Source organism: Stenotrophomonas lacuserhaii (genome assembly GCF_039674585.1).
Taxonomy (GTDB): domain Bacteria; phylum Pseudomonadota; class Gammaproteobacteria; order Xanthomonadales; family Xanthomonadaceae; genus Stenotrophomonas; species Stenotrophomonas pennii_A.
The window spans coordinates 1-55,706 of record NZ_JBDJNU010000016.1; the positions used below are offsets into that span (position 1 = coordinate 1).

The 55,706-nt window shown below is 65.6% G+C and carries 53 protein-coding genes and 1 tRNA gene (1 of these 54 running past the window's edge); 34 read left to right on the top strand and 20 right to left on the bottom strand.

Features of this window, described 5'->3' with window-relative positions:
• Positions 1 to 130 precede the first annotated feature (130 nt).
• From ABE522_RS08345 to ABE522_RS08370, 6 genes are all read right to left on the bottom strand, one after another.
• The gene (locus ABE522_RS08345; RefSeq protein WP_346591287.1) at positions 131 to 1,918 is read right to left on the bottom strand and encodes a peptidoglycan-binding protein; all 1,788 of its coding nucleotides are present in this window, start codon (positions 1,916 to 1,918) and stop codon (positions 131 to 133) included.
• Between the two features lie 86 nt (positions 1,919 to 2,004).
• Complete coding sequence (locus tag ABE522_RS08350; protein ID WP_346591288.1) at positions 2,005 to 2,583, bottom strand: hypothetical protein; 579 nt, start codon at positions 2,581 to 2,583, stop codon at positions 2,005 to 2,007.
• Between the two features lie 57 nt (positions 2,584 to 2,640).
• Complete coding sequence (locus ABE522_RS08355) at positions 2,641 to 3,156, bottom strand: hypothetical protein (RefSeq protein WP_346591289.1); 516 nt, start codon at positions 3,154 to 3,156, stop codon at positions 2,641 to 2,643.
• 170 nt (positions 3,157 to 3,326) lie between these two features.
• Positions 3,327 to 4,397: a tartrate dehydrogenase gene (locus ABE522_RS08360; protein ID WP_346591290.1), complete on the bottom strand. Its 1,071-nt coding sequence runs from the start codon at positions 4,395 to 4,397 to the stop codon at positions 3,327 to 3,329.
• A 104-nt stretch (positions 4,398 to 4,501) separates the two neighbouring features.
• A complete protein-coding gene (locus tag ABE522_RS08365) occupies positions 4,502 to 4,888 on the bottom strand; it encodes a hypothetical protein (protein ID WP_346591291.1) in 387 nt (128 codons plus the stop codon).
• A 184-nt stretch (positions 4,889 to 5,072) separates the two neighbouring features.
• Positions 5,073 to 6,023 (bottom strand): glutathione S-transferase family protein, encoded by a 951-nt coding sequence (locus ABE522_RS08370; protein ID WP_346591292.1) that lies wholly within the window; start codon positions 6,021 to 6,023, stop codon positions 5,073 to 5,075.
• Between the two features lie 330 nt (positions 6,024 to 6,353).
• On the opposite strand from ABE522_RS08370, the gene ABE522_RS08375 reads away from it, so the two are divergent.
• The 5 genes from ABE522_RS08375 to ABE522_RS08395 all read left to right on the top strand — a co-directional run bounded on the left by ABE522_RS08375 (position 6,354) and on the right by ABE522_RS08395 (position 12,038).
• The gene (locus ABE522_RS08375; protein ID WP_346591293.1) at positions 6,354 to 6,623 is read left to right on the top strand and encodes a helix-turn-helix domain-containing protein; all 270 of its coding nucleotides are present in this window, start codon (positions 6,354 to 6,356) and stop codon (positions 6,621 to 6,623) included.
• Entirely contained in the window at positions 6,620 to 7,990 is a 1,371-nt protein-coding gene (locus tag ABE522_RS08380; RefSeq protein WP_346591294.1) for a HipA domain-containing protein, read from the top strand. The genes ABE522_RS08375 and ABE522_RS08380 overlap by 4 nt, the downstream gene beginning before the upstream one ends.
• A gap of 108 nt (positions 7,991 to 8,098) precedes the next feature.
• Positions 8,099 to 9,595: a YifB family Mg chelatase-like AAA ATPase gene (locus ABE522_RS08385; RefSeq protein ID WP_346591295.1), complete on the top strand. Its 1,497-nt coding sequence runs from the start codon at positions 8,099 to 8,101 to the stop codon at positions 9,593 to 9,595.
• A gap of 63 nt (positions 9,596 to 9,658) precedes the next feature.
• Positions 9,659 to 11,299 (top strand): AMP-binding protein, encoded by a 1,641-nt coding sequence (locus ABE522_RS08390; protein ID WP_346591296.1) that lies wholly within the window; start codon positions 9,659 to 9,661, stop codon positions 11,297 to 11,299.
• A gap of 67 nt (positions 11,300 to 11,366) precedes the next feature.
• Positions 11,367 to 12,038, top strand: coding sequence for a VOC family protein (locus ABE522_RS08395; protein ID WP_346591297.1), 672 nt, complete (start codon positions 11,367 to 11,369; stop codon positions 12,036 to 12,038).
• A gap of 63 nt (positions 12,039 to 12,101) precedes the next feature.
• Here the strand turns inward: ABE522_RS08395 and ABE522_RS08400 are convergent, their stop codons facing one another.
• From ABE522_RS08400 to ABE522_RS08410, 3 genes are all read right to left on the bottom strand, one after another.
• The gene (locus tag ABE522_RS08400; RefSeq protein ID WP_346591298.1) at positions 12,102 to 12,278 is read right to left on the bottom strand and encodes a hypothetical protein; all 177 of its coding nucleotides are present in this window, start codon (positions 12,276 to 12,278) and stop codon (positions 12,102 to 12,104) included.
• Between the two features lie 342 nt (positions 12,279 to 12,620).
• On the bottom strand, positions 12,621 to 13,514 hold the full coding sequence (ubiA, locus tag ABE522_RS08405) for a 4-hydroxybenzoate octaprenyltransferase (RefSeq protein WP_346591299.1): 894 nt from the start codon (positions 13,512 to 13,514) through the stop codon (positions 12,621 to 12,623).
• Positions 13,515 to 13,635: 121 nt separating this feature from the next.
• Positions 13,636 to 15,861, bottom strand: a complete 2,226-nt coding sequence (locus ABE522_RS08410; RefSeq protein WP_346591300.1) for a polysaccharide biosynthesis tyrosine autokinase — start codon at positions 15,859 to 15,861, stop codon at positions 13,636 to 13,638.
• Between the two features lie 628 nt (positions 15,862 to 16,489).
• On the opposite strand from ABE522_RS08410, the gene ABE522_RS08415 reads away from it, so the two are divergent.
• The 14 genes from ABE522_RS08415 to ABE522_RS08480 all read left to right on the top strand — a co-directional run bounded on the left by ABE522_RS08415 (position 16,490) and on the right by ABE522_RS08480 (position 27,869).
• A complete protein-coding gene (locus ABE522_RS08415) occupies positions 16,490 to 17,476 on the top strand; it encodes a glycosyltransferase family 2 protein (RefSeq protein ID WP_346591301.1) in 987 nt (328 codons plus the stop codon).
• A gap of 20 nt (positions 17,477 to 17,496) precedes the next feature.
• The gene (locus ABE522_RS08420; protein ID WP_346591302.1) at positions 17,497 to 18,552 is read left to right on the top strand and encodes a polysaccharide pyruvyl transferase family protein; all 1,056 of its coding nucleotides are present in this window, start codon (positions 17,497 to 17,499) and stop codon (positions 18,550 to 18,552) included.
• Positions 18,549 to 19,763 (top strand): O-antigen ligase family protein, encoded by a 1,215-nt coding sequence (locus ABE522_RS08425; RefSeq protein WP_346591303.1) that lies wholly within the window; start codon positions 18,549 to 18,551, stop codon positions 19,761 to 19,763. Before ABE522_RS08420 ends, ABE522_RS08425 begins: the two co-directional genes overlap by 4 nt.
• Positions 19,760 to 20,548, top strand: coding sequence for a WecB/TagA/CpsF family glycosyltransferase (locus ABE522_RS08430; RefSeq protein WP_346591304.1), 789 nt, complete (start codon positions 19,760 to 19,762; stop codon positions 20,546 to 20,548). Before ABE522_RS08425 ends, ABE522_RS08430 begins: the two co-directional genes overlap by 4 nt.
• Before the next feature lie 14 nt (positions 20,549 to 20,562).
• Positions 20,563 to 21,915, top strand: a complete 1,353-nt coding sequence (locus ABE522_RS08435; protein ID WP_346591305.1) for a TolB family protein — start codon at positions 20,563 to 20,565, stop codon at positions 21,913 to 21,915.
• Positions 21,908 to 23,215 carry an oligosaccharide flippase family protein gene (locus ABE522_RS08440; RefSeq protein ID WP_346591306.1) on the top strand — a complete coding sequence of 436 codons (1,308 nt, stop codon included), beginning with the start codon at positions 21,908 to 21,910 and terminating at the stop codon, positions 23,213 to 23,215. Before ABE522_RS08435 ends, ABE522_RS08440 begins: the two co-directional genes overlap by 8 nt.
• A gap of 161 nt (positions 23,216 to 23,376) precedes the next feature.
• Complete coding sequence (locus ABE522_RS08445; protein WP_346591307.1) at positions 23,377 to 24,303, top strand: alginate lyase family protein; 927 nt, start codon at positions 23,377 to 23,379, stop codon at positions 24,301 to 24,303.
• 68 nt (positions 24,304 to 24,371) lie between these two features.
• Positions 24,372 to 24,448 (top strand) — tRNA-Arg (locus tag ABE522_RS08450).
• Between the two features lie 165 nt (positions 24,449 to 24,613).
• On the top strand, positions 24,614 to 25,006 hold the full coding sequence (locus ABE522_RS08455; RefSeq protein ID WP_346591308.1) for a hypothetical protein: 393 nt from the start codon (positions 24,614 to 24,616) through the stop codon (positions 25,004 to 25,006).
• A gap of 433 nt (positions 25,007 to 25,439) precedes the next feature.
• Complete coding sequence (locus ABE522_RS08460; RefSeq protein WP_346591309.1) at positions 25,440 to 25,649, top strand: hypothetical protein; 210 nt, start codon at positions 25,440 to 25,442, stop codon at positions 25,647 to 25,649.
• The gene (locus ABE522_RS08465; protein WP_346591310.1) at positions 25,646 to 25,936 is read left to right on the top strand and encodes a helix-turn-helix domain-containing protein; all 291 of its coding nucleotides are present in this window, start codon (positions 25,646 to 25,648) and stop codon (positions 25,934 to 25,936) included. The genes ABE522_RS08460 and ABE522_RS08465 overlap by 4 nt, the downstream gene beginning before the upstream one ends.
• 218 nt (positions 25,937 to 26,154) lie before the next feature.
• A complete protein-coding gene (locus tag ABE522_RS08470; protein WP_042613224.1) occupies positions 26,155 to 26,604 on the top strand; it encodes a PA2169 family four-helix-bundle protein in 450 nt (149 codons plus the stop codon).
• A 153-nt stretch (positions 26,605 to 26,757) separates the two neighbouring features.
• Positions 26,758 to 27,462, top strand: coding sequence for a DUF433 domain-containing protein (locus ABE522_RS08475; RefSeq protein WP_346591311.1), 705 nt, complete (start codon positions 26,758 to 26,760; stop codon positions 27,460 to 27,462).
• Entirely contained in the window at positions 27,459 to 27,869 is a 411-nt protein-coding gene (locus ABE522_RS08480) for a PIN-like domain-containing protein (RefSeq protein WP_346591312.1), read from the top strand. Before ABE522_RS08475 ends, ABE522_RS08480 begins: the two co-directional genes overlap by 4 nt.
• A gap of 41 nt (positions 27,870 to 27,910) precedes the next feature.
• Here the strand turns inward: ABE522_RS08480 and ABE522_RS08485 are convergent, their stop codons facing one another.
• The gene (locus ABE522_RS08485) at positions 27,911 to 28,600 is read right to left on the bottom strand and encodes a ComF family protein (protein ID WP_346591313.1); all 690 of its coding nucleotides are present in this window, start codon (positions 28,598 to 28,600) and stop codon (positions 27,911 to 27,913) included.
• A 221-nt stretch (positions 28,601 to 28,821) separates the two neighbouring features.
• Here ABE522_RS08485 and ABE522_RS08490 point away from each other — a divergent pair, with 221 nt between their 5' ends.
• The 4 genes from ABE522_RS08490 to bioC are packed head-to-tail and all read left to right on the top strand — an operon-like array spanning position 28,822 to position 32,588.
• Positions 28,822 to 30,036 carry an aminotransferase class I/II-fold pyridoxal phosphate-dependent enzyme gene (locus ABE522_RS08490; protein ID WP_346591314.1) on the top strand — a complete coding sequence of 405 codons (1,215 nt, stop codon included), beginning with the start codon at positions 28,822 to 28,824 and terminating at the stop codon, positions 30,034 to 30,036.
• A gap of 4 nt (positions 30,037 to 30,040) precedes the next feature.
• Positions 30,041 to 30,844 carry a pimeloyl-ACP methyl ester esterase BioH gene (bioH, locus tag ABE522_RS08495; protein ID WP_346591315.1) on the top strand — a complete coding sequence of 268 codons (804 nt, stop codon included), beginning with the start codon at positions 30,041 to 30,043 and terminating at the stop codon, positions 30,842 to 30,844.
• A 36-nt stretch (positions 30,845 to 30,880) separates the two neighbouring features.
• A complete protein-coding gene (locus ABE522_RS08500) occupies positions 30,881 to 31,663 on the top strand; it encodes an SDR family oxidoreductase (RefSeq protein ID WP_346591316.1) in 783 nt (260 codons plus the stop codon).
• A gap of 28 nt (positions 31,664 to 31,691) precedes the next feature.
• Entirely contained in the window at positions 31,692 to 32,588 is an 897-nt protein-coding gene (gene bioC / locus ABE522_RS08505; protein ID WP_346591317.1) for a malonyl-ACP O-methyltransferase BioC, read from the top strand.
• Positions 32,589 to 32,716: 128 nt separating this feature from the next.
• On the opposite strand, the gene ABE522_RS08510 is transcribed toward bioC, so the two are convergent.
• The gene (locus ABE522_RS08510; RefSeq protein ID WP_346591318.1) at positions 32,717 to 33,322 is read right to left on the bottom strand and encodes a YdcF family protein; all 606 of its coding nucleotides are present in this window, start codon (positions 33,320 to 33,322) and stop codon (positions 32,717 to 32,719) included.
• On the bottom strand, positions 33,319 to 34,281 hold the full coding sequence (locus ABE522_RS08515; RefSeq protein WP_346591319.1) for a pyridoxal-phosphate dependent enzyme: 963 nt from the start codon (positions 34,279 to 34,281) through the stop codon (positions 33,319 to 33,321). The genes ABE522_RS08510 and ABE522_RS08515 overlap by 4 nt, the downstream gene beginning before the upstream one ends.
• Positions 34,282 to 34,434: 153 nt before the next feature.
• On the opposite strand from ABE522_RS08515, the gene ABE522_RS08520 reads away from it, so the two are divergent.
• The 9 genes from ABE522_RS08520 (at position 34,435) to ABE522_RS08560 (ending at position 44,931) form a co-directional block, all read left to right on the top strand.
• Positions 34,435 to 34,959: a hypothetical protein gene (locus tag ABE522_RS08520; protein WP_346591320.1), complete on the top strand. Its 525-nt coding sequence runs from the start codon at positions 34,435 to 34,437 to the stop codon at positions 34,957 to 34,959.
• Between the two features lie 540 nt (positions 34,960 to 35,499).
• The gene (gene mnmG, locus ABE522_RS08525) at positions 35,500 to 37,389 is read left to right on the top strand and encodes a tRNA uridine-5-carboxymethylaminomethyl(34) synthesis enzyme MnmG (protein WP_346591321.1); all 1,890 of its coding nucleotides are present in this window, start codon (positions 35,500 to 35,502) and stop codon (positions 37,387 to 37,389) included.
• Between the two features lie 81 nt (positions 37,390 to 37,470).
• Complete coding sequence (locus tag ABE522_RS08530; protein WP_182656299.1) at positions 37,471 to 38,001, top strand: gamma carbonic anhydrase family protein; 531 nt, start codon at positions 37,471 to 37,473, stop codon at positions 37,999 to 38,001.
• A gap of 132 nt (positions 38,002 to 38,133) precedes the next feature.
• Complete coding sequence (locus tag ABE522_RS08535) at positions 38,134 to 38,826, top strand: RDD family protein (protein WP_346591322.1); 693 nt, start codon at positions 38,134 to 38,136, stop codon at positions 38,824 to 38,826.
• On the top strand, positions 38,823 to 39,821 hold the full coding sequence (locus tag ABE522_RS08540; protein WP_346591323.1) for a stage II sporulation protein M: 999 nt from the start codon (positions 38,823 to 38,825) through the stop codon (positions 39,819 to 39,821). The genes ABE522_RS08535 and ABE522_RS08540 overlap by 4 nt, the downstream gene beginning before the upstream one ends.
• Positions 39,811 to 41,433: a DUF4129 domain-containing protein gene (locus ABE522_RS08545; RefSeq protein ID WP_346591324.1), complete on the top strand. Its 1,623-nt coding sequence runs from the start codon at positions 39,811 to 39,813 to the stop codon at positions 41,431 to 41,433. The genes ABE522_RS08540 and ABE522_RS08545 overlap by 11 nt, the downstream gene beginning before the upstream one ends.
• Positions 41,430 to 42,626 carry a DUF4350 domain-containing protein gene (locus ABE522_RS08550; RefSeq protein ID WP_346591325.1) on the top strand — a complete coding sequence of 399 codons (1,197 nt, stop codon included), beginning with the start codon at positions 41,430 to 41,432 and terminating at the stop codon, positions 42,624 to 42,626. The genes ABE522_RS08545 and ABE522_RS08550 overlap by 4 nt, the downstream gene beginning before the upstream one ends.
• A complete protein-coding gene (locus ABE522_RS08555) occupies positions 42,623 to 43,636 on the top strand; it encodes an AAA family ATPase (protein ID WP_225212042.1) in 1,014 nt (337 codons plus the stop codon). Before ABE522_RS08550 ends, ABE522_RS08555 begins: the two co-directional genes overlap by 4 nt.
• Positions 43,633 to 44,931: a DUF58 domain-containing protein gene (locus ABE522_RS08560; protein ID WP_346591326.1), complete on the top strand. Its 1,299-nt coding sequence runs from the start codon at positions 43,633 to 43,635 to the stop codon at positions 44,929 to 44,931. Before ABE522_RS08555 ends, ABE522_RS08560 begins: the two co-directional genes overlap by 4 nt.
• A 141-nt stretch (positions 44,932 to 45,072) precedes the next feature.
• Here ABE522_RS08560 and ABE522_RS08565 read toward each other — a convergent pair whose 3' ends face one another.
• Entirely contained in the window at positions 45,073 to 46,251 is a 1,179-nt protein-coding gene (locus ABE522_RS08565) for a glutathionylspermidine synthase family protein (protein WP_346591327.1), read from the bottom strand.
• 3 nt (positions 46,252 to 46,254) lie between these two features.
• A complete protein-coding gene (locus ABE522_RS08570) occupies positions 46,255 to 46,827 on the bottom strand; it encodes a DUF1190 domain-containing protein (RefSeq protein WP_042613210.1) in 573 nt (190 codons plus the stop codon).
• Positions 46,828 to 47,016: 189 nt separating this feature from the next.
• Between ABE522_RS08570 and ilvD the strand changes: the two genes are divergently transcribed.
• Positions 47,017 to 48,852: a dihydroxy-acid dehydratase gene (gene ilvD, locus ABE522_RS08575; RefSeq protein ID WP_346591328.1), complete on the top strand. Its 1,836-nt coding sequence runs from the start codon at positions 47,017 to 47,019 to the stop codon at positions 48,850 to 48,852.
• A gap of 172 nt (positions 48,853 to 49,024) precedes the next feature.
• Here ilvD and dinG read toward each other — a convergent pair whose 3' ends face one another.
• From dinG to aroE, 3 genes are all read right to left on the bottom strand, one after another.
• Positions 49,025 to 51,100 (bottom strand): ATP-dependent DNA helicase DinG, encoded by a 2,076-nt coding sequence (dinG, locus tag ABE522_RS08580; protein WP_346591349.1) that lies wholly within the window; start codon positions 51,098 to 51,100, stop codon positions 49,025 to 49,027.
• 156 nt (positions 51,101 to 51,256) lie between these two features.
• Entirely contained in the window at positions 51,257 to 51,610 is a 354-nt protein-coding gene (locus ABE522_RS08585) for a hypothetical protein (RefSeq protein WP_346591329.1), read from the bottom strand.
• 2 nt (positions 51,611 to 51,612) lie between these two features.
• Positions 51,613 to 52,455 carry a shikimate dehydrogenase gene (aroE, locus tag ABE522_RS08590; protein ID WP_346591330.1) on the bottom strand — a complete coding sequence of 281 codons (843 nt, stop codon included), beginning with the start codon at positions 52,453 to 52,455 and terminating at the stop codon, positions 51,613 to 51,615.
• Between the two features lie 67 nt (positions 52,456 to 52,522).
• On the opposite strand from aroE, the gene ABE522_RS08595 reads away from it, so the two are divergent.
• The gene (locus ABE522_RS08595; RefSeq protein ID WP_346591331.1) at positions 52,523 to 53,389 is read left to right on the top strand and encodes a hypothetical protein; all 867 of its coding nucleotides are present in this window, start codon (positions 52,523 to 52,525) and stop codon (positions 53,387 to 53,389) included.
• 89 nt (positions 53,390 to 53,478) lie between these two features.
• Here ABE522_RS08595 and ABE522_RS08600 read toward each other — a convergent pair whose 3' ends face one another.
• The 3 genes in view from ABE522_RS08600 to ABE522_RS08610 are tightly spaced (at most 34 nt apart) and all read right to left on the bottom strand, a layout consistent with a single transcriptional unit that may run on beyond the window.
• Positions 53,479 to 53,745: a gas vesicle protein GvpG gene (locus ABE522_RS08600; RefSeq protein ID WP_346591332.1), complete on the bottom strand. Its 267-nt coding sequence runs from the start codon at positions 53,743 to 53,745 to the stop codon at positions 53,479 to 53,481.
• A gap of 34 nt (positions 53,746 to 53,779) precedes the next feature.
• Positions 53,780 to 54,769, bottom strand: a complete 990-nt coding sequence (gene hemB, locus ABE522_RS08605; RefSeq protein WP_042613203.1) for a porphobilinogen synthase — start codon at positions 54,767 to 54,769, stop codon at positions 53,780 to 53,782.
• A 24-nt stretch (positions 54,770 to 54,793) separates the two neighbouring features.
• Positions 54,794 to 55,706, bottom strand: partial view of a bestrophin family protein gene (locus tag ABE522_RS08610; protein ID WP_191771103.1) — the 3' portion only. It continues 5 nt past the right edge of the window; only the last 913 of its 918 coding nucleotides appear in the window; the start codon falls outside the window, past its right edge — the gene reads right to left on this strand; the stop codon is at positions 54,794 to 54,796.

A 55,706-nucleotide genomic window follows, 5' to 3' on the forward strand; every position in this document is an offset into this window, starting at 1 on the left:
CACCCCCGCGGGGGGGGGGCCGCTGCTGGGGCGGGGGGGGCCCCCCGGGGCCCCGCCCCGCTCCCCCCCCCCCCTGGTGCCCACCACGGGACCACCCCCACCGGATTCCCACCGGATTACTACCGGAACCTCAGCGCATCGCCACCGCAGCGCGCTGCTGCTCTTCCTGGCCCTGTTGCACCTGGGCACTCAAGCGCTCGCCCAGCAGCGTGGCACTGGTCTGCTCGGCCGCAGGCGCCGGCTGGCTCATGTCCACCATTGCGCGGAAGCCCGGCGTGGTGCCCATCACGAACGCCTTGCCATCCTGCACCGCCACGCCCTGCAGCTTGTCCGGGCTGTCGATGCCCGCCTGCTTGGCCATATGGGTGATGTGCGCGGCCATGTCGTTGGACACCGCCGACGGCAGCTGGCCACGGATCGCCGCATGCAACGGGGTGTCCGCATGCGCGGCTTCGCCCAGCTGCGGCCCACGTACCGGTGCCTCATGCGAATGCCCGTGCGTGCCCTGCCGACTCTCACCCAGACGGCCCAGCGTCTGCGGCCCGGCAATGCCATCGGCCTTCAGGCCATTGGCCTGCTGGTAGGCAGCCACCGCGTCGCGGGTGTGGTCGCCGTAGCGGCCATCCTCGGCCAGGCGGTTGCCATTCGCATCGCGGATACCCTGGCGGTTCAATTCCTGCTGCAGCTTGGCCACGTCGTCGCTGCGTGCGCCGTGGCGCAGCACCGACGATGCATCGTCCGTACGCCCCTGCCCCGGTGCGGCGCCATCCTGCACGCGGCGCTGGTCCCAGAACGCTTCCGGACTCTGCAGCTTCCCGGCCGGGTCCTTCAGCTGGTAATGCACGTGCTGAGCGTACTGATCGGCACCATTCGGGCCGCGTCCGCCCATCGTGCCGATCGGCTGGCCGGCCTGGATGGTCTGTCCTTCCTTCACCTGCACGTCCTTCATGTGCAGGATCTCGTGCGAGTTGCCCTGCGCATCCAGGATCTTCACCGTGCCGTAGCTGCCCCCGGCGAAGGTCACCTTGCCCGAGATCGGTGCGTTGATCGTGGGGTGCTGCCGATTGAGCCCGGTCTGGCCGCCGACATAGTTGAAGTCGGTACCGCCGTGATCCTTGGCACCGCGCTCCTCACCGTAATGCCCGGTGATGTGCGGCTTGACCCCGTTCTGCGGCGGCAGCATCACCTGCATGGTGTGCTGGAACGATCCCGCCTGCTGCTGCGCTGCCGCTGCCTGCACGGCGGCAACGCCTGCCACCGCGCCACCGGCCACGGCAGCCGCCGCGCCCACGGTCTGCGCCGGGGAAGCCTGCGTCTGCGTCTGGCTCTGGCCCTGCGACTGGCCCTGCGACTGCGCCAGGCGCTCGTTGACGAACTGCTCGTACTCGGCAAGGCGCGGCATCACCTTGCTTTCGGCCAGCCCCAGGCCGCCGTAATCGCGGGTCGGGCCGTCGTGGTGGTACTTGTAGATGTATTCCTCGCCCTGGCCACGACGCTGGGCCAGCTGGCGGTTGTCGATGAAGTGCTGCACCAGCGCATCGGACTGCGCTTCCACATCGAAGCGGTTGCTGTTGTTCAATTGATAGGCGCTGCCGGTGCCATCGATGAACTGGCCCAGCCCGGAGGCGGACGTGGTGCCGGCGGCGGCATCGGGATTGAAGCCGGATTCGACGCGGGCGATGGCCAGCACATGCGCGGTCTCGCGCGGGGAAAGCCCGGCTTCGCGGGACGATTCAATCAGCGTATCGATCACGCGTGACTGCACTTCCGGCGAGGCATCGCCCCAACGGCGCGATTCACCGTGCAAGCGGCCATCGGTCTGATCGATAGGCTCGCGGTAGTGGCTATAGGGTTTTATCTGATCACTTCGGTATCCGGCCCCGCGGGGCTGGATCATGGTCTGGTAGATGTCAGGCATAGCGGTGCGATCCATTCTATGAAAAAGGGAATTTCCTTAAGGGGTGTTGCTCCAGGTGAAACGGTGCAGCGTGCTTCCTATCACTTTCAGGGCTTGAAGTAGGTCACCTCCGGGTGGGTCACGCCGAGCTTGGCCAACCACTGCTCGTACTCGTCGTTGTTGGGTTCCTGCGACGGCGCCTCGCCACGCAGCGGCGGATCGCTGTGGGTCAGCTGCTTGCCGTCGGCGTCATACAGGTAGAACCATTCGCAGAACTGGCAACCGAACGGCAGCTCGCCGTACTGCACGACGAAATACGGCGTGTTGTCCTTGTCCTGCACGCAGGCCAGGCCCACGGCGGTGTAGTCGGTCATCTCGGCCGGCTTGTCCAAGGTGCGGCGCTGGCCGTCCTTTTCGATATCCAGCCGCGTCTGCGGCGGGGCGTCATTGCCCGGGTCAGGCAGCCCCGCCACGGTCAGGCGGGTTCCCTGGCATTCGATATGCATTCCTGTGTCGTCCTGCTGGGTGGAGGGAGTCGTGGAAGCAGCGACGGGTGTCGCCGGGGAGGCAGCGGTGGCACTTGCAACGGGTGCGGCAGGCGCGGCAGGCGCGGACGGTTCAGCCGCCGGATCGCTGCAGGCGGCCAACAGCAACATCAGGGCAGGGGCGACAAACTTTGACGTCATGCGTCGTGCTCCGTGAAGCGGCAACAGGGCCATCGGCAGGCCCTGCCGCCAATGGCATCAGATCGATTGATCGTCCACGCTCTGCAGCTGCCAGCACGGCTTCTGCGCGAACGTATAGATCTGCTGGTCACTGGTGTTCGGTTTGCGGATGAGCACCTGCACGCTGCCATCGGCCTGCGGGGTGACCTGCAGTTCGCGGCCTTGGCGCGACAACGTCGCCGGGTCCGGAATCACCGGCCACTCCACCTCTGCCAGCGGGACCTGCTTGGTCACCTTCGCCGGTTCGGGCTGGGCGTTGGCATCGATGGATTCGGTGAGCAACGGGTCTGCGACGGACTTCTCCTGCAGGGCGATGTCGTTGCCGAAATGCGCCAGGAAGGTGTTGAAGTCGGCATGCGGGCACTGCGTGGCAGCGTCAGCCGGCGCAGTGGGTGCGGTGGGTGCCTCAGTAGTTGCCGGTGCCGGGGTGGCCGGCTCTGTTCCTGCCGGCGTCGTCGGCTGGGTCGGTTTGCACGCGGTAAGGGCCAGGCCCAGCGAGAGCGCCAGCAGCGCGAGAGAGCGTGATTGAGACAACGGATCCTCCTGATCGGTCGTTCGCGCGCCTACGGCGGCGCGCGGGTGCATGGAGCATACCGGGTGACCTGTTAAGCGATTTAGACAGTCTCGAAGGTGTGCCGTCCATCACATTTTCACGCACACACGACGCCCAAACGCCCGCGACTCAGATATGGAGCCGCTTCGCGCTAGCCTGCCACCGCCTTCGCCACCGCCTCACCCAACTGCGTCGTCGTCGCTTTGCCGCCCAGATCCGGCGTCAACGGCCCCTGCGCCAGCACGCCCTCGATCGCCACCATGATGGCGTCATGCGCCTCCTCGCAGCCGAGGAACTTCAGCATCAGCGCGCCCGACCAGATCATCGCGATCGGGTTGGCGATACCCTGCCCGAAGATATCCGGTGCCGAGCCATGCACGGGCTCGAACAAGGACGGAAAATCGCGCTCCGGATTGAGGTTGGCCGATGGCGCCAGGCCGATCGTGCCGGTGCAGGCCGGGCCCAGGTCGGACAGGATGTCGCCGAACAGATTGCTCGCCACGACCACATCGAAGCGCTGCGGCTGCAGCACGAAACGCGCGGTGAGGATGTCGATGTGCTGCTTGTCGACGGTGACCTCCGGATAGGCCGCGCCGACCGCATCCGCGCGGCCATCCCACCACGGCATGCTGATGGCGATGCCATTGCTCTTGGTCGCCACGGTCAGGTGCCGACGCGCACGCGACTGCGCCAGTTCATAGGCGTACTTCAGCACGCGGTCGGCGCCGTGGCGGCTCATCACCGTTTCCTGGATGACGATCTCGCGCTCGGTGCCGGCGTACATGATGCCGCCCAGGTTGGTGTACTCGCCTTCGGTGTTTTCGCGCACCACCAGGAAGTCGATATCGCCCGGCCTGCGTCCTGCCAGCGGGCACGGCACGCCTTCAAACAGGCGTACCGGACGCAGGTTGATGTACTGGTCGAACTCACGACGGAATTTAAGCAGCGAACCCCACAACGAGACGTGGTCCGGGACCGTGTCCGGCCAGCCCACCGCGCCGAAGAAGATCGCATCCATGCCTTGCAGCTGCGCTTTCCAGTCGTCGGGCATCATCTGACCGTGCTGCTGGTAGTAATCGCAGCTGGCCCAGTCGATGTGGGTGAACTGCAGGTCCAGCTGGAAGCGGCGTGCGGCGGCTTCCAGCACACGCAGGCCCTCGGGCATGACCTCCTGGCCAATGCCATCGCCGGGAATGACAGCAATCTTGAAGGTCCGGGTCATGGTCCGCTCGCATGGGGAAAGGAGGTTCCCGATGCCACGCAATTCACGGATCGCATGGCTACTGGCGCGAGCTTGAGCATTCGTGCGGGCCGGGCCCAATCAACTCAGCGCCAACCACCATGATGGCGATCATTCCCGCGACGGCCGTTGTTCCAATGACGGCGGTCATCGCGACGGTCGTGACGGCTGCTGCGCTCATAGCGGTAGTCGCGGTCATAACGACGATCACGGTCGTAGCGATAATTGCGGTTGTCGCGGCGATCCTTGGTGGTCACGTTGCCGATCGCACCGCCGGCCACGGCACCGCCTACGGTCATCATCGGATCGCCATTGGACAGGACGTGACCTGCGACACCACCGACCACTGCACCGATCGCAGTGTTCTTGTCCTTGCGCGACATGGCGTCGGCGTCGCTTGCGACGGTAACGCCGGCGGTGAGTGCCAATGCCAGGGCCAGGCCACGGAATACGGAAGCGGTTGAGGTAAGCATCGTCAAATCCTCCAACAGGACAGGTGATCAGTAGCGGGGCGCGGGCAGTGTGCTGTCCCCGCACGATTCAATCTCGTCGCCGAAGATTGCCGGAACATTGCGTACCCTGACATGAACCGACCCCTGTTCAGGTTGGGGCGGGCGTTGTCAGCAACTCAAGAAATGCCGCGCGTGCGGGGGCCCCTCAGTAGGGGGCCGCAGGTCCCGCCGGTACGATCCCGGATGGATTGATGTGCGTGTGGCTGCCGTAATAGTGGTGCTTGATATGCTCGTAATTCACCGTCCCCTCCACTTCCGGGATGGCCATCATCCGCTGCACGAAGGCATGCAGACCGGGGTAGTCCGCGATGCGCTTCACGTTGCACTTGAAGTGCACGTAATAGACCGGGTCGAAGCGGATCAGCGTGGTGAACAGCCGGATATCGGCCTCGGTCATCACCCCGCCGACCAGCCACTGCCGATCCGTCAGCAGACCATCCAGCCATTCCAGCGTCTCGAACAAGGGCACGATCGCTTCGTCATAGGCCTCCTGCGTGGCGGCGAAACCGGCCTGGTACACGCCGTTGTTGAGCGTTTCATACACACGCTCATTGATGCGATCGATCTCTTCCCGCAGCGCTTCGGGATAGTAGTTGCCCGGTCGTGCGCCCAGGTGATCGTAGGCGTCGTTGAACATGCGGATGATGTCGGCTGATTCATTGCTGACGATCTCCCCCTGCGTGCGGTCCCACAGCACGGGGACGGTCGCCTTCCCGGTCATGCCGGGCTTGGCGGCCTGGTACAGCTGATGCAGGTACTGCGCGCCGCGCTCGGGGTCGGGCGTCACCAGCGGGCCCGGCGCGAAGTTCCAGCCGTTGTCGCCCATATGCCAGTTCACGATGGACAACGGGATCAGCGGTTCCAGCCCTTTCAGCGCGCGCACGATCAGCGTGCGATGGGCCCAGGGGCAGGCCAGGCTGACGTACAGCCGGAATCGCTCCGGCTCTGCAATCAGCGCTGGTTGTCCGCTTGGCCCGACGCCGCCGTCGGCGGTGAGCCAGCGGCGAAAGGTGGATTCTTCGCGATGGAAATGCCCGTCTTCGCCGGCACTGCCTGCGGTACCCGTCTGCCATTGGCCGTCAACCAACATGCCCATCGGGAAGCCCTTTGTTTGAGGTCGGCTCCCGTTCTAACGCAGGCGGCGGCAACGTAGTGTCGAGCTTGCTCGACATCCGCCCGTGTCGAGCGGGCTCGACACTACGCGGCAAACATCGACGCTACGTGGCAAATTCGACGGCAAGGCGGATAACCGTGTGAGTGAGTCCACGAAGCACTGAAGCGCCAGGTCGCGACACATTGAAAACCTCACGATCATAAGGATTTATACGCACCCAAGGGAGACTTGCCCACAATCCTTACGTACTTGAGGATATTGGAGTACAGTTCGTCAGTAAAGTAAAAATCCGCACGACTGCAAGGATTCAGCATGAAGGTCACGCTCAAGAGCCACGAGGAACTGGGTCCGCTGGTTCGTGCCACGCGCAAGGCCCAAGGCCTGCGCCAAGACGATACCGCCGAGGGTATCGGCGTCAGCGAGAACTTCCTGGCCAAGGTCGAGCGGGGGGGAGGCAGCGTGCAGTGGCAGAAGCTGTTTCAGGTTCTGACTGAAATGGGCATCCGCGTAGAAATCGACGTGCCAGACACAGCAATGGCGATGCTGCAGAAGCAGGTGAAGAAGCGCGGAGTCCCGCGATGAGCCGCCACTCCATCAAGGCAGCGCCTCCGACAATGATGGAAGTCTCGTTGGACGGATTGCAATATCCGGACCGTTCGCTGTTGGCCACATGGGACGGCCAGCATGTCGGCACCCTTCGCGAACATCGCAACCTGTGGCGGTTCGAATACGCGTCGGCATGGCTGGAACACCCAAGGAGCTTCGACCTGTCTCCGTGGCTCCCACGCAGCTTGGGTAACATTCTTGATGGCAGCACCTCGCGCCCCGTGCAGTGGTACTTCGACAACCTGCTTCCGGAGGACCAGCAGCGCGCACGCATGGCACACGATGCCGGTGTCCGCGGTAGCGACGACTTCGCCCTGCTCACCTGCTACGGCTCTGAATCTGCAGGCTCGCTCACGCTGCTACCCCCGCAGGTAACGCTTGACCCGGGTAGTCGGGCACCGCTGCCGGATGACGAACTCGCGCAGCGCATACGCGACCTGCCACGGCATTCACTGGCTGGCGGCGCGGAAAAACGAATGTCGCTTGCTGGCGCACAGCACAAACTGGCTGTCATCGAAGATCGCGGCGTGCTGTACCAGCCGATCGGCGCGGAGGCTTCCACCCATATCCTCAAGCCAGACAGTACCGACCCCGACTATCCGCACACGGTCATCAACGAGTACTTCGTCATGCGACTGGCTCGCGCGATGGGACTGATGGTGCCACAGGTTCATCGACGTTACGTGCCGGAGCCTGCGTTTCTGATCGAACGCTTTGATCGTGTATCGGATGAGGACGGCACACGCCGCTTGCATGCCATCGATGCCTGCCAACTGTTGAACCTTCAACGCAATGACAAGTACAGAGCAGGTAGCATCCAGACACTGGAATCAGTGATCACCCACTGTCGCGAGAGGCTGAGCACGCGCAGGCGACTGTTTGACTGGCTGGTGTTCAACGTACTGACCGGCAACGACGACGCCCATTTGAAGAACCTGAGCTTCCTGGTCGACGCAGACGGCATCAACCTGGCGCCACATTACGATCTTCTGAGTACGGTGGCAGGACGCAGTCATGCCTACAAGCAGGACGGTGCGAGTTGGCCACAAGCATCCACGCTTGCGTGGGACCTGTTGGGCGTAGAGCGCTTTGCTGAGATCACGCCCAGCTTGCTGATCGACGCCGGCATTAAGCTGCGCCTTCCACCGCGCATGGCGCAGCGCCGTCTTGCGGAAATGGCTTCCGACGTCGTCCCGCTGGCCGCGTCGGTGTTGGCAGAGATTGAATCGGAGAACGCGCAGTGGGCCGAAGTAGCGGGACCGGCGCTTCAAGGCGAGATGCGTATGCTGCGCACGGTCATCGAGTTGGTCATCAAGCAGATGGCGAAGCAGTTGAGTTCCTGAGCCATGTCACGTGACCGGATTCCGACTACCTTCGTCTGATCCATACACCGACGGACACCCTGCCTCCATGGCACCACACTGACTGCCCGCATCCCAGGGAGTCACCGCATGAGCCTCGCGCTGGTCCACAGCCGCGCCCGGGCCGGCGCCGATGCGCCGCTGGTGCGTGTCGAAGTGCACCTGTCCGGTGGCTTGCCCGCTACACAGATCGTCGGCCTGCCTGAAACCACCGTCCGCGAATCGCGTGAACGCGTCCGCGCCGCCCTGCTCTGTGCACGTTTCGACTACCCGCAGCGGCGCATCACCATCAACCTGGGGCCGGCGGATCTGCCCAAGGAAGGCGGCCGCTTCGACCTTGCCATCGCGATGGGCATCCTGGCCGCCAGTGGCCAGCTGGATCCGCAGCAGGTGGTCCGCCACGAGTACGTGGCCGAGCTCGCGCTCACCGGCGAACTGCGCCCGGTCGATGGCGTGCTGCCGGCCGCGATCGCCGCAGCGGAGGCCAACCGTACGCTGTTCGTACCGCCCGCCAATGCCGCCGAAGCCGCGCTGGCCGAGCATGCGGATGTGCGCGTGGCGCGCACGCTGCTGGAGGTCTGTGCCTCGGTGGAGAATCCCTCCCGCCTGCCCCGCGCGGAGCGCGCCAGCATCGAAGCGGACCCGCCGCTGGATCTCACCGATGTGCGCGGCCAGCCGCATGCGCGGCGTGCGTTGGAGGTCGCTGCGGCCGGCGGTCATCATCTGCTGCTGATCGGCAGTCCTGGCTGCGGCAAGACCCTGCTGGCCTCCCGGCTGGCCGGCATCCTGCCCGAAGCCAGCCAGGCCGAGGCCCTGCAGAGCGCGGCCATCGCCTCGATCAGCGGCAGTGGACTGGACCCGCGTCGTTGGCGCCAGCGCCCCTTCCGCGCACCCCACCACAGCGCCAGCCCCGCCGCGTTGGCAGGTGGCGGCAACCCACCGCACCCCGGCGAGATCTCGCTGGCGCACAACGGCGTGCTGTTCCTGGATGAGTTGCCCGAATGGTCACGCATGGCGCTGGAGATCCTGCGCGAGCCCCTGGAATCGGGCCATATCCGGATCAGCCGCGCCGCGCGCAGTGCGGTGTTCCCCGCGCGTTTCCAACTGGTCACCGCGATGAACCCCTGCCCCTGCGGGTGGGCCGGGGATCGCAGCAACCGCTGCCTGTGCACCAGCGAGCGCATCCAGCGCTATCGCGGCCGGGTATCCGGCCCGTTGCTGGACCGCATTGATCTGCATGTCACGGTCACCCGGCTTTCGCCAGAAGAGCTGCGCGAAGGAGCCCCGGCGGGCGAGTGCAGCGCGGATGTTCGCTCAAGGGTGATCGCCGCGCGCGAGCGTCAGCTGCAGCGTGGCGCGCTCAATGCCCACATGGACAGCAAGGCACTCCGCTTGTGTGCGCATCTGTCTGAGGCCGACCAGAATCTTCTGGAGCAGGCCATCGAGCGGTTGCAGCTGTCTGCGCGGGCGATGCACAGGATACTGAGGGTGGCGCGCACCATCGCGGACCTGGCGGGATGCGATGGAATCGACACCTCGCACCTGGCCGAGGCGATCGGTTATCGGCAGTTGGATCGGGGGGCGTAGGCGCCGCGCACCCCAGACCGCCACGCAACCGGGTATCGTGCCAGACATGCCCCGGAGCTCCCCATGACCTATCAACGTGCCGTGGATGACTTCACCCTGCCCGACTGGGAAGGCCGCCTGCACGGCGACCTGCAGAACGGCATCAATGCCTGCGTGGAATGCTGCGACCGCCATTGCGGCAGTGATCGCTTGGCGCTGCGCTGGATCAGCGCTGATGGCAGCCTGCACCAGTACACCTTCGAAGACCTGCGTACGGCGGCTTCGAGGGTCGCGCATGTGCTCACCGCGCAAGGCATCGGCCGCGGCGACGTAGTGGCCGGCATGCTGCCGCGCACGCCGGAACTGCTGGCCACGATCCTCGGCACGTGGCGCGTCGGCGCCGTGTACCAGCCACTGTTCACTGCCTTCGGAGCCAAGGCCATCGAATCGCGGCTGCGCACCGGCCACACCCGGCTGGTGGTCACCGACCACGTCAACCGGCACAAGCTGGATGATGTCGAAGACTGCCCGCCGGTCGCCACGATTCTCCCCGCCGGCCAGCCCGCCGCTGCGGCAGACATTGACTGGCGCGCGCGCCTGGCCAACGCCGGCAGCGCGCCCTTCGAACCGGTGATGCTGCGTGGTGATGCGCTGATGGTGCTGCTGTCCACCTCCGGCACCACCGGCGCGCCGAAGGGCGTTCCGGTGCCGCTTCGGGCGCTGATGTCCTTCGCCAGCTACATGCAGCTGGCAGTGGATCTGCGCCCCGGCGACGTGTTCTGGAACATCGCCGATCCGGGCTGGGCCTACGGCTTGTACTACGCAGTCATCGGCCCGCTGATGCTGGGCCAAGCGACCACGTTCAACGAGGCGCCCTTCACCGTGCAGGGCCTGCACGAGGTGATCGAGCGGCTGGGCGTGACCAACCTGGCGGGCTCGCCGACCGCCTACCGGCAGGTCATCGCGGCGGGCGAGGCATCGGCCGCCCGCGTGTCTGGCCAGCTGCGTGCAGTCAGCAGCGCCGGTGAACCGCTGAACGCCGAGATCGCGCGGTGGTTCGCTGCCCATCTGTCCACCACCGTGCTGGACCATTACGGCCAGACCGAAACCGGCATGGTGGTGAACAACCACCACGCACTGGAGCATGCGGTGCGGGCGGGATCGTCCGGCTTTGCGATGCCGGGCTACCGGGTGGCGGTGCTGGGCGATGACGGCCGCGAGCTGCCCCCGCGCACGCCGGGCATCCTGGCGATCGACATCGCACGCTCTCCGCTGATGTGGTTCACCGGCTACTACGGTACGGACACGCCGGCCATCCGCGATGGCTACTACCTGACCGGCGATACGGTGGAATGCGAGGACGACGGCTCGATCAGCTTCATCGGGCGATCCGATGATGTGATCACCTCGTCCGGTTACCGCATCGGCCCGTTCGACGTGGAGAGCGCGCTGCTGGAACATCCCGCCGTCGCCGAGGCGGTGGTGGTCGGCGTTCCTGATCCGGAGCGCACCGAGATCGTGAAGGCCTTCGTGATCACCACTACCGGGATCGAGGGAGATGCTGCCTTGGCCGCGCAGCTGCAGCAGTACGTGAAGACACGGCTGTCCGCGCATGCCTATCCACGGCTGGTGGAGTTCGTCAGCGAGGTCCCGAAGACGCCGAGTGGCAAGGTGCAGCGCTTCGTGCTTCGGGCAGCGGAAGTGGCCCGGCAGGCCGGGCAATGAGCTGGCGCGCGTTCGCTGGCATCACATCAGGAGAGGCACGGGCCATGCGCCCCTGCGGTGACTGAACATGCGTATTCGAACCCTCGTCCTTCCCGTATCCGATCCTGCCAGCGTCGCGCGCTACTTCCGCGATGTGCTGCAGTTTCCCGTGCACGGATGCCAGGTAATCGTCGGCTGGAGCACGCTCACCCTGGTTCCCGCCGATGGACGGCCGCTCGGCGGCGTGCACCTGGCGTTCAACGTACCGGACAACCGCTTCGCCGAGGCCATGTCCTGGCTGCGCGCGCGCACGGCATTGCAGCGTTCGCCCCATGGCAAGGACTACTTCGCGCTTGAAAGCAGTTGGCAGTCGCAGTCGGTGTACTTCACCGGTCCGGATGGGCTGATACTGGAATTGATCGGCCGGCGGTGCCTGCCCGCGTCATCGCGCGTGGGCGCTTTCGATGGCAGCGAGATCACCTGCCTGAGCGAGGTCGGCCTGCCGGTTGCCGATGTGCCGGGGACGCAGCGCGGATTGGCTGGGCGCTTCGGGCTGGCTCCCCTGTCAGAGCCGTCGCCGGTGTTCGCGCCGCTGGGCGATGACGAAGGCCTGCTGATCGTGGTCGACGCTACCCGTCACTGGTTCCCCGAACAGGTGGACCTGCCGAACGCGCAGGGGCTGGTGGTGGAGATTGAAGCGCCCCATGGGCCTGCGGAAGTGGCCGATGCCGGCCAGGGCTGGATCGTGCGCGGCATCTGAACGGCCGCGAAAAACAAAGCCCCGCGGGTGCGGGGCCCTGCTTCTTCAGCTCAGTGCAACAACTCATTCTTCTTCTTCGTTGGTGCCCTGCTGCTGGTTCTGGTTGCGCTGCTGCTGTTCCTGCTGCTGTTGCTGCTGCTGGTCGCGCTGACCCTGCTGGCCCTGCTGGTTCTGCTGGCCCTGCTGGTTCTGCTGACCCTGCTGGTTCTTCTGGTTCTGCTGATTCTGCTGATTGGCCATCTGGATGTCTCCCTAAAGCCGCATGCGGAATGCCGCGGTCATGGCCATCCTCTGCAGGCGCTGGTTAACCATGTGTGCGTATGTGTGGAGAGCGGCATCACGGCGCGTGCCGCGTCGCTGCAAAACCGGCTGAAACCCTTATGGCACAAGCACCTTAAGAGTTCATGCAGGGACTGCATATGTTCATGGCGCGGCGTGCTTTGGGCTATTCAGCTGCGCCCTGGATCGTGACGTTCCGATGACGATCTCCACCAGGCAAGGGACGCCATGCGGTTGCATTGGTGGGTGACGACCGTTGGTCGTCACGCTCTTGCCGCTGCGCTCGCCGAGCGTGGCTCGGCGCTACCTTACTGCCAGTGCCACCGCGATTCCCGCGAACAACGCCGCCCCCACCCAGTTGTTGTGCAGGAACGCCTTGAAGCACGGGTCGCGCTCGCGGTTGCGGCACAGCCAGAACTCATACGCCACCAGCCCCGCCGCCACGCCCACCGAAACGAAGTAGTACACCCCCAGTTCCGCCCGCACGCCCACCAGCGTCATCGCCGCCAGGAACAGCGCGTACAGCACGCCCTGGATCACCAGATCCAGATCGCCGAACAGGATGGCCGTGGAATGCGAGCCCATCTTCAGGTCGTCATCGCGGTCCACCATGGCGTACCACGTGTCATAGGCGGTGGACCACAGGATGTTGCCCACATACAGCAGCCACGCCAGCACCGGCACTTCACCCTGCACGGCCGCGAAGGCCATCGGGATGCCCCAGCCGAAGGCCATGCCCAGATAGACCTGCGGCAGGTGCGTATGGCGTTTCAGGTACGGGTAGCTGGCGGCCAGGAAGATGCCGACGAAGCTCAGCGCCACGGTCAGCCAGTTCATTGTCAGCACCAGCGCGAACGCCACCAGCATCAGCACCGCGAACAGGATCAGCGCGTGCCGGCCACGCACCGCGCCGCTGGCCAGCGGACGGTCCTTGGTGCGCTTGACGTGCGGATCCAGCCAGCGGTCGGCGTAATCATTGATCACGCAACCGGCCGAACGGGTCAGCCAGACCCCGGCGGTGAACACGAACAGCGTCCACAGCGGCGGCAGGCCGCCCGATGCCAACCACAACGCCCACCAGGTAGGCCACAGCAGCAGCAATGTACCGATCGGGCGATCGGCACGCATCAGTTTCCAGTAGTGCCGCCAGCGCGGCGTCGGGTCCGCGGGGGACGCATCAAGGGGAGCGTGTGACATGGGGAAATGATACTCCCGCCGAGCTGATGGCTCAGGTAGTGACGGCCGCTGGCCGTCATGCGTCAGCAATCGGTGGGTGACGACCGTTGGTCGTCACGCCTTGGCCTTCAGAACAACGGCATCAATCCTTGCCGTCGGACTTGTACTCGTAGTACCCGTAGCTGTAATAGCCCGTTGCACGCTTTTCCACCGCGTTGAAGATCGCGCCCTTGATCTGCACGCCATTCTGTTCAAAGCGCTGCAGGGTAAGCAGGATTTCCTTCGCCTGGTTCACGCCGAAACGGGTGACCAGCAGGCTCGATCCCGCATGCGTAGCGACCAGCGCCGCATCGGTCACGGCCAGGATCGGCGGGGTATCCACGATGACCAGGTCGTACTGCGCCGACAGCGACTCCAGCATCTGCTGGAAACGCGGGTGCATCAGCAGCTCGGCCGGGTTCGGCGGGATGTCACCACGCACCATGTAGTGCATGTTGTCCAGGCCCGGCACCGGATGGATGGCCGCTTCAACCGCCAGCTTGCCGCCCAGCACATCGGACAGACCCTGCTGGTGCGAGATGCCCAGCAGCTTGTGCAGGGTGCCCTTGCGCATGTCCGCATCGATCACCAGCACGCGCTGGCCGGCCTGTGCGATGACCGCACCCAGGTTGCTGGACACGAACGTCTTGCCGACGCCCGGGCGCGGCCCGGAGATGGTCAGGATGTTGTTCTTCGCTTCCAGCATGGCGAAGTGCAGGCTGGTGCGCAGGCTGCGCAGCGCTTCCACCGTGGGATCTGCCGGGGAGCTCACCGCCAGCAGATGCTGGCGGCCATCGGCGATCACGCGGGTGCCGTGCTTGCCCTTGCGCAGCTTCGGCAGGGTGGTGGAAACGCTGAGCGGGATGGCGGCGTAGACCGGCAGACCGAGTTCTTCCAGTTCGGCCGGGTCTTCGATGCCTGGGTTGAGCATGCGCTGCAGGAAGACAAATGCTGTAGCAAGCAATGCGCCAACAAGGGTCGCAATGATGACGATGAGTGGCTTACGCGGCTTGACCGGATTAGCAGTGTCCACCATGGCCGGGTCAACGATGCGGACGTTCCCCACGGCACCAGCGCGAGCCACGTCCAGCTGCTGCGCCTGGTTCAGTAATGCGGTATACAGCTCATTGCTGACCTGCAAATCGCGCGTAAGACGCAGCAGTTCCTGCTGCGTATCGGGCAGGTCACTTACCTGACGCTTGAAGCCGGCCTTGCGGCCTTCGAGTTCGCTGAGCTGGTTGAGTAGAGCGCGGTAGGCCGGATGCTCGCGTGTGAAGCTGCGGTCCATCTCCGCCTGCTTCAGGCGCAACTGCTGGATGCTGCCTTCCACGGCAACCTCCTGCTCCAGCAGGCCTTTGGTCTGCATGGTGATATCAACAGAATTGGCGCGCGACTGGTAGCTGCTCATCGCAGCCTGTGCCTCTTCCACCTGTCGACGGATGGTCGGCAGCTGTTCCTTCACGAACTGCAGCTGTGATGCAGCCTCGGCGGAGCTACGGTCAACATTCTGACGGACGTACGCCTGAGCAACATGCTGCACTACAGCCTGGGCGCGCTGCGGGTCCTCTGATTCGTAGCTCAACTGCAGGATTCCAGAGTCCTTGCCCTGCTCGACAGCCTTGATGTCTTCCTGAAGATTGGCAAGAACGTCGAGGCGGCGCGCTCGAGTAACATCAAAGCGAGTCCCTTTGTTAGCCCTCAGCGTTGCTACTTCCAGTTTCACCCCCCGACCCTCAGCCATCTTCCCCACCTGGCCCCGTAGCAGCTCAACACCATCCTCGTCGGACAGCATGAAGCCACCAGCGCTATCAAGCACCTCCAGAGTAAGTGAGGTATCGACCATCGCGCGTGGAACTTCAAGCCGATGGATTTCAAGCAATTCACCGCCCCAGCCGTAGCTCGACAAGCCCAAGAGAGGCTCTGCAACGTCCTCTTCCGATGCCGGCGAGAAACGCCGGGAAAGGAAGCCGCCCACCAATGGCAGACGCTGCGGGCTAACGAGGACCTCCAGGTCAAGCTCATCGATCGCAGTGCCAATCACTGTGCGCGAGGTGAGCAAGGCAACCTCAGTCGTTGCCGCCGTGCTCCCACCGCCTCCTAGAGACGCTAGATCAGCGAGCCCTGGGATCGTAGGGACTTTCGATTCGACCTGTACGGTGGCTTGAGCCTGATAAACCGGCTGCGAAAGCAGCGCGTATGCGATTCCCGCCAGTGAGAAGATTGCGGTAGAGATGATGATCCACCATTTCCGGTCGATCAGAACACCTACCAACTCCCGCAGATCAATCTCATCATCCTTGAGCGCTCGGGGATCCGTTTGCTTGGTCATTGCGTCCACTTGTGTTCGGGAGCAGACCACGCGCGGCGCACTGCTCGTTCAGGTACATCAGGGGAGATCCCGGCCATCAGACGGGCGCAACAGTCTACCTGATCCGTGTCGGCGCGCGAATCGCAGCGCCGGGAAGAGAGATCACGACGTATCTCGTGTCAACTCCGCGCCAATAGCCGCACTAGACCGGGGTCACACTTTTACCGCATTAAAACTGAGTCGCGCGCTCCAAAACGGGGCGCCGACCCATTCAGCATTTGATATGTCTGGGGCCGATGCACTCATCGCGTGACGTGGATTTGCCCGTGCCGCCTCTTGCCTTGTCGACGACCTGCTGTTCGAAGCTACGGGTGTAGTAGCATTACTTTCCCCCAGCTCAGCGCCGTGATTCCCACTGTTGAAGCGGGCTCTCAGGCCGGGAAAGTGTCCTGGCCATGGGATCAAACATCCGCACGCAAGGGCGACCGCAAAATGCATACCACCACAACAAGCGCCCGGCGAACGGATCAGCATGTTGCGCTCACATTTTTGCCGCTGGTTAAGGGCACGTTCTGGCAACCGGCCTGATCGTCGACGCCGCTTTCAGGACTCGCACCAACTATTCGTTCAGCAAGGACAGATGCCCTCGATGACCTCCGCGCCCATCCCCACCTTTTCAGTCGTAATCCCGGTCAAGAACCGCTCGCGGCTCCTCTATCGAAGCCTGCTTTCACTGCGCGAGCAGTCATTACAGGATTTCGAAGTTGTTGTGGTTGACGATGGGTCTACCGAAGACATTGGCTTGGTGGTTGAGCTTTTCAACGACCTTGACATCACTCTACTGCGCCTGCCCGAAAGTGCTGCCGGGGCATGCGCCGCACGAAACGCGGGTAGCGATGCGGCCCGCGCGCCCTACATTGCTTACCTGGACAGCGATGATCTTTTTCTCCCCGACAAGTTGCGAAGCATCGCTGCTACCGTTGAGAACACGGGCGCCGATTTACTGGCATCGCCGCTACTGGTATATCGTGGCGACGAACGGCTGCAGCTGAGACCAACGCGCGCCCCTGACGCTGATGAAGAAATAAGCGAGTTCTACTTTGTTAGAGATCAGCGCATACAGTCTTCAAGTATCGTGGTCCGCCGGGATCTTTTCCGCGCTGCGCGCTGGAACGAGAATCTGCGCAAGGTTCAGGACCCTGATTTCTTCATTCGCTGCTGCAGACTTGCCAGAAAAATGACCTTTTTACCTGAGCCACTGGCTGTACTTTTTGATGACGAACAAGGCGCCCGCATTTCCAGCGCGGGGGCCGAAGATAGCATCGTGTCTTGGCTGGATTCTCCGGAATGCCCGCTCACTCCCAAGGCCCGCTCAGGCTTCGTGCTCTACGCCCTCTCACATGAAGTCGCGAAGCGCAGCAGAATCGCGGCCCTTTCGATGATCCTCCGAAACGCGCGCGCAGTTGAACCAAAGACAGTCCTTAAAAGCATATACCGCACACTGGCTCCCGAACCCCTCTTCAAGCAGACAGCCCTTATTTTCGCCACCCGTGGCCCAAAAGATAATGGTACGGCTAGCTACGACTACATTGAGCGGCTCAAGCATATGGCAGTCCGAGCCGAGGACATGTCGTGACGCGGAAGAGTATCGGCTTCATGAGCGTGAAGACGCAGTTCGACAACCTCGGCGATGCGCTCATAAATCGCGAGCTGGCCAGGCTGATTGCCGCACGGATCCCACTGTCCATCGATCTGAGCAGGTCTCCCGAAAGCTTCCATGCAACGATGGGCGTGGAGGGGATCGCAAACACGCGGCTGGTTCATGGCCCCCGCGGCAGAATGATGCTCGCCATGGCGGCTGCCGCCCTTTCCGGCCAGAGATGCTATTTCTTCCTCAATCCGGGCGGACTGGGGGGGGGCGTGGGTGACAGCAGTCGGGCTTTCATCTCATCAATCATTTATAACCTGGTCCTATTCGGCCTGAAAATGGTCGGCGTCAAAGTATGCCTGGCAGGCGTTTCATTCGAACCAATGACCCGTCGCGAGCTGCTTGTTACCCGCTTCCGCCGTGCTATCTGCCATTCATTCTCGGTGCGGGACAAAGAAAGCGCCCGCTACCTTGAAAGTCAGGGAATCCCGGTGGACGGCATCGCGCCTGACCTTTCTTTCAACTTATACGATGAGCCCGCGCAGATGACCGGGCCGAGGGACATCGCCACGGCCTATAGTTTCCGCGCCGATCGCGGACTCGACATGGAACGCTTATCTGCACTGGCCATGGACCTTATCGACGCCAGCCCAGCCGGCTCAATCCACGCCGTCGTATCCCAAGTCGGCCGCGACAACGCGGCGATGTACAGCCTTTACGAGAAGCTGTCCGCCTCTTACGGACCGGATCGCATAATTTTCGTCGACTGCCATCAGAGCATGGATGACGCTTCCGCGATCTACTCCAGGGTGGAATCCCTGTACTCCAATCGATTGCATGCATTATTGGTAGCCGCTCACGCGGGATCGGTCCCCGTCGCACTCATCCCACAAGGTAAACAAAAAAAGATCTCGGCGCTTTTTACCGACCTGGGGCTATCGGGAAATATCATCGACTTCAACGCACCCACTCCCTCTGGCTGTGCACCGATGCATCGTGACACCGCATATCGACAGTGCGATCAACTGAACGCATTCTTTGATCAATTACTTTCCGCGCGATGAAATCCATGCCCTTATCGGACAGGACCGCAGTGCAGGTTCCACGGATTTCCGTCCTGCTTTTCGTCTTCGGCGCCCTCTGCCTGGATCTGAATCTTCCTCGGCTGGGAAGCCTGAAGATCGGCAACCTGGTGATGGTCGCTTCCATGTTGCTTTCGATAGGATTGCTGGCCTACAAGAATGCTTGGCGCCTTCCTTTTCCGAGCATTCGCTCCTCAAATCGGATCTTGCTGGTTTACCTCGGGCTGATCGCAGCAAGCACGCTGTGGGCTCCTTCGGCCATGGACACGCTCTACCAGTGTGTGCTGCTCATCGTGATCTACGCAGCCAGTGTCTTTCTCGCTTCAGCGCCAATCGAACGGGTCGTACGCTCCATTGTGGTGTTTGCGTGCATTGCCGCAGTACTTTCGCTTGCAGTCATCCCAGCTGACCGGGCGCTCGCTTTCCAACCGTTCACCTCCGGAGAGCGACCCGAACTCCGGGGCGTTTTCGAACACCAGTTGCGGCTCGGCCTTTACATGGGTCTCGCGCTCGGACTTGTAGTGCTTGCTGCACTCAACGGCGACCTCAGGCGCATTTTTCCCCAGAGGTGGTGGCTCTACTTATGCCTTCCCCTGATCTTCGCGGCATTCGTACTCGCTTACGCCCGGCTCTACTCCTTTTTTGTAGTGGTTGCGCTTGCGTTGACCATCGCATTTGCTTTGGGGCGATGGATGCGGTGGATAGCCGGCATCTGCACGCTGGCTGTTGTGGTAGTTGCTATTACCATCCAGTCAAGCTTGGAATCCACATTGGCTGGTGCAGGCGTCGATACAAGCCTCACCGGGCGCACGACCATATGGCTCCGCAGCATAGGGGAAGCGGCGTTGACTCCCCTCAAAGGCCACGGCTTTGCCTCATTCGATCAACCAGCTTTTGATCACCTCTGGCCCGGCGTCTATCGCCCCCCGCATCCACATAACAGTTTCATCCAGGCCTTCTTCGAAAACGGCTACCTCGGCTTCGGACTGGTGGTTCTACTCGCGCTCAGCCACATATGGGTCGCGGGCGCTAGAAATCCGGACCAACGTTACTCATACACGTTCTTTTTCGTGCTTACCATGGTCCTTGGGAGCCTTACTGGCGCCAACTACGCATCGAAACCCGTGACCCTGTATTGCCTCGTCTTGTTGATGACGTCGATTGCCATCCAGACACGGAATAAAAGCAAATGATCACTAATTTTCCTGCCCCCGTCAGGCTCTTCGGGGTCCACATAAATCCGCTCACGCTGCGCGAAGCGGCCGCCCAGGTCACAAACGCCGCTGTTCGGGCAGACCGATTTCACTATGTGGTGACCCCGAACGTTGACCACATTGTCATGTTGGATTCGGATACGGAGTTCGCCGAGGTTTATCGACACGCCTCCTACGTCCTCGCCGACGGCTGGCCCGTGTTCGCGGCATCGCGACTTCTTCGTCGTCCGGTTCCCGAGCGGGTCGCCGGAAGTGATCTAGTGCCGGCGGTTCTGGAACATGCCGAGCAGAATCGACTTCCTTTATCGGTGTTCGTGCTTGGAGGAATGGGGGACGTGCCGCAGCGTGCGATAGACAACCTCTCGAGGAGCTATCCCTCGCTACGGGCGGCAGGTAGCTATAGCCCCCCGCTTGGCTTTGAGGCCGACGAATCCGAATCGTCCGCGATCATTGACATGATTCGAGCATCGGCGGCCAACTTCATCATCCTTGGCCTCGGCTCACCAAAGCAGGAGAAGTGGGTATTCCGTAATCGGCATCTGCTCCCTGCTGGCATCGCGATATGCGCGGGCGCGACGGTTGATTTCATGGCGGGGAGCGTGAAGCGCGCTCCACGTTGGATGGGGGCGATCGGACTGGAATGGCTTTATCGCCTCAGCTCTGACCCACGTCGCCTGTTCCGTCGCTATGCACGGGATGCATTCATCTTTCCTGGCATTTTCATCCGCGAAGCACTTCGCCTCCAGCGCGATCGCGCGGGATAAAGGGACCATGCAAGATGAACACTCAGATACTCATCAACAACCTTAAGTTTCTCAAACGCTCAGTACGCGAGTCGCCTGATATTATTCGAAACGTGCTCGCTCATATGCGTGGGCCTACGAACATCTGGCCCGACCCGGCAGCGACTCGGGAGAGTCCGGCGCGCCCCTACAGGCCCGCTGAGGACCTTATTCCGGTGCATGTCGTGACGCCGCCCGACGGCCATTACATGACGACCTTTTTCGATGTGAATCCGTTCTCCCCCAGCGGGCGCTATCTTGCCGTTACGCAGGTCCCCTTTATAAACCGTATTCCTATTCCTGGCGACCGCGCGCGCGTGTGCGTAATCGACCTGGATGAGGGGCGTTGTGATGTCATCCATGAGACCGCAGGCTGGGGCGCGCAGCTTGGGGCCAATGTCCATTGGGGGCAAACCGACGATTTGCTTTTCTGCAATGACGTTATCAATGGTCGCGCGACCGGGGTTCGTCTCTCGCGCAACGCAGGTCTTGATCAGGTCATGGATGGACCGGTCTATGGCATGTCACCGGATGCTCGATATTCGTATGCACCGAACATCGAGTACGTAAACGCCATCATTCCTGGGTATGGCGTAGCAGATCCGCTCCTTAACAAGCCAAGGCAGCGTAATAAAACGAGCCGCACCGAGGGAATCTGGCGAACCGATCTTGCGACGGGCACGAAGGCACTCTTGATCAGCATGCACGACATTGTTTTGGCTTTAGGTGACCAGAGCGAGCTCGCCGGCGGCAGCTATTATGTCTTCAATGTCAAGGTCAATCCGAGCAACGACCGTCTCTTCGCCGTTATTTTCAGTACAGGCGTCCCGCTCCGTGCAGGAACGCCCGTGCAGCTGATCACAATGAGACTGGATGGCTCTGATGTCCGGCTTGCCATGCCGGATAGGCTCTGGCGCGTCGGCGGGCATCATCCAAACTGGACCCCAGACGGCGAGCATATTCTCATGAACCTACGTCCCAAAGGCGAGCAAATGGCGTTCGTGCAGTTTCGCAGCGACGGCAGTGAGCTCAGCATCGTTGCCCCGGGCCATAAGGGCAGCGGCCACCCTAGCATTGACTGCAGCGGGCGCTACCTCCTGACAGACTCTTATACGGTTGAAGGCTTCAAGAACGAGCGGAACGACGTTCCTTTGCGGCTCATCGACTTGGAGAAGAATGAAGAGCGACACGTAACCTGGGTACATACCAAGGATCTGCTCGGTCCCCGTCGAATCGATCCCCACCCGGTATGGGCGCCTGATGGCAAGCGCTTCGCTTTCAATGGCACGGTAAATGGCTATCGACAGGTAATGATCGGCGACACACGAGGCCTTCCGAGCAATGGCTAAAAGGCTTCTTGACACACTTGCGACCGTCGTGACCCGCTTCGGCGGAAAATCAGTGAATCTGCTGGTATTCCTGATCGTGGCGCGCCAGCTCTCTCTCGCAGAGATGGCCATTTACGGCTTCGTTTTTTCAACGACTCTGATATTTTCCACAATGCTCGACCTGGGCATACGCAACTCGTTGGCGGTATTCGTCGGCCAAGAACCTGACCGCGCTGCGTCCTACACGAGGGCAAGCTTCCTGGTCTGGTGTGTGCTTGCCGCTGTCGGCGTCCCTATTTCCTATATAACCCTTCACCTCTCGTCATTGAGCATCGATATCGCTGCGCTTGCGCCCCCGTTCTCGCTATTGCTGGCGGCGATGCTCTACTTGAGGATGATGCAAGGCACCCTCTTGGGAGAGGGCGACATCAGGTTGTTTAACACCTCGGAGCTGATCTCCCGCTTCGTGCTCCTGCCGTGCACGCTTCTGCTCCTCGCGATCCCCGGAAGCTTCACCCTTATGTCCGCGATGTGGGTTCTGGCCCTGTCGCAGCTGGTCGCCGCGCTCTATCTGTTTGCAAGGCAATACCGCTTCATTTTCCGCCCCTCAGCGAATACGCTGGCCTTGACGCGGAGACTGATCGCCCGGGGATTCTTGTTCATGCTGGCGGTGCTGTTGATGAATGCAGCAAAACGTGTGTCATTTCTGGTTGTGAGCCATGTAGAGCCAGAGGCCGCAGCAGGGCTGTTCTTCTCGCTGCAGCGGTTGACCGAGATCATCACCGAAGTTGGCATGGCGATCGCGGTAGTGGCGTTTTCGTACAGTGTCCGTGCAAAAAGTGCTAACGATGCGGTGGAAGGTAGTGCGGCAATGTCACGCGTTGCCATGGTGCTGTTCACCTTGATTTCGGTAGCCATGGTTGCGAGTTCCAGCATCTCCGTACCGCTTCTGCTGGGTGCCCGCTTCGCCGTCGATGGCTGGCTGTTCCCTCTTCTGGTCGGAACGACGTTGATTGGCGCTCCGTGGACAATCCTCTTTCCAAGCCTGTCCGTTGTGCTGTCCCCGGCTCGTGTATTGCTGCTGATGCTCCCGGGAGTTTCGCTCAATATTCTGACGGCGCTGCCATTGACTCGTGCCTACGGACTCGAGGGCGCTGCTCTCTCTATGCTTCTGTCAAACCTCGTCCTTACGGGTTCTTTCCTGGTCTTGTACAAGGTCAAGTTCGGTATACCGATGAATCGGTTCCTCGTTATCGGCCGAAGTGATCTCTCGGGCTTGGGGACGCTTGCCGGCAAAATTACGTCTCGAATCAAGCGTTGACAACCATTTCGCAGGCTAGCGACCAGACTGAGGAAAGTACTCGCATGGGTTTCAGTTCGTACCTAAGAACCACCGTACTAGGCGCTCTCATTGCGTCGGTTTCATTGCCGGCAACCGTATTGGCAGCCCCCCGCTCTGACGAATGTCCTCCCGTCCCGGCAATGTCCTCGGAAATGGGCATCGTCACGCGTTACAAGGGCCCGTCGGCCGACTCAACCTTCTCGACGCTGGACGCGGCCAAGGTCGAACAACAGAAGCCCGTACGGGATGTTCTGAACAGGCCGGTGATGCAACTTAACCGTCTGGCAGATAGTTACGGGCGTGCACCCCGCGATCGTCGGGGAGGCATCGCTCATTGTATTAGCCGGCTTCTGGACCAGATGGCGCAGAAAAAGTTCTTGACGGGTACCACGACTAAAGAAGATTACTATTACCGGGACTGGTTGATGGTCGCCATCACGACGTCGGTGCTGGCCTTGGATGATGTCGACCTGGACGGCGCTATTTCTGCAGCCACGCGTCAGTGGCTCAGCGAGACGCTGCGAGCCTCTGATGCATTCTACGAGTCGCAACCTGTTGACAACCACCTCTACTGGCACGGGCTTTCGATGATGCTTGGTGGCGTCCTTCTTCAGGACAGAGCGCGCGTTAGGCTGGGCGAGTCAATTCTTGATCGGGGCATCAAGGGGATCGGAGCAGACGGTCACCTGCAGGCTGAGCTCGCACGTGGAAAGCGAGCTCTCCATTACCACCTGTTCGCGGCTATTCCGTTGGCAGCGATGGCGGAGATCGCCGGGAGCCCGGCGCAGACACCCGCGCTGCGGCGGCTGGTTGATACGACGCTCGCTGACATGTCCCGCCCTGACGGCGGTGAGATCGGTAGAAAGTCCGGGGATCAGCTTCCCAGCGACGCAATCAGAGGCCTGCGCGTGGTGGCGAACTTCGTTCCGGAGAGCGGTGTAAGCCACGACTACTTCGTGAAGACCTTGCCGGAGGAAGCCAAAGGCTTCTTTTTCCTCGGTGGCGATGTCCAAAGGTTCGGGCGTGTGGTCTCCAAGGCCCGCAGCATATGGACTGCGAGGCCATGAATCCGACAGGAAGCTGACAGGACCACCGCCCACCCGCAGAAATTCCTATATACTGCGCGCCTTGAAACGCGCTCGTAGCTCAGCCGGATAGAGTAGTGGCTTCCGAAGCCATTGGTCGGGGGTTCGAATCCCTCCGGGCGCACCATCTCCCTCGCTTCCCCCAGCGTCCCAGGCCATCGCCCGGACGCCGCGAACAGGCCCCCTGAAGGCCTGTTCAGCCCAGAGAGGCACGCTTCACACCCCCTCCAACTCTCCTGCGACAGCATCGGCCTCCCACGGGCACCTGCCCGCCTGCAGAGGAGTGGCATCGATGAATATCCTGCGTACCCCGCTTGCCCGGTCCCTGGCCGTGGCTGTCGCCTTCGCCATAGCCGTCCCCGCATTCGCTGCGCCGTCGAACAAGTGGAACGTCGAACTGAAGGGCCGATCCAAGATCGACGGCGAGATCACCCTCGCGGTGACGCCGCAGGCAGGCGAAGCCACCAATGTCGCCATCGCCATCCCGGCCGCCACCAACCACGAAGCGGCGGCGGTGCTGATCTCCAATGCGCTCTCCAAGGAGTTCGGTGCGGGCGTCTACAGCATCAAGACCGACGACACCGATGAGGTCGAGATCAAGGCCGTCAATGGCAACCGCGATTTCGATGTGATCGTTGTACGCAACACGGCAGATGGTCTGGAGCTCAAGCTCGACCGCGATTGAGCCCGGCGGCCCCCGCGTCATCATGCGGGGGCCTGCCTTGAATCGGCGGCGCATTCCGCATTACAGCCCCCGCACGCGTCGTCTTTCACTGACGCCCTGCGCCGCCGTCCGTGCGACGCGCCGGCCCTATACCGCACCCACAAAACTGCAACTTTGCCCATGTACGCAAAGGCGCCTGACTGATGGGATGAACCTGCTGGCGACGAAGAGCGCCAGCCGGGATTCGCATCCTGATTTGAAGGCGGCATTTGGCTCTGTTTTGCCCTCTGGGCACGGCGGAGAATGCACTGCGTCGCGCACCGTTCATACGGCGGGCGATGTGGGGGATCCCTGATCCGCCGGATTTTTGACCGTCTTCAACCGGTATGCGAACCCGCATCGCCCGCCACCTGACGCCTCGGCGCAGGTGGCCCCCAGCCTTGCGAGGTATCCGATGGACGCGCAGTACCCCCTGAGTGCCAATCGCCTGTACGCCCTGATGGGCGACACCATGCTCGACTTCCCACCCCACTTCATCGAGCGCCTGGAGCGTCGGCTGGAAGCATTCCAAACCTCCGCAGCGAACGTCCACGTGGCCCTGCATCCGCAAGCGGCCCCTGGCAATGGACGCGACGCCCGGCAGGCCGCGGGGAGGCAGGAATGACACCCTACGAGAAAGCAAAGGCCCAGCTGGCCAACCGCCGTGCGGTCGAGATGGCCGGGTACCTGGACGGCCGCCTGCACATGGCCCACTACGATGAAAGCACGTTCGCGCGCTCCCTGCTTCTGGCCGCCGAGTTGCACGGCATGAGCCTTGTCGCACGCGAATGCGGCCTCAGCGCAGAGGCCATCCGGCGGCAGTTGAATGGCACCCAACCGCTTTATTTCGACAGTGTGCTGGATGTGATGCGGGCGCTGGATATCGGGCTGCGCGTGGAAGCGATGCAATGAACGGCGCGGCGGCTGACCACTGGCCGCCATGCGGCGCCGGCGTACGGGCATGTCGAATTCAATGGCGGCCCCTGCAGCCATTGGCCCCCCGTTGGGCCACATGACGGGCGCATCAAACCGTGCTCACCTGCAGTGGACTCGCACCTGTCCAAGGTGGTCTCCAACGGCACGGCATCACTCCCGCCGTTCCATTCGACCACTCACACGGAGCACTATCCATGAGCACCCAGTCCAAGATCGAACACAGCCTCAATGACCTGATCGAGATCGCCCGTGATGGTCAGAAGTTCTACAGCGAAGCCGCCACCAAGGTGAAGGACGCCGAGCTGGCCGCCCTGTTCACCCGCATCGCCGGCAGCAAGGCCGACATCGTCACCTCGCTGAGCGCGACCGTTGCCGCCACCGGCGGTGAGCCGGCGGAACACGGCACCTTCGTCGGTTCGGTGCAGAAGATGTACGGCAACATCCGCGCCACCCTTGGTGACACCGAGTACGGCTACGTTGCCGAGCTGGAAGAGTCCGAAGATCGCCTGCTGAAGGCCTTCAAGGACGTGCTGACCGACAACGACGTGCCGGCCCCGGTGCGCACCGAAGTCACCCGCCTGCTCCCGGAAGTGCAGGAGACCCATGCGGTCATGCGCGCCCGCAAGCATGCAATGAAGTCGTAAGACTCCACGCTGCATCTTTCTGAAAACCGACGCTGCCTGGCAGCGTCGGCTTTTTCGTGGATCACCTACCGGCCGATCGCCGCTTCGGCCCCCATAGGAACATTGGATTGCCATCGGTGCCCGAACCGCTAGCGCATTGATTACACTCCCCGCATGGGAACCGCCCTGCCACCGTCAGAACTGCTCGGCCGAGGCCTGTACTCGTTCGCCGACGCGTCGCGATTCATCGGGGGTAAGCCGGCAGACCTGCGCCGCTGGCTGAAGGGCTACAGCGCCGGGCGGGGCGACAAGCTGGCTGATCACCCACCATTGTGGACTCCTCAATGGGAAGGATCGGGCATAGATGGCATCGGCTTCCGCGATCTGGTGGAACTGCGCTTTGTCCGCACCTTCGTTGCATGCGGGGTTCCGCTCAATCTTGTCCGCCGGACAATCGCCGAGCTCCATGAGCGCCTGGGGCGCGACTATCCCTTCACTCGTACCTCCTTCAAGACCGACGGCCGGCGCATTTTCATGGAGTTGGTGGATGCCAGCGGTGACCCTGCCCTGGTTGACGTAGTCAAACGCCAGGATGTCATCCGCAAGGTAGTCGCCCCCTCACTGCGCGAAGGCATCGAGCTGTCGGTAGACGATGCTGCGACGCGTTGGTTCCCGTTGAAGGGCAGTCATGTGGTGGTGCTGGATCCGGAACGCCAGTTTGGCCAGCCGATCCTTTCAGCGTCCGGCGTCCCCACCGCAGCAATCGCAGATGCTTTGGCGGGCGAAGACGGCGACGAATCGCGCGTCGCCCGGTTGTTCGAGGTCCCGCTTGCAGCCGTTCGCAAGGCCATCGAGTTCGAACGGATGATCGCGCGTTGAAGGCGCAGATAGACGAGAACCTTCCGCGTTCGCTGGCACGCGCAGTACACGCCATTGCGCAGTTGGACGACGATGAGGTGGTTCACGTGCGCGACCTTGTCGACGCCGGAACCAAGGATGTCGAACTATTCGAGATAGCCGCGAAAGCCGGAATCGAGGTTCATGTAACCCAGGATCACCACCAGCGCCGCCCTGCGGAGCGCGAGGCGGTGGCCCGCTTGGGGCTGACCGTATTCGTGCTGAGCAAGGGGTGGCGCCAACTGAACCACTATGACCGCGCAGCGAGGCTGCTGGAATGGTGGCCCAAGATGCGACAGCTGGTCCGGCTTACCAGTCGTGGCTCGATCTACTCCATTCCGCACCTGCGGGCATCATCGGGGCGGATAAGACCGGTAAAGCCCTCCTGACATGACAGGGCCTTGTTTGAATCCCGCGCCGCACTACCCCATCACGGCACCCGCGCACAAACCCACGCGTTCACCTCTTGGCACCCTGCTTCCCGCAACGTCTCCGCACACGCATGCAGCGTGCTGCCCGTAGTCATCACGTCGTCCACCAGCACCACCGCCTGCGGCACCTCCCCCACCACACCGAACGCGCCATCCAGGTTGTGCCGGCGCGCTTCGGCATTGCGCTCGGACTGCGGTGCGGTGGCGCGGATCCGGCGAAGCCCTTTCCAGCACGGCGCACCGATCAGGCGGGCCAGCTCTGCAGCCTGGTCGTAGCCGCGTTGACGCAGGCGGCTGGGATGGAGCGGCACGGCCACCAGCGGCGCCAGCGGCCACGGCGGTGGATTGAGGGCCATCAGCTGCGCCATCAATCGTCCTGCGGCCAGGTCGGAATGGAATTTGTAGCGCAGCAGCAGGCCGGACACGGGGTCTTCGTAACGCAGGCTTGCCCAGCAGGCATCCAGCGGCGGCGGGGCTTCTTCGCAGCGGTAGCAGATGTCATCGGCGTCTTCGGGCAAGGGAAGTGCGCAGCGCGCGCAGCCGTCGCTGTGCCAGGGCAGGGTGAGGCTGCAGGCACCGCAGAGTTCGCGGTCGTGTTCGCCGCAGTCTGCGCAGATCTGGCAGACCGGGGGCAACAGGCTGCGCAACAAGGCGTCGGTGATGGTGCGGAGGGTGGTGGGCGGCGGCATGGTGGGGATCAGGATGCGGCTGGTTTGGGGTGTCGGGTATCGGGGAAGAGCGCGGAGTGCAGCGGGGCTGTGCTCCGCCTGTGACGACCAACGGTCGTCACCCACCGGGATGCGTTGACGACCAGCGGTCGTCACTACCGACCGGCGGTGGGGGGGGCTCACGGCCTGGCTGGCGGTGGGTTTGTTACGCTATCGGCCCGTTCATCCGTAGCCCGCCCCCGATGGCCCGTCCTGACCTGTTCGAACGAATCCAGGCGCTGCGCAGCAGCGCGGACAGCCTGCGTTCGGACGCGCCGGTGCAGGCCGTGGGCCGTCGTGATGGCGTCCGCGTCGATGTCGATGGCCATGCGTTGACCAGCTTCCGCGGCAGCGATTATCTCGGACTCGCCCAGCAGTTCAGCGTGGTCAGTGCGCTGCAGGATGCGGTCGCGCGCGAAGGCGTCAATGGCGGCGCCGCACCTGCCGCTGGGGGCCGCCACGCGCTGCACCAGGCGCTGGAAACCGAAGCCGCCGACTGGCTGGGCCATCCACGCGCCCTGCTGTTCAGCAGTGCCTACCTGGCCAACCTGGCCGTGCAGCAGGTGCTGCTGTGCGAAGACGGCGACGTCTGCGCGCAGGACCAGCTCAACCATCCCAGCCTGCTCGATGCCACGGCATTGGCAGGCGCGCGCCTGCGCCGCTATCCGCACCTGGATGCCGAAGGCGCGATGCGCCAGCTCAAGCACGCCGCCGACGGCGCGGCGATGCTGGCCACCGACGCGGTGTTCTGCATCGACGGCGACAGCGCGCCACTGCGTTCGCTGTCGCTGGTCGCGCGCATGCAGCAGGCGCTGCTGTGCGTGGACGATACGCATGGCATCGGCGTGCTGGGCGATGGCGGCCGCGGCAGCGTGTCGGCGGCCGGAATGGGCGCCGCCGACGTACCGTTGCAGGTATTCGCCCTGGATGCCGCACTGGGTGGTTCCGGTGCACTGGTGGTGGGCGAGGCGGCGCTGCTGGAGCATCTGGCCGCCACCGCGCGTCCCTACCTGCACTCCCCGGCGCTGTCGCCGGCATTGGCGGCGGCATCGCTGGAAGCACTGCGCCTGGCGCGTCGGGATGACTGGCGCCGCGAGAAACTGGTGGAGCTGGTCGGCCTGTTCCGCAGTGCCGCGCGCGGTCACGGCCTGGGCCTGATGGCCGCCGAAACCCCGATCCAGTCGCTGTCCTTCGCCACCGACCAGCAGGCCATCGCGCTGGCGCAGAACCTGCAGCAGGCGGGGATGTGGGTGGGCACGGTGCCGGCCCGCCTCACCGGCGATGGTGCCGCGCGCCTGCGCGTCAGCCTGTCGGCGTTGCATGTGCCTGCGCAGGTGCAGGCCCTGGTGGATGCGATTGCGCGCGCACGCGACGGCCTGCACGCGGGCACGCTGCTGTCCGCGGCCGCGCTGGCCTGAGCGCATGCATATCGCGGTCAGCGGCAACGGCCCTGCGCTGGTCCTGATCCATGGCTGGGCATTGCAGGGCGAAGTCTTCGCGCCGCTGGTGAAACGGCTGTCCAGCACGTTCACGCTGCACGTGGTGGACCTGCCCGGCCATGGCCGCAGCCGCGACGACGCAACGCCGCTGGAGCTCCAGGCCATAGCCACCGCGATCGCCGCCGCCACGCCGCCGGCAGTATGGTGCGGGTGGTCGCTGGGCGGCCTGTTCGCGCTGCATGCCGCCGCGACCCTGCCGCAGGTGCAGGGGCTGGTGATGCTGGCCTCGTCGCCACGCTTCGTGCGTGAAGAAGGCTGGCCGCATGCAGTGCCGGCGCCGGTGTTCACGCAGTTCGCGCGTGACCTGGCCGACGACTTCCCGGCCACGGTGGACCGCTTCCTGGCGCTGGACCTGATGAACACCGATCCCGCACGCGCCGACCTGCGTGGCCTGCGCCAGCGCCTGCTGGACGCCGGCGCGCCGGACCCGCGCGTGCTGGAAGAAGGCGCGCGGCTGCTGCAGTCCGCCGACCTGCGCGATGCCCTGCCGGCGCTGCGCACGCCCAGCCTGTGGTTGCCCGGCCACCGCGACCGACTGGTGCCACCGGCCGCCGCGCATGCCGCCGCCGCGTTGTGCCCAGCCGGTTCAGCGACCGCGCAGACCATCGCCCACGGCGGCCATGCGCCATTCCTCGGCCAGGCCGACGAGGTCGCCGCCCAACTGCAACACTTCATCACGACGCAGGTAGTGACGGCCGCTGGCCGTCAAATCACAATGCTGGATTGACGGCCAACCGCCCCCCGCATCGAAAGGTGGACTGACATGGATCTTGGAATCGCGGGCCGCTGGGCCCTGGTGTGCGGCGCAAGCAAGGGCCTCGGCCTGGGCTGCGCGCGTGCGCTGGCGGCCGAGGGCGTGAACGTGGTCATCGTCGCCCGTGGCGAGCAGGCCCTGCAGCAGGCCGCCGATGCCCTGCGCGCCCTGCCGGGTGCCGGCAGGGTGGTCACGGTTGCTGCTGATGTCACCACCGAAGCCGGCCGCGCCACCGCGCTGGCCGCCTGCCCGCAGGTGGACATCCTGGTCACCAACGCCGGCGGGCCGCCGGCCGGTGACTTCCGGCAGTTCGAGCGCGAGGACTGGATCGCGGCGCTGGATGCCAACATGCTCGCGCCGATCGCCCTGATCCGCGCCACCGTGGACGCCATGATCGCGCGCGGTTTCGGCCGCATCGTCAACATCACGTCCTCGTCGGTGAAGGCGCCGATCGACATCCTGGCCTTGTCCAACGGGGCGCGCTCCGGGCTGACCGGCTTCGTCGCCGGGCTGGCGCGGCGCACGGTATCGGCCAATGTCACCGTCAACAACCTGCTGCCGGGCCAGTTCGACACCGACCGGCTGCGCGGCAATTTCGCCTTCCTGGCCGCGCAGCAGGCGACCGATGCGGAAGCCGTCGCCGAGCAGAAACGCCGCCACATTCCGGCCGGGCGCTTTGGCCAGCCGGACGAGTTCGGCGCGGCCTGCGCGTTCCTGTGCAGTGCACAGGCCGGCTACCTCACCGGGCAGAACCTGCTGATCGACGGCGGCGCCTACCCGGGCACCTTCTGACGCCGCCGCCCGCTTCACCGAGACCGCCATGAACCCGCGCAACGACCCCCGTCCCGATCCCCGCCACGTGCGCCGCGCGTTTTCCCGCGCCGCCGCCAGCTACGATGCCGCCGCCGCGCTGCAGCGCGAGGTGCAGCAGCGACTGATGGAATCGCTGGAGTACCTGGAAGCCCGCGTGCCGGAGGTGGTGCTGGATGTGGGCGCGGGCACCGGCCACGCCAGTGCCGTGATGAAGAAACGCTGGCCCAAGGCGCAGGTCATCGCCCTGGACATTGCCGAGCCGATGCTCGCGCAGGCCAAGCGCCAGGCCGGCTGGTGGAAGCCGTTCCAGCGCGTGTGCGCCAGCGCCACCGCGTTGCCGCTGGCCGACAACAGCGTGGATGTGATCTTCAGCAACCTGTGCCTGCAGTATGTGGATGACCTGCCGGCGGTGTTCGCCGGCTTCCGCCGCGTGCTGAAGCCGGGTGGCCTGCTGCTGTGTTCCACCTACGGGCCGGAGACGTTGATCGAGCTCGCCGAAGCCTTCCATGCCGCCGACGAGCAGCCGCACGTGAGTCGTTTCGCGCCGATTGCCCAGTTCGGCGATGCGTTGATGATGGCCGGCTTCCGCGACCCGGTGCTGGACCGCGATCTGTTCACCCTGACGTATGACGATCTTCCCGCGCTGATGGCCGAGCTGCGCGCGCTGGGCGCGACCAACGCGCGGCTTGATCGGCGACGCGCACTGACCGGTCCGGGCCGGTTCAAGGCCGCTGCGGCGGCATATGAACCGATGCGGCGCGCCGACGGCAAACTGCCCAGCAGCTGGGACGTGATCTATGCCCATGCCTGGGCGCCGCAGGCCGGCGCGCCGATCCGCGAACAGGGCCAGGACATCGCGGCGGTACCGGTGTCGGCGATCCCGATCCGCCGCCGGCCGGGTTGATACCGGCCGCGCTCCGCGCTCGCGGTAGCGCCGAGCCATGCTCGGCGGCTCTTCGTCCGGACAATGTGCCGGCTGATACCCGCCGCGCTCCGCGCTCGCCGAGCATGGCTCGGCGCTACCACGGCGGGCTACCGCGTGGCCTGCACGAACAGGTCGCGGTGGAAGAAGTAGATTTCCTGCGCCAGGAAGCGCCAACTGGTGTGGAAGCTGCGGAAGCGCGTGCTGGGCGTGGACGAGGCGAGCGCGTCGATCCCCATCGCCCTGCTCAGCCGCAGCGCGCGTGCCATGTGCAGCGGGTCGCTGACGATGATCACCCGGCGCAGCCCGCGCTGGTCCATCAGCCGCTTGGCTTCGACCAGGTTCTGCACCGTGTTGCGCGACTGCGTTTCGATCAGGATCGCCTTCGCCGGCACGCCCTGCTTCAGCGCGTAGCGCCGCGCCACCTGTGATTCGGAAAACCGCGCGCCGCTGCCGCCATAGCCCCCAGTGAAGATCAGCAGCGGTGCATAGCCGGCATCGTACAGGTCCAGCCCGTGGCGGATCCGTTCCTGGAATACCGGGGAGGGCTTGGCGTCATAGGCGGCCGCACCGAGCACGATGATCGCATCGGCCTTGGCCGCCTGGTCGCGTTCGCCGATCCACATGATCCACCCGGTCACACCCAGCAGCCACGCCACCACCAGCACGAACAGGCGCCACACCCAGCCCAGCAGGCCGACGCGGTGACGGCTCATGCGGCCGACCATGGCAACGCGTCGATGTCCACGTTGCCGCCGGACAACACCAGGCCCACGTGCAGGCCGGCAAAGCGCTGCGGCTGGGCCAGCACCGCGGCCAGTGCAACCGCCGAAGACGGTTCCACTGTCTGCTTGAGCACCTGCCACAGCAGGCGCATGGCGGCCACGGTGGCGGCATCGTCGACCACGATCACCTCCGCGCTCGCCGCCTGCAGCACCTGGAAGTTGGGCGCCCCGAGCGTGCCACGCAGTCCGTCGCAGACCGTATCGGGCACGAAATCGATGCGGCGTTCGCCAGCCAGGAGCGAGCGCGCGGTGTCGGCAGCACCAGCCGGTTCGGCCAGCACCAGCCGGGTCTGAGGTGACACCTGCTGCAGCGCCAGCGCCGTGCCGGCAGCAAGTCCGCCGCCGCCCACCGGCACCACCAGCACGTCGAAGGGGCCTTCGGCCTGCACCAGTTCCAGAGCGGCAGTCCCCTGCCCGGCAATCACCGCCGCGTCGGTATACGGGTGAACCAGAGTGGCGCCGGTATCGGCCTGTACCTGGGCGCACATCGCTTCACGCGCGGCGATGGTCGGCGCGCAGCGCCACAGCGTGGCACCGTGGCGGACGATGTTGGCCAGCTTGGTCGCCACCGCGCCTTCTGGCACCACCACGTGGCAGGCGATGCCGCGGGTGCGCGCGGCCAGCGCGAGCGCGGCGCCGTGGTTGCCGGACGAATGGGTGACCACCCCGGCCAAGGCTTGTTCGGCGGGCAACGACCACACCGCATTGCAGGCACCGCGGAACTTGAACGCGCCGCTGCGCTGCAGGTGTTCAGCCTTGAAGGCCAACCGCGCGCCGGCCAGCGAATCCAGCGCATGCGAGCGCAGCACGGGCGTCACCGCCGCGTGCGGCGCGATCCGCGCAGCGGCTTCAAGTACGGCATGGGCGGGGGGGGATGGCGCCTCGTTCATCTGTAAAGATTAACGTATGCCCCTGCCCACCCGCAGCGCCTGTCGCGGCCCCCATCGGGCCGATTGCCAACCATTCATGCTTGCGCGGGCGGATTTAGCGGCGATTCAATGCGAAAGGCTAAGCTGGAGACCTTACCCTTGGGGGGCCGTACCATGAAGATGCGCTTTATCGTTGCCGGAGGGCTGTTGCTGGCCTTGTCCGGCTGCGCCACGTATGACTACGTTGGCGGTGGCGGCAGTGGCGGAAGCGGGTATTACCATGGCGCGCCCTCCACCGAATACCGTTATCCCTATGGCTATGGCAGCCCTTACGGATATGGCAGCGGCTACTACGGTGGTGGCTATTACGGTGGCGGATATGGCTATGGATACCCGGTCTATCGTCCCTACCCGAATTATCGTCCGCCGCATCATGGCCACCGTCCGCCGGGCAATCGTCCGCCGCCGGACCGCCCGCGTCCGCCGAACACCCGTCCGCCGGGCAACAACGGCGGTTCGCCGTGGCGGAACATGGATGGCAACACCCGTCCGTCGCGGCCGCCGCAGGGCATGAACCGTCCGCAGCCGCAGCAGCAGGTGCGCCCGTCACCGCCGCCACGCCCGGCGTCGGCACCGCGTCCCAGTGGTTCGCCGTGGAGAAATTTGAACCGCGCCACAGAACGACAGCAGGAGCGGTAATCGGCTCTTGAACCTTCCGACGGGAAGGTTCAAAGTAGGCCCGGATTGACCCGCCGCGTCCAAAAGTGACAAAGTCGACGCAGCCGGTCATACGATCTATGTCGATATCCGCCAGGAACATCTGGATCCCCCCTGTTCCGGCCCTGTCGGATGTCGGCACCTAAAAAGACAAGGCCCCGCGCAAGCGGGGCCTTGTTGTTTCAGCGTTTGTTGCAGGTGGAACGGCTTCTCTCCGGTGTTCCGGAAAAAAACAGGGCCGGACAGTCCCCCGACTGCCGGCCCTACGCTTCCCCAATGTGCATCTGGACCAGCCCCTGTTCCAATTCCGGTCCGTAGCGCCATGGCGCCGATCACGCTGGGTGCTAAGGATATATCTGCAGGTTCCATGCCAACTTTAGGGTCGATTCACGAATCCGCACGGATTTCTGTCCGGCGGGAGCGAAAGGAATCTGACCCCAGCCACGATTGGCGCTAAAATCGCCAGCCTCCAAGGCGCCTGCGCCTGCCCAACCGATGGCTGCGGCCACCCCTGCGTTCCCCATGACCGACTCCTTCCATCGTTACGACGTCATCGTCATCGGCGGCGGCCACGCCGGCACCGAAGCGGCCCTCGCCGCGGCACGCGGTGGCGCGCGCACCCTGCTGCTCACCCACAACATCGAAACGGTGGGGGCGATGAGCTGCAACCCGGCGATCGGCGGCATCGGCAAGGGCCACCTGGTCAAGGAAATCGATGCACTGGGCGGGGCGATGGCGCATGCCGCCGACCGCGCCGGCATCCAGTGGCGCACCTTGAACGCGTCCAAGGGACCGGCGGTGCGCGCTACCCGCTGCCAGGCCGACCGCAACCTGTACCGCATGGCGATCCGCGCCATCGTGGAAGCGCAGGCGAACCTGACCGTGTTCCAGGCCGCCGTGGATGACCTGGTCATCGACGGCGACCAGGTGCGGGGCGTGCTCACCCAGACCGGCCTGCGCTTCGACGCGGCGGCGGTGGTGCTGACTGCCGGCACCTTCCTGGCCGGCAAGATCCACGTCGGGCCCACCCAGTACGCCGCCGGCCGCATGGGCGATCCGCCGGCCACCACGCTGGCCGCGCGCCTGCGCGAACGCCCATTCCAGGTGGACCGGCTGAAGACCGGCACGCCACCGCGCATCGATGGCCGTTCGCTGGACTACAGCGTGATGGACGAGCAGCCCGGCGACGATCCGCGGCCGGTGATGTCCTTCCTCGGGTCGGTGGACGAGCATCCGCCGCAGGTCAGTTGCTGGATCACCCATACCAGCGCGCGCACCCACGACATCATCCGCGAGTCGCTGCATCGCTCGCCGCTGTACAGCGGGCAGATCGAAGGCATCGGCCCGCGATACTGTCCGTCCATCGAGGACAAGGTGGTGCGCTTCGCCGAAAAGGAAAGCCACCAGATCTTCGTCGAACCCGAAGGCCTGGGCATCGTGGAGATCTACCCCAACGGTATTTCGACCTCGTTGCCGTTCGATGTGCAGCTGGCGATGGTGCGCAGCATCCGCGGCTTCGAGAACGCGCATATCACCCGCCCCGGCTACGCCATCGAATACGACTACTTCGATCCGCGCGGGCTGAAGGCATCGCTGGAAACCAAGACCGTGGGCGGGCTGTTCTTCGCCGGCCAGATCAATGGCACTACAGGCTACGAAGAAGCCGCCGCGCAGGGCCTGCTGGCTGGGCTGAATGCTGCCCGCCAGGTGCGTGGGCTGGATGGCTGGTGCCCGCGTCGCGACGAAGCGTACCTGGGCGTGCTGGTGGACGACCTGATCACCCACGGCACCACCGAGCCGTACCGCATGTTCACCAGCCGCGCCGAATACCGGCTGCAGCTGCGCGAAGACAACGCCGACCAGCGCCTGACCCCGGTCGGCCGCGAGATGGGCCTGGTGGACGACCGCCGCTGGGCGGCGTTCGAGACCAAGCAGGCCGCGGTGGGCGCCGAAAGTGCGCGCCTGCGTGCGCTCTGGGCCACGCCGGGCAATGCACTGGGCCGCGAAGTGGAACAGGTGCTGGGCGTGGCGGTGAGCCGCGAAACCAACGTGCTGGACCTGATCAAGCGCCCGGAACTGGACTACGCCAAGCTGATGCAGGTGCCCTCGCTGGGCCCGGGCGTGGACGATGCCAAGGTGGCCGAGCAGGTGGAGATCGGCGTCAAGTACGCCGGTTACCTGGACCGCCAGCGCGATGAGATCGAGCGCCAGCAGCGGCATGAATCCACGCCGATTACGGATGGCTTCGATTATGCGATCGTGCGCGGGTTGTCGGCCGAGGCGCTGCAGAAACTGGAACGCGTGCGGCCGCAGACCATCGGCCAGGCGCAGCGCATCCCCGGCATGACCCCGGCGGCGATCTCGCTGCTGCTGGTGCACCTGGAGCGTTCGCGCCGCGGCCGCGTGGCGTAAGGCGGGCCGCTGCGCTCGCCGAGCATGGCTCGGCGCTACCTTTTCTGCCGGGCATGGCTCGGCGCTGTACCGGAGAACCCGATGAACCCGCTACGCCCCTTCCGCGACAAGATGCCGGTGCTCGGCGCGCGTGCCTATGTGGATCCAGCCTGCACGATCATCGGCGATGTGGAAATCGGCGAAGACGCTTCGGTATGGCCGGGCACGGTGATCCGCGGTGACGTCAACTTCGTGCGCATCGGTGCACGCACCAACGTGCAGGACGGCACCATCATCCATGTCAGCCACCACAGCCCGTTCAACAAGGCCGGCTATCCCACGCTGATCGGCGAAGGGGTCACCGTCGGCCATGGCTGCATCATCCATGCCTGCAGCATCGGCGATTACAGCCTGATCGGCATGGGCGCCTGCATCCTTGATGGGGCCCGGGTGGAAAAGCACGGCTTCGTCGGCGCCGGCGCGGTGGTGGGTCCGGGCAAGGTGGTCGGTGAAGGCGAACTGTGGGTAGGCAACCCGGCCCGCCCGGCGCGCATGCTGAAAGACAGCGAGATCGAAGCGCTGCATTATTCGGCCGACCACTACGTGCGGCTGAAGGACGAATACCTCGGCTGAGGCCCCGACTGCAGGCAGGCCGACGTCAGTCGGCTCCGCGACCCCGGCAACCTGCTAAAGTCATCCTCCGACCCAGGATGACGTCGAGACTCACATGCCCGTGGCCGCCTGCCGGAGAGGAATCCGGCACAGATGACCGCAACGCCGATGCTGGATACCTACCGCGAAGTGGTCACGCCGGAAGGCGTGCCGTTGCAGCTGCGTGCCGCCGGACCACTACCGCGCGCGCTGGCCTGGCTGATCGATTTCGCGATCCGCGCGGCCGTGCTGATCGTGCTGGCCTTCCCGCTGGCACTGCTGGATGAGTTCGGGCGCGGACTCCACCTGGCGCTGATGTTCCTGCTGTACTGGGCCTACACCATCGTGCTGGAAGCGATCTGGGGCCAGACCCTGGGCAAGCGCGCGATGGGCCTGCGGGTGATCGCCCGCGACGGGGCACCGGTGGGCTGGAGTGGTTCGGTCACCCGCAACCTGCTCCGCACGGTGGACATGCTGCCATTCGGCTATGCGCTGGGGCTGCTCAGCAGCCTGTTTGATGCGCATGGCCGACGGCTTGGCGACCTGGTGGCCGGCACCTTGGTGGTGCATGCAGAGCCTCGCATCCGTGCGCCGGCGGCCACCATCGACAGCGCGCTGCCGCCACCGGTACCGCTGCAGCCGCTGGAACAATCGGCGGTGATCGCCTTCGCCGAACGCGCGCCGCTGCTGGCACCGGCACGCCAGCAGGAACTGGCGTCGATCGCCAGCCCGCTGACCGAAGCCGACGGCCAGGTCGGCGTGCTGCGCCTGTATGCCATGGCCAACTGGCTGCTGGGGCGGCGATGAAGCAGGAACAGTTCGTCAGCCGTTACCAACCCGAATGGCAGGCCCTGGAAGCCTGGCTGGACCAGCGTGCACACCTGGGCCGTCGCCGCCGCACGCGCGCGCCGGTGGATCCTGCGCTGCCCGCCGATGCCGAATTCCCGCAGCGCTACCGGCGCCTGTGCCAGCAGCTGGCGCTGGCCCGCCAGCGTGGCTACAGCCCGCAGCTGGTGGAGCACCTGCAGCAGCTGATGCAGCGCGGCCACACCCTTCTGTACCGCACGCCGGCGTTCCGCTGGCGCGGCGTGCTGGAGTTCCTGCTTGCCGATTTCCCGCAGCTCGTGCGCAGCCAGTCCACGGTGATGTGGGTGGCGCTGGCCCTGTTCGCGGTGCCGCTGGTGGGCAGCTTCGTGGCCGTGCAGCTGCGGCCGGACCTGGTCCACCTGCTGATGGACAACGCACGGCTGGCGCAGGTGGAACGCATGTACGACCCGTCTTCACCCAACCTGGGCCGCGACAGCGGCACCGACTGGATGATGTTCGGCTACTACATCATGAACAACATCAGCATCGGCCTGCGCACCTTCGCCAGCGGCCTGCTGGCCGGTGTCGGCACGGTGCTGGTGCTGCTGTTCAACGGCATCACCATCGGCACGGTGGCCGGGCACCTGCAGCACGTCGGCCACGGCGATCCGTTCTGGCGCTTCGTGGTCGGCCACGGTGCCTTCGAACTCACTGCCATCGTGATTGCCGGCGGCGCGGGGCTGCAGCTGGGGCTGCGGCTGGTCGCGCCCGGCCGCCTGCGCCGCCTGGATGCGCTGGTGGAAGGTGGCCGCATAGGCGCACGGCTGTGCCTGGGCGTCGCGGCGATGCTGCTGGTGGCGGCCTTCATCGAAGCGTTCTGGTCGTCCATCGCCAGCATTCCGGCGTGGGGCAAGTACAGCGTTGCCGCCGTGCTGTGGACGCTGGTGCTGCTGTGGCTGTGGCGCGGTGGCCGCGGAGATGCGCATGCGGATTGACCAGCTCAACGTAGCGCTGCGTGCACGCAGCAGCTGGGAGGCCATGGAGCTGGGCACCGCGCTGGCGCGGCGCCAGCCGCGTGCCGCGTGGGGTGCCTGGCTGCTGGCCAGTGCGCCGCTGTTCCTGCTGATCAATGCATTGGCGTGGTGGCACGGCGATGCTTTCGGCTGGGCGTGGCTGCTGCTGTGGTGGTGCAAGCCGTTGTTCGAGCGCGTGGTGCTGTACGTGCTGTCACGCGATGTGTTCGGCGAACCAGTCAGCGCATGGCAGGCGCTGCGTGCGCAACGCGGCTGGGGTGTCAGCGGGTTCTGGGGTTACCTGGGCTGGCGGCGCTTCAGTCCGGTACGCAACGTGTGCCTGCCGGTGAACCTGCTGGAAGGCGCCGATGCGTCGCTGCGCAGCCTGCGCCGTCGTGCGGTACTGAGCGCGGCGGCGGGCCCGTCGATGCTGCTCACGCTGCTGTGCCTGGGCTTCGAAGCGGTGCTGGTCATCGGTGCGCTGTCGGCGATCTTCCTGTTCGTGCCGGTGGAACTGTTGAGCGATTCCTGGCGCGCGGCGTGGGAACTGGTGCGTCAGGACACCCCGCCGTGGGCCAAGTTTGGATTGAATGGCGTGTTCTGGCTGGCCGCCAGCGTGATCGGGCCGTTCCATGTCGGTGCCGGTTTCGGGCTGTACCTCAACCGCCGCACGCAGATGGAAGCATGGGACGTGGAGATCAGCTTCCGCCGCCTGCGCGAGCGCCTGCAGCAGGCCGCGCCGTTGCTGCTGCTGGTGGTGCTGTTCGCGCTGCCGGGCGCCTATGCGCCGGTGCACGCGCAGGACACCCCACAGGACATGGCCGACGACGCGGCAGAGTCAGCCGAAGAAGAAGAGGCAGAAGACGAGACGCTTTCGCCGATCGACCCCGACGACACGCCGGCCGGCATCTTCGGTGATGCACCGGTCGACACCGCCGGCTTCCGCCAGGCCGTGCAGCGCGCGTATGAAGATCCGTTGCAGCGCCCCACGCGGGAGGTCACGGAGTGGAAGACACGTGAACCCGAGGACGAAGCCGAGCGCGAGGAACAGGAACGCTTGAAGCGCGACGCCGACGGCGCGCAGGCCAGGCAACTCGCGGGGTCGGCCGCGAAGATGGTCGCCCTGGCGATGGAATGGGGACTGTGGCTGCTGCTCGGGGCACTGCTGCTGATCCTGCTGCTGACCGCGCGGCGCTGGCTGCCGTGGCTGCGCGGATCCGGCCGGCACGGGGCCGCCGCCCCGGGCGCGCTGGTCGAAGATTCGATCACCCTGCCCGAGGTGGTGCCGCCCGACGTGGCGACCCGCGCGCGCGAATTGTGGGATCGCGGGCTACCGCGCCAGGCACTGGCCCTGTTGTACCGCGCCAGCGTGGGCACGGTGGTCGACCGCAGTGGCGTGGTATTGCCGCCGGGCGCCACCGAAGCGCAGGTGCTGCGTGCATCACGTCGCATGCCCGACGCGCGCGACCGCGAACTGTTCGGCGCCATCGTGCGCATGTGGCAGTACGCCGCCTACGGCAACCGCCTGCCCTCGCGCGATGCCTTCCAGGCACTGGCTGACAGCCTGCAGGCACAGTACCGGTGGCCGGAATGAAGGCGCGCGTGCTGTGGCCTTTGTTGATCGGCCTGGCGGTGTTGGTCAGCGTGCCGCTGGTGGTGTGGTTCCTGCGTACCCACGAGCAGGTGAGCAGGACCGAAACGCTGCCGCCGCAGGGCGAGGCCAGTTACAACCCGTTGTACGTGCTGGGCCAGGCGCTGCGCGCCGATGGCCTGCAGGTGCAGGCACGCGCGCGGCTGGACATGGCAGCGATGTCTCCGGCCGCCGGCGATACCGTGGTGCTGCTGCAGGACAGCGGCGAACTGCCCGCACCGGAAGTGGCCGCACTGCTGGCCTGGGTCGAGCGCGGTGGCCACCTGCTGGTACGTACGCCCCCTACCGGCGACGATGACAAGCGCCAGGAACCGGCCCTGCTGCAGGCGCTGGGCGTGGGCAGCCTGGGCTTCGGCAGTGCATGCCAGCCGTTCCAGGTGGAAGGCGAGGACCGCCACCGGGAGTTCTGCAGCGGACGCCGTTTCGACCTCGACGAGGCCGCGCGGACCAACGTGCAGCGCGAATGGGGCAACGAGAGCGGCCTCGTGTTCGCCCGCCTGCGCCACGGCCAGGGCACCGTGGATGTACTGGCCGACATGGACTTCATGCGGGGCCAGCCGGAAGCCCCGTCCTTCATCGTTGCCCAGTACCGGCCCAAGCGGGATCTGGAAAACCCGCGCGATGGCCTGTACGACGGGCCGCACCGCGACCTGGCCCGTTACCTGCTGCAGCCGAACTACGGCAAGGGCACGATGTGGCTGGTGTACGCCAGCCGGCCGCCATCGCTGTGGGCGCGTATGTTCTTCGAGGGTTGGCCGGTCTGGCTGCCGCTGTTGTTGTCCCTGCTGGGCTGGCTGTGGATGCGCTCGCAGCGCTTCGGCAGTGAACTGCCCTCGCCGCTGGCCGAACGCCGGTCGCTGCTGGAACACGTGCGCGCCAGCGGCGAACTGCTGCTGCGCCAGCGCCAGGGCCCGCGCCTGCATGCCGCGGTACGTGGGCTGTTCCTGCGTCGGCTGCAGGCGCGCGCGCCGCTCGCCGCCGCACTGGAAGGCACCGCCCAGGAACACACCATCGCCACCCTGCTGCAATGGCCGGCCAGTCGCGTGCACACCGCGCTGGCCTCGCCTGCTGCCAACGACCTCACCGCCCTGAAAGAGCGGATTGCCCTCCTGCTGCAGATGAGACGCCTGCTATGACCGAACTGGAAAACACCCCTACGACACCGCCACCGCTGGGTGGGCCTTCGCCGGTTGCCGGTGACCTGGTCGAACGCGTGGACGCGATCCGCGAAGCGGTCGGCCATGCCTTCATCGGCCAGCAGGACGTGCTGGACCAGATCCTGATCGCATTGCTGGCCGGTGGCCACGTGCTGATCGAAGGCGTGCCCGGGCTGGGCAAGACGCTGCTCGTGCGCGCGCTGGCACAGGCGCTGGAGCTGGACCACGGCCGGGTGCAGTTCACCCCCGACCTGATGCCCAGCGATGTCAGCGGCCACGCGGTGTACGACCCCAAGAGCGAGAGCTTCAAGATCCGCCGCGGACCGGTGTTCACCAACCTGCTGCTGGCCGATGAGATCAACCGCGCGCCGGCCAAGACCCAGTCGGCGCTGCTGGAAGTGATGCAGGAAGGCCAGGTCACCATCGAAGGCAAATCGTTCCCGCTGGCGCCGCCGTTCATGGCGCTGGCCACGCAGAACCCGGTGGAACAGGAAGGCACCTATCCGCTTCCCGAAGCGCAGCTGGACCGCTTCCTGCTGAAGATCATCATCGATTACCCGGCGCTGGAAGAAGAGAAGCGCATGGTCGATGCGGTCACCACCGGCCGCAGCGCCAGCGACTTCGACCTGCAGCGCGTGCCGCGGGTGCTCAGCGCCGGCGAAGTGGTCGCGCTGCAGCAGGCCACGGCCGCGATCACCGTGGATGCCGAAGTGATCGACTACGCGGTGCGGATCGTCGCGGCCACCCGGAAATGGCCGGGCATCGCGCTCGGCGCGGGGCCGCGCGGCAGCATCGCGCTGGTGCGTGCAGCGCGTGCGCAGGCGCTGTTGTCCGGGCGCGATTTCGTCACCCCGGACGACGTGCGCGACATTGCACGCCCCGCACTGCGCCACCGCATCGCGCTGGCACCGGAGCTGCAGATCGAAGGCCAGGATGCCGACGATGTGCTTTCGGCCCTGCTGGCCAAGGTGGACGCGCCGCGCCGATGAGGCCTGCCCTGCCCCTGCTGTGGCTGCTGCTGGCCTGGGCCGGCGTGGGTGGTGCGGTGCTGGCCGGCTGGCTGCCGCGCTGGGGCTGGTGGGCGCTGCTGGCGAGCCTGCTGCTGATCGGGCTGGCCGACCTGCTGCGGCTGCGCCGACTGCCCTCGCCACGCGTGCAGCGGCACATGCCGGAATCGCTGGCGCTGGACGTGCGCCGCGAGGTGCAGCTGAGCCTGCAGGCCGAGCAGCCGGTGCGGCTGGAGGTGTTTGATCTGGTGCCCGGTGGGTGGCACAGCGAAGGCCTGCCGCGACGGCTGCGCCTGCGTGCCGGCTTTGCGACCACGCTGGCGTACCACGTGCAGCCGCCGCAGCGGGGCGCGTTCCGCTTCGATGGCGCGCAGCTTCGCCTGCAGTCGCCGTGGCGATTGTGGACGCAACGGCGCACCGTGCCGCCTGCACTCGATGTGCGGGTGTTCCCGAACTTCGTGCCGCTGACCCGCTTTGCCTTGTTCAGTGCCGAACAGGCCTCGCGCATGGTCGGCGCGCACCTCAAGCGCCGGCGCGGTGAAGGCACCGATTTCCACCAGATGCGCGAGTACCGCATCGGTGACAGCCTGCGCCAGATCGACTGGAAAGCCACCTCGCGCGCGCGCCGGCTGGTATCGCGCGAGTACCAGGACGAGAAGAACCAGCAGATGCTGCTGATGCTCGATACCGGCCGCCGGATGATGGCCAGCGATGGCGGACTTTCGCACTTCGACCAGGTGTTGAACGCCGCGCTGGTGCTGTCTTACCTGGCGCTGCGGCAGGGCGACGGCGTCGGCCTGCATGCCATTGGTGGCGAGCCGCGCTGGGTGGCCCCCAAGCGCGGCATGGGCACTATCGACGACCTGCTGCGCGCCAGCCATGACCTGCAGCCACAACCGGTGGCGACCGACTACCTGGCGGCCGCCACCCGGCTGTCGGTGCTGCAGCGGCGGCGCGCGCTGGTGATGCTGGTGACCAACGTGCGCGATGAGGACATCGAAGACCTGCTGGCGGCGGTGAAGCTGCTGCAGCGGCGCCACCTGGTGTGCGTGGCCAGTCTGCGCGAACAGGTACTGGACCAGGCGCTGCAACACCCCGTGTTGGAGCCTGCCGATGCCGCCCATGCCGGTGCCGCGGCGATGTACCTGGAACAGCGTGCGCAGGCGCATGATGCGTTGCGCAGCCATGGCGTGATGGTGCTGGATGTCACCGCCGATGCACTGCCCGGCGCGCTGGTGGAGCGCTACCTGTCGGTCAAGCGCGACGGCCTGTTGTAATCGGTAGTGACGGCCGCTGGCCGTCAATCGCGTATGACGTCCCCCGCCGAGCATGGCTCGGCGCTACCGGATTCCAGCCGGTCCCTGGTGGGTGACGACCGGCCCTGGTGGGTGACGACCGTTGGTCGTCACCGCGTCGGGTCAGACATAGATCTGCATCGGCGCTTCATCGATGATCGCGTGCGGCACGAAACGCGCACTGTCACGGGTGATCGCGCTGTCATCCTCGCGGATGCCGATGCCACAGGCGCGGTCGCCGATCACCCAGCTGCCGATCAGCGGATAACCACCTTCGAACCGGGTCAACGGATGCGCCTGCTGCAGGATCGCCGGGCCAGCGTAGGGCCCGTCACTGCGCTGCACGCTGCCATCGGCCAGGTGCATTTCGATGTTGGCGCCTTCGCGCGAGAACAATGGCTTGCGGACCCAGCCGGGGCCCAGCGTGCGGCCATCGTCGAAGTGCGATTCCAGCAGGTTCGGGTGGCCGCGGTGGCGCTCCCACAGCAGCGGCAGGATGCCCTTGTTGCTCAGCACCGCCTTCCATGCCGGTTCCAGCAACTGCACCCCGGAAGCCGGCAGCGCGCGGCCGAATTCCTCCGCCATCAGGTCTTCCAGCGGATACAGCTTGAACAGCGTGCCGATCACCGTGTCGTCCAGCGCGGTGAAGCGGCCATCTTCGGAGAGTCCGATGTCTTCGATGGCGATGCCCTGGCCGTGCAGGTTGGCCTGCGCGGCGCAGTCCCGCAGGTAGTCCACCGTGCCCACGTCTTCCTGCGAACTGCCCACGGCGCTGAAGAACAGCGGCGGCGGCAGCTTGGCGGCGAGCTCACCGAAACGCTCCACCAGGGCTTCATGCAGGGCATTGAACTGGTCGGCGTGCTGCGGCAGGCGGCCGGCATTGCGCTGGTCTTCCAGCCATTGCCACTGGAAGAAACTGGCTTCGAACAGCGAGGTCGGGGTGTCGTAGTTCAGTTCGTACAGCTTGGCCGGGCCGCTGCCGTCGTAGGCCAGGTCCAGGCGGCCGTACAGGTGCGGCTGGCGCTGGCGCCAGCTGTCGGCGATCCAGTCGCGGTAATGCGCCGGGATCGCCAGCTTGTCCATCAGCGCATCGGACGCCACGACCTCCTCGACCAATGCCAGTGCCATCTGGTGCAGTTCGGCGCTGGGGTCTTCGATGTCCTGTTCGATCTGGCGCAGGGTGAAGGCGTAGTACGCCGTTTCATCCCAGTATGGCTGGCCGTCGATGGTGTGGAAGCGGAAGCCGGCTTCTTCGGCACGAGCGCGCCACTGGGCGCGCTCGGCGATGCGTACACGCTGCATCGATCAGCCGCCGAAGCTGCCGCCGCTACGGCGCGCACTGGTGCTGCCGAAGCCGGCACGGCTGGCGGTGGTGGCGCGGTTCGGCACGTTGCTGACCGGGGCCAGGCCGGCCTTGCCGGCGCCGATGCCGCTGGCCGTGTTCAGCCCGCCGCTGCCACCGGGGGCCGCGCGCGCCCAGCCGGCGCTCTTGTCCTGGTAAGCGGGGCTGGCGGCGGCCGGCTGCTGGGCCAGGCCGGCACGTCCGCTGTTCATCATCTGCGACATGAAGAAGCCCATCATCATCGGGCCGATGAACGAAGTGCCTGCCGAGGTGCGCTGTTCCACGCACTGCTCCGGCTTGTAATCGGCTTCGCAGGCCGCCTTGTCGGCGTACTTCGGCGCGGCATCGGCAGACTGCCGCTGCGCCTCGGCGAAGGCAGTGCGGCACGACGACGGATCGCCGGTGGCCTCGGTACAGGCCTGCACGGAGGTGTACAGCCCTTCCTGCACCTGCACCGGTTCGTCCTTCTGGCAGGCGGTGAACAGCAGCGGTGCGGCGCTCATCAACAGCAGCGCGGTGGTGCGGGAACGTTTCATGGCCTCATGCCTCATGCGGATCAACCCGCCAATAATGCCGCATCAGCGCCGGCAACCAAAGTCGGCAAAGCAGGCAAGATGAACGGCGGGTCAGATCGGCGCTGGCCCGGTGGTTGCAAACGCAACCGGAAAAATTGGGCATCATCGGGAGACACCCACGTCGTACGGCCCGCCCGTTCCTGCCAGCCCATGCCCGAGTACCGTTCCCGCACCTCCACCGCCGGCCGCAACATGGCCGGCGCCCGCGCCCTGTGGCGTGCCACCGGCATGCAGGACGGCGACTTCCACAAGCCGATCATCGCCATCGCCAACTCCTTCACCCAGTTCGTGCCCGGCCACGTGCACCTGAAGGACCTCGGCCAGCTGGTGGCGCGCGAGATCGAACAGGCCGGCGGCGTGGCCAAGGAGTTCAACACCATCGCGGTGGATGATGGCATCGCCATGGGCCACGACGGCATGCTGTACTCGCTGCCGAGCCGCGAGATCATCGCCGATTCGGTCGAGTACATGGTCAACGCGCACTGCGCCGATGCCGTCGTCTGCATTTCAAACTGCGACAAGATCACACCCGGCATGCTGATGGCCGCGATGCGCCTGGACATCCCGGTGATCTTCGTCTCGGGCGGCCCGATGGAAGCGGGCAAGACCAAGCTGTCCGAACACAAGCTGGACCTGGTCGACGCGATGGTGATCGCCGCCGACGACAGCGCCTCCGACGAAAAGGTCGCCGAGTACGAGCGCAGCGCGTGCCCCACCTGTGGTTCGTGTTCGGGCATGTTCACCGCCAATTCGATGAACTGCCTGACCGAAGCGCTGGGCCTGTCGCTGCCGGGCAACGGCACCACGCTGGCCACCCACGCCGACCGCGAGATGTTGTTCCGCCGCGCCGGCCGGGTGATCGTGGAGCTGTGCCACCGCTGGTATGGCGGCGAAGACCCGCGCGCCCTGCCGAGCGGCATCGCCACCGCCGCGGCGTTCGGCAATGCGATGACCCTGGACATCGCCATGGGCGGTTCCACCAACACCATCCTGCACCTGCTGGCGGCCGCGCAGGAAGGCGGCGTGGACTTCGACCTGACCCACATCGATGCGCTGTCGCGGCGCGTGCCGCAGCTGTGCAAGGTGGCGCCGAACACGCCGGAATACCACATCGAAGACGTGCACCGTGCCGGCGGAGTGTTCGGCATCCTCGGCGAACTGGACCGTGCCGGGCTGCTGGATACCTCGGTGCCGACCGTACACAGCCCGTCGCTGGCCGACGCGCTGAAGCGTTGGGATGCCACGCTCACCGACGATGCGAAGGTGCATGAATTCTTCGCCGCCGGGCCGGCCGGCATTCCCACCCAGGTCGCTTTCAGCCAGGCCACGCGTTGGCCGTCGCTGGACCTTGACCGTGCCGAAGGCTGCATCCGTTCGCTGCAGCACGCCTATTCGCTGGAAGGCGGACTGGCGGTTCTGCGCGGCAACCTGGCAGTGGACGGCTGCGTGGTGAAGACCGCCGGCGTGGACGAGTCCATCCATGTATTCGAGGGCAACGCCCGCGTATTCGAAAGCCAGGACGCGGCGGTGGCCGGCATCCTCGCTGACGAGGTGAAAGCGGGCGACGTGGTGGTGATCCGCTACGAGGGGCCGAAGGGTGGACCCGGCATGCAGGAGATGCTGTACCCGACCAGCTACCTGAAATCCAAGGGCCTGGGAAAACAGTGCGCGCTGCTGACCGACGGCCGCTTCTCAGGCGGCACTTCGGGCCTGTCGATCGGGCACGTTTCGCCCGAAGCGGCCAGCGGCGGGGTGATCGGGCTGGTGCACGACGGTGACCGCATCCGCATCGATATTCCCGCCCGCGGCATTCACCTGCTGGTGGATGAGGCCACGCTGGCGCAGCGCCGCGCCGACGCCGATGCACGCGGCTGGAAACCACTGCAAGCACGCCCGCGCAAGGTCACCAGCGCGTTGAAGGCCTACGCGCTGCTGGCGACCAGCGCGGACAAAGGCGCCGTGCGCAACACCGCGCTGCTGGATTGACGAGGGGCGCGAGCACGGTAGCGCCGAGCCGTGCCCGGCGAGCGCAGCGGAAGGCAGAAGCGTGACGACCAACGGTCGTCACCCACCGAAGCAGGCGGTCGTCACCCTTCCACAGCAGGCGCATGACGGCCAGCGGCCGTCACTACCGACAGCTGCGGTTGCGCCGGGACGGTCAGCCGATGATGCGCTTGAACGGGGGCAGTGCGTCGATGATGCGCTTGCCGTAGCGGCGGCTGAGCAGGCGCGAGTCAAGGATGATGACGCGGCCGGTATCGGTGGAGGTGCGGATCAGGCGGCCGGCGAACTGGGTCAGCGTGCGCAGCGCGTGCGGCACGGCGATCAGGTTGAAGGCGTTCAGCCCGCGTGCCTCGAACCACTCGCTCAGGGTAGCGGTCTGCGGATCGGTCGGCACCGCGAACGGCACCTGGGTGATCACCACCGTGGTGCAGGCTTCGCCCGGCAGGTCCAGGCCTTCGCCGAACGAGTTCAGGCCGAACAGCACCGAGCCTTCGCCTGCGGCAACCCGACGCAGGTGCTCGTCGATCAACCGGGTCTTGGACATCTCTCCCTGCACCAGCACCTGCTTGCGCTTGGCGGCAGGCATCAGCGCGGCCACTTTTTCCATCTTCCAGCGCGAGGTGAACAGCACCATCGAGCCTTTCTTCCAGTCCAGTTCCTTGCCGAGGTAACGCGCCACTTCGCGCGGGTGGCCTTCGCGGTCGTCCGGCGTTACCGGGAACGGCGGCACGATCAGTTCGGCCTGGTTGGGCAGGTCGAAGGGCGAGGACAGCGACACCATTTCGGCGTCCTCCGGAATGCCGTTGTCGATTGCCAGCGACTGGAAATCGCCGCCGCCGGTCAACGTGGCGGAGGTCATCACCACCGAATCCACTTCATCCCACAGCAGCTTGCGCAGCACGTGCGCGGCCGATACCGGCGAGCCATGCAGCACCAGGTCGCCTTCGCGCGTGGCGGTGATCCAGCGCGCCATCGGCGGCGCGCCTTCCTTGTCTTCGCGGCGCCAGGCCTGCCACAGGTTGTACTGGCCTTCGACCATTTCCAGCGCCATGCCGAGGTTGCGCTGCAGGCGCTCGCGGGCGGGGTCGTCCTGCTTGCCCTTGGCCACCTGTGCATTGGCCGCGTGCGCCCAGTTGAACAGGCTGCGGGTGTCGTCGGCCAGCGCTTCGATCGGCTCGCGCCAGGCCTCGGGCAGGCGCCCGTTGGCCGCGCGCCACATCGGTTCTTCGTCGGCCGGCGCCGGCATCCACAGTGCTTCCACGTGGTCGCGGAACGCGCGCAGCTGCTTGGCCACGTTGGTGGCGACATCGATGGCCTCGTTCGGCAGCAGGTTGCCAAGCCGGTCCTTGTCCACCGCACGGTACGCACCGGCGATCAGGATCTGCAGGCGTCCCACGCGCTTGGCCATGTCATCCAGGGCCAGGCTGGCCGCGCCCTGGTCGATGGCCACGTTGCCGATGTGGTGGCCTTCGTCCAGCACCAGCAGCATGTCCGAAGGCGCGGCGATCAGCGGCTGGTTGTTTTCGCTTTCGCCGATGGACAGCGCCGACAGCAGCAGCGCATGGTTGGTGACCACGATCTGCGCATCGCGCACGGTGTTGCGCGAACGCAGCACCGCGCATTGCGCCGAATAGGCGCAGCGCCGTCCGGCACAGGCAGAGGCCGGCGTGGTGATGCGACCACGCAGCCCCGGGCTGATGGTTTCCGGCGCGTTGTCGATGTCACCGTCCCAGCTGCCGGAGGTGAAAGCCACCGTCAGCCGCGCGGCGATGTCCATTTCAATCGGGGCCAACGGCCGGTCGTACAGCGGCTGCTCGTCTTCGAACATGCCGCCCTGCGAGGCCTCGCCCTGCGCTTCGGCGGCATTGCGCGTGCACAGGTAACGGGTGCGGCCCTTGGCCAGCGCCACGGTGGCTTCCAGCCCGGTGGCCTTGAGGAAGTTCGGGATGTCACGCTCGACCAGCTGCGACTGCAACGCCACGGTGCCGGTGCTGATCACCAGCTTCTTCTTGGTGGCGATGGCGATGGGTACGCCGGCGGTGAGGTAACCCAGGCTCTTGCCGACGCCGGTCGGTGCCTCCACCACGCCCACGCCGCCACTCCTGGCCAACGCACGCGACACCACGCCGATCATCTGGCTCTGCGAGCGGCGGGTGGCAAAGCCGGGTGTGTTGGCCTGCAGCGTGGTGTACGCCTTGCGGATTGCATCCTTCAGGGCGTCATCAAGCATGCGCGGCACGGCGACGGTTTCGGTCACGCCAGGATTACCGGTACGGGATCAGGCTGCGTATTGTCGCACGCTGGACCGGCCCACCCGGGTCGGCGACGCTGAACCTGTCAGCCCGCTGCGGGCCGGTCCCTGCGCTGCCGCAGGGACCTTGCCGGGTCAGGCCGGGCGCGGCACGCCGCCACGCAGGGCGCGCGTCAGTGCCCACACCACCAGCACCAGGCCGAAGGCTTCGACCAGCGACAGCGCGAAATGGACCCCGTTGAGGATCATGCCGAGCCCGGCGATCGATCCGTACTGCCCGCTGTTGATCAGCCACAGCGGCAGCAGCGAAGCCAGCAGGCCGAACACACTGGTGGCGGCCAGCAGCAGCAGGCCGGTCAGGGCGCCGGTGCGTACCGGCCCGCGCGGTACGTCCATCACCCAGACCACGCCGATGGTCAATGCGATCAGCACCGGCAGCCGCACCGCCGCCATGCTCAACACGGTCATCAGCAGATCGGTGCTTTCCATGTTCATTCCTCTCCGGTGAGGCGCGTGTTGCCACGCAGCCCGGCATACACCGCGTCGGTATCCGGGCGGACTTCGTGCCACTGCTGGAAGCTCTCGGCGGCCTGTTCGACCAGCATGCCCAGGCCATCGACGGTGTTGCGGCATTCGGCCGAACGCGCCCACGCCAGGAAGGCGATCGCCGCATCACCGTAGTTCAGGTCCACCGCGGTGGTCATGCTGTTGACCAGCGACAGCGGCAGCTTGAAGGACGCACTGGGGTCACGGCCGGCCGAGGTCGCGTTGACGATCAGTTCGAAGTCGCCCAGGTCGTGCAGGTCGTCCCAGTAGCGGCTCAGCGCACGGCCCGGCTCGCCCATCGCGTCGATGAGTTCATCGGCGCGTTCCGGCGTGCGGTTGACCACCACCAGTTCGCGGATGCCGGCATCCAGCAGCGAGGGCGCCACCGAGCGTGCCGAACCGCCGGCACCCAGCAGCAGTACCCGGCGGCCGCGCAGGTCCTGGCCATGGCGGTCGGTGAGGTCACGCACCAGCCCGGCGCCGTCGGTGGTGTCGCCGTGCCAGCGATCGCCCTTGCGCAGCAGCGTGTTGACCGAGCCGGCACGGGTGGCGCGCGCGGTGCGCGTGGTGCATATAGCGAAGGCCGCTTCCTTGTGCGGAAGGGTGACATTGGCGCCACGTCCGCCTTCGGCAGCGAACGCTTCCAGCGCGGCAAGGAAGCCGTCCGGGGCTGCGTCGATGGCACGGTAGTCCACCGCGATGCCTTCCTGCCGGCCGAATGCAGCGTGGATGTCCGGCGACAGGGAGTGGGCGATGGGGTGGCCAAAGACAGCGTAGCGATCGGTCATGGAATCCTCGGATGGTTCGAAGGGGACGCCCTACACTGGACGTCCCTGTACTGCCTGGACCTGGACGATGCGATCCGCCCTGCCCCTGCTGGTTGTGGCCGCCAGTTTACTCTGCGCCCCCGTGGCGATGGCGTTGAATGAATTCGGCATCGAAGGCATGGGCGTGGTCTCGACCAAGGCCGGCGAAGGCCGCGCCAGCCTGCGCCCGGACGGCCAGCGCATCGTCTTCGCCAGTGACCGCAGCGGCGGCAGCGGTGGCTGGGACCTGTGGCAGGCCGAGCTGCGCGAAGGCCGCTGGCAGGCGCCGCAGCCGCTGGCTTTGAACAGCACGGCCGACGATCTGGACCCGTACTTCAGCCACGACGGGCGCTGGCTGCTGTTCGCCTCCGACCGCGATGGGACGATGGCGCTGTACCGGGTGGCCATCGATGCGGACGGACGCTTCGGCGCGGCCGAACGCTGGCAGGAGGGCGGCGTGCGGGCGGCCGAGCGCGGCGCGGCGCTGAGCGCGGACGGGCAGCGGTTGCTGTTCGCGCGGCAGGCCGGCAAGGGGCGCGGTTGGGACCTGCAGGTGGCCTCCGTCGGTGATGGTAAGCGGGGCGTGGCGGTCGCACTGGACGCGCTCAACAGCCCGGCCGACGAAACCGATGGCGATTGGTTGGGGAGCGAAGGTGCGGTGGTTTTCACGCGTGCCGGCGATGGCACGGCGCAGCTGTGGCGCAGCGACTGCGCGTGGTCCGCGGCGGCGTTGCAGCCGGTGGCGTTGTCGTTCAACACGGCCGACGGGATGACCCGTGCAGCGGTGGTCGATGCGGCCAGGCCGGGTGAACTGTTGCTGGTGAGCAGCAGCGCACGCGCGCCACGCGCGGGCGGTAGCGATGTGTACCGGATGATGGCGCCACGGGCGGTGGCGGTCGCCGGGTGTGGTAGCTGAGGGGGAAGCGTGACGACCAACGGTCGTCACCCACCAACGGTAACGGCCAGCGGTCGTCACCCACCAACGGCGACGGCCAGCGGCCGTCTCTACCGGTCCAGCAGGCTGGCGCGGGCCCGTTCGTACTCTGCTTCGCTGATGCGGCCCTCGTCCTTGCGCCGGTTCAACGCCGCCAGTTCGGCCTGCACCGCTTCGGGCAGCTGCAGCTCGCGCGATACGCGGGCGGCGGCCGACGGCAGTTCCGGTGCACGCCGTTTTTCGCGGAACGACGCCAGTGCCAGCCAGACGATCAGCGCGCCGAACACCACCACCCCGATGATCCAGATCATCCAGTGGCCAACGCCCAGGATCTCCATCGTTCCGTTCTCCTTGTGCGAAAAGCCGCTATTGTCAGCGCTCGTGCAGCCAGCGCGCCACCTGCGGCGCGAAATAGGTCAGCACGCCGTCAGCGCCGGCGCGCTTGAAGCACATCAGCGACTCCATCACGCAGGCGCGTTCGTCCAGCCAGCCATTGGCCGCGGCCGCCTTCAGCATCGCGTACTCGCCACTCACCTGGTAGGCGAAGGTCGGCACGCCGAAGGTTTCCTTGACCCGCCGCACCACGTCCAGGTACGGCATGCCCGGCTTGACCATCACCATGTCCGCGCCTTCTTCCAGGTCCAGTGCGATCTCGCGCAGCGCCTCGTCACCGTTGGCCGGATCCATCTGGTAGGTCTTCTTGTCGGCCTTGCCGAGGCTGCCGGCACTGCCCACCGCGTCGCGGAACGGACCGTAGAAGGCCGATGCGTACTTGGCCGAGTAGGCCATGATGCGGGTGTTGATGAAGCCGGCCTCGTCCAGCCCACGGCGGATGGCACCGATGCGCCCGTCCATCATGTCCGACGGCGAAATGACATCCACGCCAGCCCGCGCGTGCGACACCGACTGCTTCACCAATGCTGCCACGGTGATGTCGTTGAGCACGTAGCCGCTGTCATCGATGATGCCGTCCTGGCCGTGGGTGGTGTATGGATCCAACGCCACGTCGGTCATCACCCCCAGCGTCGGGAAGCGTTCTTTCAATGCGCGCACGGCACGCTGCGCCAGCCCGTCATCGGCCCATGCGGCTTCGGCGTCCAGCGACTTCAATGCCGGATCGATCACCGGGAAGATGTCGAGCACCGGGATGCCCAGCTCCACCGCCGCTTCACCGACTTTCAGCAGTTCTTCGATGGACAGGCGCTCCACGCCCGGCATCGACGGGATCGCGGTGCGGCCGGCATGCTCATGCACGAACACCGGATGGATCAGGTCGTCCACGGTCAGCGTGTTTTCGCGCATCATCCGGCGCGAGAAATCATCGCGGCGCATGCGGCGGGGGCGGTACAGGGGGTGCGACATGGGGGGCTCCGTCAAGGCATCGGGTCACTGCAGGCGATAGTCGCGCGGCAGCAGGGGGTCAGGTAGCGGGCGCTGGCCGAGCGCGTCCAGCTGGTCGATTTCAACGGTACGCACCATCGCATCCAGCGGCAGGTCGTTGGGCTCGGTACCGAAGGGGTCTTCCATCTCTTCGCCCAGCTGGTCCAGGCCGAAGAAGGCATACGCCAGCACCGCCGACAGCACCGGCGTGGCCCAGCCCAGCGAACTGGCCAGGCCGAACGGCAGCAGCACGCAGAACAGCCACGCGCAGCGGTGCAGCAACAGGGTGTAGGCGAACGGCAGCGGGGTGGCGAGGATGCGCTCGCAGCCGGCCTGGATGGATGACAGCGCATGCAGGCGCTCTTCCAGCTGGGCATACAGGATCGGCGACAGCCGGCCGGCGTGCAGTGGCACGGCCAGCTCGGCGGCGATCATCGACAGCAGCGCGTCCAGGGTGTTGCGGCGGTCATGCAGCAGCACGCGCTGGTCGGCATCCAGCCATGGGCGTGCCGCCTGCGCTTCGTCGGCGCCGCGCAGGCGCGCGGCCAGGCCGTGCGCGAAGGCAATGGCGAGATGGCCGATACGCGTGCGGCGCGGCGCATCGTCGGGCAGCAACTGCTGCACCTGGCGGGCCAGCGAGCGCGACTCGAAAATGAGCTGGCCCCATAACTTGCGGCCTTCCCACCAGCGTTCATGGCAGGCGTTGTTGCGGAAACTGAGGAAGATCGACAGCACCAGGCCAAGCAGCGCGAACGGCGCGGAGGACACCCGTTCGATGCCCGGTACGTTGCCCAGTTCCACCACCGCCGACACGACGATGGCCAACAGCAGGATCGCCAGCACCTTGGGCGCCACCGCCGGAACGATGGAGCCCCGCAGGATGTACAGCAGCTGCCAGCCGTGCGGACGTGGGCGGATG

Excerpts from the sequence above, each read along its gene's own strand:
- ABE522_RS08345 (WP_346591287.1), bottom strand. The coding sequence starts at position 1,918 with ATGCCTGACATCTACCAGACCATGATCCAGCCCCGCGGGGCCGGATAC.
- ABE522_RS08350 (WP_346591288.1), bottom strand. The coding sequence starts at position 2,583 with ATGACGTCAAAGTTTGTCGCCCCTGCCCTGATGTTGCTGTTGGCCGCC.
- ABE522_RS08360 (WP_346591290.1), bottom strand. The coding sequence starts at position 4,397 with ATGACCCGGACCTTCAAGATTGCTGTCATTCCCGGCGATGGCATTGGC.
- ABE522_RS08365 (WP_346591291.1), bottom strand. The coding sequence starts at position 4,888 with ATGCTTACCTCAACCGCTTCCGTATTCCGTGGCCTGGCCCTGGCATTG.
- ABE522_RS08370 (WP_346591292.1), bottom strand. The coding sequence starts at position 6,023 with ATGGGCATGTTGGTTGACGGCCAATGGCAGACGGGTACCGCAGGCAGT.
- ABE522_RS08375 (WP_346591293.1), top strand. The coding sequence starts at position 6,354 with ATGAAGGTCACGCTCAAGAGCCACGAGGAACTGGGTCCGCTGGTTCGT.
- ABE522_RS08380 (WP_346591294.1), top strand. The coding sequence starts at position 6,620 with ATGAGCCGCCACTCCATCAAGGCAGCGCCTCCGACAATGATGGAAGTC.
- ABE522_RS08385 (WP_346591295.1), top strand. The coding sequence starts at position 8,099 with ATGAGCCTCGCGCTGGTCCACAGCCGCGCCCGGGCCGGCGCCGATGCG.
- ABE522_RS08390 (WP_346591296.1), top strand. The coding sequence starts at position 9,659 with ATGACCTATCAACGTGCCGTGGATGACTTCACCCTGCCCGACTGGGAA.
- ABE522_RS08395 (WP_346591297.1), top strand. The coding sequence starts at position 11,367 with ATGCGTATTCGAACCCTCGTCCTTCCCGTATCCGATCCTGCCAGCGTC.
- ABE522_RS08400 (WP_346591298.1), bottom strand. The coding sequence starts at position 12,278 with ATGGCCAATCAGCAGAATCAGCAGAACCAGAAGAACCAGCAGGGTCAG.
- ubiA (WP_346591299.1), bottom strand. The coding sequence starts at position 13,514 with ATGTCACACGCTCCCCTTGATGCGTCCCCCGCGGACCCGACGCCGCGC.
- ABE522_RS08410 (WP_346591300.1), bottom strand. The coding sequence starts at position 15,861 with ATGACCAAGCAAACGGATCCCCGAGCGCTCAAGGATGATGAGATTGAT.
- ABE522_RS08415 (WP_346591301.1), top strand. The coding sequence starts at position 16,490 with ATGACCTCCGCGCCCATCCCCACCTTTTCAGTCGTAATCCCGGTCAAG.
- ABE522_RS08420 (WP_346591302.1), top strand. The coding sequence starts at position 17,497 with ATGAGCGTGAAGACGCAGTTCGACAACCTCGGCGATGCGCTCATAAAT.
- ABE522_RS08425 (WP_346591303.1), top strand. The coding sequence starts at position 18,549 with ATGAAATCCATGCCCTTATCGGACAGGACCGCAGTGCAGGTTCCACGG.
- ABE522_RS08430 (WP_346591304.1), top strand. The coding sequence starts at position 19,760 with ATGATCACTAATTTTCCTGCCCCCGTCAGGCTCTTCGGGGTCCACATA.
- ABE522_RS08435 (WP_346591305.1), top strand. The coding sequence starts at position 20,563 with ATGAACACTCAGATACTCATCAACAACCTTAAGTTTCTCAAACGCTCA.
- ABE522_RS08440 (WP_346591306.1), top strand. The coding sequence starts at position 21,908 with ATGGCTAAAAGGCTTCTTGACACACTTGCGACCGTCGTGACCCGCTTC.
- ABE522_RS08445 (WP_346591307.1), top strand. The coding sequence starts at position 23,377 with ATGTCCTCGGAAATGGGCATCGTCACGCGTTACAAGGGCCCGTCGGCC.
- ABE522_RS08455 (WP_346591308.1), top strand. The coding sequence starts at position 24,614 with ATGAATATCCTGCGTACCCCGCTTGCCCGGTCCCTGGCCGTGGCTGTC.
- ABE522_RS08460 (WP_346591309.1), top strand. The coding sequence starts at position 25,440 with ATGGACGCGCAGTACCCCCTGAGTGCCAATCGCCTGTACGCCCTGATG.
- ABE522_RS08465 (WP_346591310.1), top strand. The coding sequence starts at position 25,646 with ATGACACCCTACGAGAAAGCAAAGGCCCAGCTGGCCAACCGCCGTGCG.
- ABE522_RS08470 (WP_042613224.1), top strand. The coding sequence starts at position 26,155 with ATGAGCACCCAGTCCAAGATCGAACACAGCCTCAATGACCTGATCGAG.
- ABE522_RS08475 (WP_346591311.1), top strand. The coding sequence starts at position 26,758 with ATGGGAACCGCCCTGCCACCGTCAGAACTGCTCGGCCGAGGCCTGTAC.
- ABE522_RS08485 (WP_346591313.1), bottom strand. The coding sequence starts at position 28,600 with ATGCCGCCGCCCACCACCCTCCGCACCATCACCGACGCCTTGTTGCGC.
- ABE522_RS08490 (WP_346591314.1), top strand. The coding sequence starts at position 28,822 with ATGGCCCGTCCTGACCTGTTCGAACGAATCCAGGCGCTGCGCAGCAGC.
- bioH (WP_346591315.1), top strand. The coding sequence starts at position 30,041 with ATGCATATCGCGGTCAGCGGCAACGGCCCTGCGCTGGTCCTGATCCAT.
- ABE522_RS08500 (WP_346591316.1), top strand. The coding sequence starts at position 30,881 with ATGGATCTTGGAATCGCGGGCCGCTGGGCCCTGGTGTGCGGCGCAAGC.
- bioC (WP_346591317.1), top strand. The coding sequence starts at position 31,692 with ATGAACCCGCGCAACGACCCCCGTCCCGATCCCCGCCACGTGCGCCGC.
- ABE522_RS08510 (WP_346591318.1), bottom strand. The coding sequence starts at position 33,322 with ATGAGCCGTCACCGCGTCGGCCTGCTGGGCTGGGTGTGGCGCCTGTTC.
- ABE522_RS08515 (WP_346591319.1), bottom strand. The coding sequence starts at position 34,281 with ATGAACGAGGCGCCATCCCCCCCCGCCCATGCCGTACTTGAAGCCGCT.
- ABE522_RS08520 (WP_346591320.1), top strand. The coding sequence starts at position 34,435 with ATGAAGATGCGCTTTATCGTTGCCGGAGGGCTGTTGCTGGCCTTGTCC.
- mnmG (WP_346591321.1), top strand. The coding sequence starts at position 35,500 with ATGACCGACTCCTTCCATCGTTACGACGTCATCGTCATCGGCGGCGGC.
- ABE522_RS08530 (WP_182656299.1), top strand. The coding sequence starts at position 37,471 with ATGAACCCGCTACGCCCCTTCCGCGACAAGATGCCGGTGCTCGGCGCG.
- ABE522_RS08535 (WP_346591322.1), top strand. The coding sequence starts at position 38,134 with ATGACCGCAACGCCGATGCTGGATACCTACCGCGAAGTGGTCACGCCG.
- ABE522_RS08540 (WP_346591323.1), top strand. The coding sequence starts at position 38,823 with ATGAAGCAGGAACAGTTCGTCAGCCGTTACCAACCCGAATGGCAGGCC.
- ABE522_RS08545 (WP_346591324.1), top strand. The coding sequence starts at position 39,811 with ATGCGGATTGACCAGCTCAACGTAGCGCTGCGTGCACGCAGCAGCTGG.
- ABE522_RS08550 (WP_346591325.1), top strand. The coding sequence starts at position 41,430 with ATGAAGGCGCGCGTGCTGTGGCCTTTGTTGATCGGCCTGGCGGTGTTG.
- ABE522_RS08555 (WP_225212042.1), top strand. The coding sequence starts at position 42,623 with ATGACCGAACTGGAAAACACCCCTACGACACCGCCACCGCTGGGTGGG.
- ABE522_RS08560 (WP_346591326.1), top strand. The coding sequence starts at position 43,633 with ATGAGGCCTGCCCTGCCCCTGCTGTGGCTGCTGCTGGCCTGGGCCGGC.
- ABE522_RS08565 (WP_346591327.1), bottom strand. The coding sequence starts at position 46,251 with ATGCAGCGTGTACGCATCGCCGAGCGCGCCCAGTGGCGCGCTCGTGCC.
- ABE522_RS08570 (WP_042613210.1), bottom strand. The coding sequence starts at position 46,827 with ATGAAACGTTCCCGCACCACCGCGCTGCTGTTGATGAGCGCCGCACCG.
- ilvD (WP_346591328.1), top strand. The coding sequence starts at position 47,017 with ATGCCCGAGTACCGTTCCCGCACCTCCACCGCCGGCCGCAACATGGCC.
- dinG (WP_346591349.1), bottom strand. The coding sequence starts at position 51,100 with ATGCTTGATGACGCCCTGAAGGATGCAATCCGCAAGGCGTACACCACG.
- ABE522_RS08585 (WP_346591329.1), bottom strand. The coding sequence starts at position 51,610 with ATGGAAAGCACCGATCTGCTGATGACCGTGTTGAGCATGGCGGCGGTG.
- aroE (WP_346591330.1), bottom strand. The coding sequence starts at position 52,455 with ATGACCGATCGCTACGCTGTCTTTGGCCACCCCATCGCCCACTCCCTG.
- ABE522_RS08595 (WP_346591331.1), top strand. The coding sequence starts at position 52,523 with ATGCGATCCGCCCTGCCCCTGCTGGTTGTGGCCGCCAGTTTACTCTGC.
- ABE522_RS08600 (WP_346591332.1), bottom strand. The coding sequence starts at position 53,745 with ATGGAGATCCTGGGCGTTGGCCACTGGATGATCTGGATCATCGGGGTG.
- hemB (WP_042613203.1), bottom strand. The coding sequence starts at position 54,769 with ATGTCGCACCCCCTGTACCGCCCCCGCCGCATGCGCCGCGATGATTTC.